Consider the following 57,671-nt stretch of genomic DNA (forward strand, 5'->3'; position numbering starts at 1 on the left):
TTGTTTGAGCACATGCTGCCGCGCTTGCTAGAGATCATTTATGAGATTAATGCGCGCTACTTGGATTTAGTGGCTCACGAATGGCCGGGGCAAGGCGACAAGTTGGCACAAATGTCGATTATTGAAGAGGGAGATGATCCCCATATTCGCATGGCTTATCTAGCCATTGTCGCCAGTTTCTCAGTCAATGGTGTGGCGGCTTTGCATACCCAGCTGTTGACCTCGGGCCTTTTTAAAGACTTCTATCGTCTTTGGCCAGAGAAATTTAACAATCGTACCAATGGCGTGACGCCACGCCGCTGGTTAGCCCATGCCAACCCAAGACTGAGCCAGTTACTTAGCAAGCGCTTGGGGGAGGCTTGGATCACTGACTTGACTCATTTAAGCAGTCTGAGCGCCTATACCGATGATGACAAACTGATTAGCGATTGGCAGCGGGTTAAATTACAAAACAAAACGGAATTGGCGTTGATGATTAAGCAGCAATGTCAGGTCGATTTTGATGCCAATATGCTGTTTGATGTGCAGGTCAAACGGATCCATGAATATAAGCGTCAGCTGCTGAATATTTTGCATGTGATCCACCTTTATCAGCAGATTTTAGCAGGCAACACTGAAGATTTAGTCCCGCGCTGTGTGTTGATAGGAGGTAAGGCTGCGCCTGGCTATGCCATGGCGAAAAAGCTGATTAAGCTGGCAAATAATGTTGCCCACATGGTCAACTCCGACCCGCAAGTACGCCCCTACTTACGCTTTGCCTTTTTACCCAATTATAACGTCAGCGCCATGGAAAAAATATGCAGTGCCACTGATGTGTCAGAGCAGATCTCAACAGCAGGAAAGGAGGCGTCTGGCACGGGCAACATGAAATTCATGATGAATGGCGCATTGACCATTGGCACCTTAGATGGCGCCAATGTCGAAATGCTCGAAGAAGTGGGTGCTGACAACTTCTTTCTATTTGGTTTAGATGCCCAGCAAGTTGAACAGCAAAAACGCGATTATTGTCCGCAAGCGTTTATTGACCAATCTCCGGCATTGGCTGCGGTGATCGAGTTGATCCGCAGTGGTCATTTTAATCTGTTAGAGCCTGGCGAGTTTGATGATGTGTTAGCTGGCATGTTATCGCCAACGGATCCTTGGATGACCGCAGCGGATTTTGAAGACTACCGCTTAACTCAAATTAAAGTCGCTAGCGCCTATCGCGATTCCCATAGCTGGACACAAATGAGCATTCGAAACACCGCAGCGAGTGGACGTTTCTCTAGTGATAACACCATTGCTGGCTACCGAGATGAGATTTGGGGGGTAACACCATGAAGCTGCTACACATTTTAGATATGAGTCGCTTATCAGATGGATTTAATGATTTTTTGACGCAAGGAGCGCGCCGTTATGCATAACCCAAGCCCACGTTATATCAGTAACTTAACCCGAGAAACCTACGCATTGATTTTGGCTGGTGGTCGTGGCTCTCGCCTGCATGAACTGACCGATTGGCGCGCTAAACCCTCGCTGTATTTCGGTGGTAAATTTCGCATTATTGATTTTCCGTTGTCCAACTGCGTTAACTCGGGGATCCGGCGTATTGGGGTCGTGACCCAGTATAAGTCGCACTCACTGATCCGCCATGTGATGCGCGGTTGGGGGCACTTTAAGAAGGAGTTAGGTGAGTCGGTTGAAATATTGCCTGCATCACAACGTTATTCCGACAACTGGTATCAAGGGACTGCCGATGCAGTGTTTCAAAATATCGATATTATCCGCAACGAGCTACCTAAGTATGTGATGATTTTATCTGGCGACCATGTTTATCGAATGGACTACGCAGGTTTACTGGCCGCTCATGCGGAATCGGGCGCCGATATGACCGTGTCATGCCAACAAGTACCAGTGGCTGAAGCAGCAGGGGCCTTTGGGGTAGTAGAAGTGGATGACAAAAATAAGATTCTTGGTTTTGAAGAGAAACCTGAGTTGCCTAAACACCTGCCCCATGATCCAGAGCGTTGTTTAGCGTCGATGGGCAATTATGTGTTTAACACCGATTTCTTGTTCGAGCAGCTTAAACGTGATGCGCAAAATGAAGGTTCAGATCGGGATTTTGGTAAAGATATCATTCCGTCGATTATTGAAGACCATCAAGTTTATGCTCATCCGTTTTGCAGTGGCTTTACAGACGATGAGTCCTATTGGCGCGATGTGGGCACCTTGGACTCATTTTGGCAGGCAAATATGGAGTTACTCAGTCCAACGCCGGCGCTGAATTTGTATGATGCCAAATGGCCGATTTGGACATTCCAAGAACAGCTTCCCCCTGCAAAATTTGTATTTGACGATGATGACCGCCGCGGCATGGCGCTTGACTCGATTGTCAGTGGTGGCTGCATTATATCTGGCGCGACGGTAAGGCGCTCGGTGCTGTTTAATGAAGTGCGGGTGTGCAGTTACTCCACTTTGGAAGATGCGGTGGTACTGCCTGATGTGGTGATCCAGCGTCATTGCAAGATCAAAAATGCCATTTTAGATCGTGGCTGCATTATTCCTGAGGGCACTGTGATTGGTTATGACCACCGTCATGATCGCGCCCGTGGCTTTAGGGTGTCTGAAAAAGGTATCACCTTAGTGACCCGTGACATGTTAGGGCTACCTGTGGGTTACGAATAAAGAAAGCTTGTTGTTAAACCAGAATAAATTGAATAGATAATGAAAAGAGTATTGATGTTGGCGGCGGAAAATGCCGCCTTAGCTGGGGCAAAAGTCGGTGGTATGGCAGATGTGATTGGCGATCTGCCAGCTGCGCTTTGCAATGAGCATGTGGTGGTTGATGTGATGATGCCAAGTTATGGTTTTTTAGTATCACAGCTAAATGCCCGCTTTATTGCTGATGTTTCAGTGCCGTTTCGTGGTCAAAACTGGTGGGTTAAACTTTATATTGCGCCTCACCCGCAAGTGACTGGTAGCGCGATCTATTTGCTAGACCACCCCAGCTTTGATGCACGAGGAGCAATCTATACTAGCAATAACGATGGTCGCCCCTTTGCCGATGATGCCGATAAGTTTGCCTTGATGGCAGCCGCTGCAGCGGAAATGATTTGCCAAGCTATGGTCGATAAACCGGAAGTGTTGCATCTGCATGACTGGCATTGTGGGGTGTTGGCCATACTGCGGGCCTATGATGCGCGATATCAGCAGCTGAAAGCTATCCATAGCGTTTACAGCGTGCATAATTTATCGATTCAAGGCCAGCGGCCTTTGTCCAATGAACACTCATCGTTACAGGCTTGGTTTCCGAAGCTATATCAACAGCTCACCGCTGAGCAGTTGGCTGTCATTAATGACCCGCATCATCCCCAATGTGTTAACCCTATGCGAGCAGCGATTAATCTAACCGATGCGATTCATTTTGTGTCTCCCAGTTATGCTGAGGAGGTACTGCGACCAAGCGATGCTGCCATTGGACAATTTGGCGGCGAGGGCTTAGAGCGAGATATTGCTCGCCGAGCCGAAGCTGGTCAGGTACACGGTATACTTAATGGCTGTTTTTATGACGACGCTAAAGTCGATAGTGCCAAGCTGACAGCAGCAACAAGCAGTGAGGCGTTGCTGCAGGTGTTAGATGCTACTGAGCTATGTGTGCTAACCAATATGGGTAAAAGCCAATGGGTTGCCAGCCAAGATCAAATTGCTTTGCAGCGAATAAACCATCTGCGCCGAATTGCGCAGCTGCATCAAGGTGATGAGTCTGTGCCAATTAGCATGCTGACTTCTGTTGGGCGGCTGACCAATCAAAAAGTCGCGCTGTTGCTCGCACTGATGCCAGATGGTCGCTATGCCATTGAACATCTGTTGCAAGCAGCTCAAGCGGCAGAGCCACAGCAACGTGAGGTGGTGCTTATTGTGCTTGGCAGTGGTGATGCTGATATTGAGCGGCAACTGCGACTGATAGCAGGCCGATGTCCGCAGTTATTGTTTATCAACGGCTTTGATTTACCTTTGTCTCAGCTGTTATATCAACATGGCGACCTGTTTGTGATGCCCAGTTCGTTCGAGCCCTGTGGTATCAGTCAAATGTTAGCGATGAAAGCGGGGCAGCCTTGCATTGTTCATGGCGTGGGCGGCTTAAAAGATACCGTCAGCCATCAACGAGATGGCTGGGTATTTAACGGTGAAACCATCGATGTGCAGATACAAGCCATGTTAGCCACAGTGTCAGAAGCCGTAGCGTTAACTTCGCAACCGCAATTTCAATCGATGCGTCAACATGCTGTGGCTAAGCGTTTTACTTGGCAAAAGGTGGCTAAAGCTTATTGTGAAAAGCTGTACGGGTTTTGATCGATTGATAGTGAACATACTTCAATACAATGATATGTGACTATTGTGTCGATTGCTTTGAAAGAGATATTTGATTGCGATGGTAAAATATCTCTTTCACAGGTGGTGTGTATTATGATGCTTTTAATGCAAGGTTAGCCATTTTAGTTAAAGTGCTCAGCATTAGGCTTAATGTATTGCGAACGAATCTGTAAGACAGCTCTATTGCCTTAAATGGCGCTCCGCAGAATGCCAAAATGTGTCCGAGAATCCCCTTAACGTCGGCGGCATGACTCGTCGATATATCAATGCTATCGGCGAGTACCCGCGCAATTTTATCGTACACAGTGAGGGTGTTAGATATATCAGCTTGAATAGCATGTAGCTTACCTGATTGGTGCAGGTGCGTGATGATGGCTTCACCGATAATTCGTGCCCATCGGGTCGTTGGCGTGGCTTGCAAACGTTTGTCGTAATCAAGTTTTACCTGTTTATTTAACCGACTCTCTTTACCTTTATTGATGGCTTTATAGTTGCTGAAACCTGATGCTGTATGCAAATAGCCAGGAGTAAATGCGGTCATGCTGTGGGCTTTGGCTGTAATACTAGGGGCTCCATGTAAAATATATTCATTCTCGGTATGAACAAATGGCCACACTGGCACCAGAGGTACCGGATCTCCTGCGTGAATACAGCGATAGATTTCATTGTTGGTTGATGTGACAGTTTTTAAGGCAAAGCTGGGGTAGCCAACACGTGGTGCGCCAAAGGTATAGAGTTTAACCTTAGCTTTAAAGCGGTTTTTGAGCCAGTTTGCAGCAAGATTCGCAAGCGCGCCGCCAAGACTGTGACCAACAATATGAACTTTTAGTCCGCTAGTAGTTTGTTTTGCATTTTGCAAAAAATAGTACTCAAGCTGCTGTTTTATGGAGTTAAAAGTATGGTTGAAGCCAGCGTGTACAGGTTGGCCATTGCTACAGGTGCTGACGCCACAATGCAAGTCAGTAACCACATCTCGTTTTCTATCGGTGCCCCGAAATGCAATGACAAAATCACCTTTAAATGGACCCGTTTTGCCTTTGGCGATACAACCGAATGTCGTTTTATGTTTAAAAAGCCGTTCTAAAATGCTACCGCTAACACCTGATATAGCATTGCTTTCGAAAGAAAAGCCAGATTTTAGCTCGGTGTAGTAATCAGTTAGCTGTAAGTTATTTATGTTATTTGCCTCGTAAGCTATTGACGCAAAATTTGCAGCAATTGCTGGTGTAAGTGTTCGCATTCCATTGCTCATATTAACTCCCTCTTATTCCTCTAAAGCACCTTTGGCCATTTTTGAAAACTCTGCCTCAGGGTCGATAATATAAAAGTCATCTTCCCAACGACAAATACTCAAAGATTTAAATGGGCTGGTGTGCTCTTTGTTATTAAACCCAAAGTAAACTTCATCGTCTTTAATATCTCCATGGAGAGATTGAAGCTTTATAGCAAACTCTTTTATGGGCTTTATTCCGCTATTTCGGCTAGCCCATAATAGATACTGGTTGTTGTTATGGTGCGCAAATATTCTTTGTGAGGTAAATTGCTCAGCGATTAATAAAGCAGGCTGGCTTGAACGTAGGCTCATTTCTGGCATAGTAAAATTGCCATCGCTATCGGTATAACACTCATCTTCGGTGTATTTACCATCCGAGTAATACAGACCCCTAGCGATCCTGATATTGGCTAAAGGTTGGCCATTATTAACTAATCGACCTTTGACCTGTGGACACAAGTGCACTTTGTGAGTGCCGATATGATTACTGAGTTTTCTAAATATGTCTTTTAAAGCCATAATCTAGCCTTCGAGATTTCGTTAGCAGGTTTTCTTTGGTGGGAAAATCCATCGTAATGCTAACATCCATGTTTAAGCTTATTCTAAACTTAAACTTCGTAAAATCAATAAATGATTAACATTTAAATTCAACCGCTTATCCATAAGTATGCTCTTGCGCTAAACCTATGCTAATTGGTTGCAGCTGATGATATAGGAGCTATATAGTCGGTGCTTTTTAGCTTAGATGAGCGTATTCGGCTATTAGTTTGGTTTTGCTTTTTTCGGGAGATACTCGCTTTAATCAAACAGGATATTATGGCGTGATAGCTAATTTTGAGTTTTGGTGCTAGCCACATTCCCTTACTGCAACAAACTTTGCTCTATTTCATGAAATTTTGTGGCGGCATCCATTAAGGCTTTAGCGGTGAGTTGTGGTACGCCGTACACTTGGGTTTCGATGCCATATTTGTGGGCGATATGGCCAAGCAATAGTGCAAAATCGCCGTCTCCAGACAGTAAAATGATGCTGTCTACTTGGTTGGCGTAAATGACAACCTCCTACTATGCTAGATTTGCGCATACAACAAAGCAAGGAGGTTGCATTAACTAAACGGCAATTAAACAGAACCTGTTACCCCACAATTACACTCCGCACTTCTGTTATTCTTTCTTGTATTTTTCAGTTAATTCTACTGCCAGTGAACGTTCTGTTCGTGTATAAAGTGTTTCTGATAGATAGCTTCCATCCTTCTGACTGAGTTCTGAGAGTTTAGCCGATATACTCTCTATTTCTGTTTGTACGTCACCAGTACTGGCCTCTAGTGTTGCTAGTGTTGCTAGTGTTGCTAGTGTTGTTGCTTCTAGTGCTTCTAGTGCTTCTAGTGCTTCTAGTTCTCCCGGTGCTTCTAGTGTTCCCGGTGCTTCTAGTGTTCCCGGTGTTTTTAGTCCTGGTTCTGGTTTATATTTTTGGAGTACTTGAGCATTTGGCTTATCTAGATTGGTATGTTCTAAGGCAAGTGTATACATTTCTTTATCTTTTAACATTATAAAGCCTTTGTGTACTTGACTATTTAGATTGGTATGTTTTAAGGCAAGTGTATACATTTCTTTATCTTTTAACATCATAAAGCCTTTGTGTACTTGATTATTTAGATTTTTAATATTTATAGGTATATCAGATGATCTCTTCACTTTTAATACAGAAGCTGAGAAGTCCTCTGTAACTGTTTTAGGAGTAGTTGTAGTAGTTGTAGTAGTTGTAGTAGTTGTAGTAGTTGTAGCTACATTATTAAGCATAAGTACTCTTCCTTAATCGTGTTTTGTGAAAAGTGAAAAGTGAAAAGTGAAAAATCAATGAAAATAACGAGTAAACGTAAATTGCTCGTTCTCTACCAAATAAATCAACTATTGCTCGTTCTCTACCAAATAAATCAACTGGTGTGATCAAGTTATAAACGGTTACCGATTTTCAGTATATGCTTTAGACTTCGTAGCCTCATTAGAATTTAATGGAAGTTTAATGGAAATTTAAATTCAACTTTTTTTCACCAGAATTCAATTGCCATCCATAGTTAATGGCATAAATATTAATCTCCTATTATGCTTGTTTTACGCATATAACAAGAGGTTGTATCTCTAGGCCAAGAAGAACTCTCATTAGTCTTGAAGACACCGCTTATTATCACTGTTTCAGTCTGGTAAGCCCCTAATTTATTATCCATACAAGAAGGTTAAGAGTGATTTACAACGCTTGCGCTCTCACTTCTAGCTAATTTAGTGTTTATGGCACAATGGTTTAGGCTAGATATTAGCGTTGTTCAAACCTTAATTTGGTGTTAGTTGCTTTATTAATATTGCATGTACATGTAGATTAATGAAGACTGCACTTGTTCCATAAACTGTACATATGGAGGTTCTTATGAGAATCGTATCTTTTACGGAAGCTAGAAATGGTCTAAAAGCTGTTTTGGATGGTGCAGTTAATGATGCTGATACAACAGTTATTACACGGCGAGATTCTGAAGATGCTGTGGTTATGTCTTTAGACTACTACAATAGCCTTATGGAAACAGTTAACTTACTGCGCTCTCCTCAAAACGCTGAACACCTAAACCGTTCGATAGCTCAGTATCGTGCAGGTAAGACAACAGCATGAGAGTTAATTGATGAGTAGTCGTCAACGTATACTGTCGTGGACTGATGACGCTTTGGATGATTACCTATATTGGCAAACTCAAGACAAGAAAACACTAAAGCGTATCAACAAACTTATCAACGATGTTAAGCGGTCTCCATTTGAGGGCGTCGGCAAACCAGAATCGTTAAAAGAGAACTTGTCTGGTTTTTGGTCTCGTCGTATTGATGATACTAACTGGCTTGTTTACGCCGTCGATGATCAAGCGATAACGATAATTTCGTGTCGTTATCATTACTAAATCAGGTTCAGTCATCTGGCGTCTAACAAACGACGATGGCTTCAATAGCTAATTTTGAGCTTTGGTGCTAGCCACATTCCCTTACTGCAACAAACTCTGCTCTATTTCATGAAATTTTGTGGCGGCATCCATTAAGGCTTTAGCGGTGAGTTGTGGTACGCCGTACACTTGGGTTTCGATGCCATATTTGTGGGCGATGTGGCCAAGCAACAGTGCAAAATCGCCGTCTCCAGACAGTAAAATGATGCTGTCTACTTGGTTGGCGGCTTCCATAATATCGATGGTGATGCCGACATCCCAGTCGCCTTTGGCGCTGCCGTCACTGCGCTGAATAAAAGGTTTGAGTTTGACATCAAAGCCGATGTGTTTAAGTGCATCTTGAAACTTGAGTTGGCCATCGTCACCACGATGGATGGCGTAGGCGTTGGCTATCTCTATGTCGCCTTCATAGCTTAAATGTTGCCACAGTTTGCGGTAGTTAAATTGCTGACCATAGGCTTCTTTGCAGGTGTAATAGATATTTTGCACATCAACAAATAACGCAAGCTTTTTCACTTCGAGCTCCAAGAGGGTAGGTGTGCTGCTCACCATACCGCAGCACTGGTCAACATTGAAGGTGTGCCTGCTAAATATCTGTGTTACTGGGCTGATAGCGCATGGCGGTGAGCTGAGGTTCACGTTGTTGGTAGCGCTGCAATAATTGGCCAATATCATTGTGTAGCTTGGTGGTTTGTTGAAACTGCTGTTGGCGATAGAAGTCGACTAAGCTCGGTAAACAAAATAGGTAAGTTGGCTTTGCTGCAAGTTGTGGCGTAATGGCCCTAAGTAGCTGTTTTCCATAGCCTTGATTTTGGTGTGTAGGGCTGACTAACATGCCGGTAAGTAACAGGTTCTCGCCTATTGGCCGTAGCCTTAACGCGGCAATAATATCGTTGACGTTAAGGAGATTTATTGGCGAGGCCTGCCCGTCAATCATTACTGCAATATGTTCCCGGGCATTAGGTTTGGCCGCGGGCATAAATTGGCGGTAGAACTGCTTAATTTGTTGGCGATCTTGTGGTGAGTCAATCCAGTGAATTTGCATCAAGGCAGCATGGCTGATGTGGTGGATTTTTGCAAGCTAAAGTGGTTGCTTAAATGTCTGGTTTTGGTGATCTTTGTTGCACGTTTGTGGTGAAGGTTTTTACGGCTTGTTATGTAAGATTTTTTGTTACAAGTTTTTGTTACTATTAGATAAGTTATTTGCCTAGCTTTACATTCATTTACTCTAATTCTTCGGCATTTTTCTTTAAAATAACTACCAATATCGGTCTTGTTTGTTGGCAGTAGTTATCATGAAAAAAAGCCTTGTTTTAATCCCTCTTATAGTGGCAGTGATTGCCGTGATTGGCTATAGCAATTTAAGTGAAGCCAATAAGGGCCAACCTAAAGGAAAATCGGTTCGTGTCGTTCCTGTAAAGACGGGGATAGTCGATGAGCACGAACTGTCACAGCAGATCACCTTGATTGGCAAGTTAGAGGCGAATCAATCAGTTTATATCGCCCCCGAAGTGCAGGGTAAGATTAAGGCCATTAACGTAAATGCCAATGAAACCATTAGTGTCGGACAAGTGCTCATTGAGCTTGAAGATGCGCGCGCCAAATCAAACCTTGCCGAAGCCAACGCCTACCTTTTAGATGAGAAACGTAAACTCGCCGAGTTCAACCGCCTAATCGATAGTAACGCCATTACCCAAACCGAAATAGATGGTCAACGTGCCAGCGTGGAAATGGCTGCGGCGCGTTTAAGCGCGGCGCAAGCTGAACTTGACTATCATTACATTCGTGCGCCGTTTTCCGGTACTGCAGGTTTGGTCGATTTTAGTTTAGGCAAAATGGTGTCGGTGGGTAGCGAGCTCCTTAGTCTGGATGACTTGTCTTCAATGCGCTTGGACATTCAAGTCCCTGAAACCTATTTATCGATGTTGAGTGTTGGCATGCAAGTCAGTGCCACTAACCGTGCTTGGCCTGCAGAACGCTTTACCGGGCATATTGTCGCCATTGATCCTCGCATCAACCAAGACACGCTTAATATGAAAGTGCGAGTTAACTTTGACAACCTGAACAACAAGCTCAAACCTGGGATGTTGATGTCGGCAAATTTAACTTTTCCTGCGGTGCTAGAACCGGTGATTCCGGTACAAGCGCTTGAATATTCGGGAACTAAACGTTTTGTGTATGTGGTGGACGAAAACCAGATGGCTAAACGTACCCAAGTGACACTTGGTGCGCGAATTCAAGATGAAGTACTGATCAGTGAAGGGGTTAATGTGGGTGACCGAATCGTGGTACAAGGCTTAGTGAATATGCGTGATGGTCTAAAAGTCGACGATTTGAGTCGCGCCGCAGATACCCAAATTGCCGATATTGACGAAGCGCAAGCTCAAGGGAGTCGTGGTTAATGTTACTTTCTGATGTGTCAGTAAAGCGGCCGGTCGTTGCGATAGTATTAAGTTTGCTGTTATGTGTATTTGGTATTGTCTCCTTTTCTAAACTGGCGGTTCGTGAAATGCCAGATGTGGAAAGCCCAGTCGTCACTGTGATGACCACCTATGAAGGTGCGTCGGCCACCATCATGGAGAGCCAGATCACTACAGCCATCGAAGATGAGTTAACTGGTATTAGCGGCGTTGATGAAATTACTTCAGTGACGCGCAACGGGATGTCTCGTATCACAATTGTGTTTGATCTCGACTGGGATTTAACCGAAGGGGTCAGTGATGTACGTGATGCGGTTGCCCGCGCGCAGCGTAGGTTACCTGATGAAGCTAACGATCCTATTGTGTCGAAAGATAATGGTTCCGGTCAGCCGTCGGTTTATATCAATCTAAGCTCATCGGTGATGGATCGTACTCAACTTACAGATTATGCCCAGCGAGTGTTAGAAGACAGGTTTAACCTGATCACCGGTGTTAGCTCTATCAATATCTCAGGTGGCTTGTACAAGGTGATGTATGTGCAGCTTAACCCAGAGTTAATGGCGGGTCGTAATGTCACTACCTCAGATATTATTGCCGCATTAAGAACTGAAAACGTTGAAACTCCCGGTGGTGAAGTACGTAACGACACCACAGTGATGACAGTTCGAACCGCACGCCTTTATCATCATCCAGAAGACTTTGATTACTTAGTCGTGCGCACTGCCGACGATGGCACGCCTATCTACCTGAAAGATGTGGCCTCGGTATTTATTGGTGCCGAAAATGAGAACTCAACCTTTAAAAGTGATGGTGTACCTAACCTAAGTCTGGGCATTATTGCGCAATCTGACGCTAACCCACTTGAGGTTGCTAAAGATGTGCGTAAAGAAGTGGAACGTATTCAAAAGTTCTTGCCACCAGGCACTCAGCTCACTATCGACTATGACTCAACGGTATTTATCGACCGCTCAATCAGTGAAGTCTATAACACCTTATTTATCACCGGCGGCTTAGTGGTGCTGGTGCTGTATATCTTTATTGGCCAAGCTCGGGCGACATTGATTCCAGCGGTGACTGTGCCTGTCTCGCTTATCTCAGCGTGTATTGCGGCTAATTTCTTTGGTTTTTCCATTAACCTACTAACTTTGATGGCACTGATTTTAGCCATTGGCTTAGTGGTCGATGACGCCATCGTGGTGGTTGAAAATATGTTCCACCATATTGAACGGGGTGAGCCACCTCTACTTGCCGCATATAAAGGTGCTCGTGAAGTCGGTTTTGCGGTAATGGCGACCACGGCGGTGTTGGTGATGGTGTTTTTACCTATCTCGTTTATGGATGGCATGGTGGGGCGTTTGTTTACCGAGTTTTCGGTGATGTTAGCCATGGCTGTAATTTTTTCATCGGTGGTGGCACTCACCTTAACCCCTGTGCTGGGTAGTAAGATTTTAAAATCTAACGTCAAACCAAACCGTTTTAACTTGTGGGTAGATAAGGTATTTGTGGCGCTGGAGCGCAACTACCGCCGCGCAGTGACCTGGGCCGTCAGTTGGCGTTTTGCTGCGCCAGTAGTGATTGTATTGTGTATTGCTGGTAGTGGCTGGTTGCTCAATCAAGTGCCTGCACAATTGGCACCGCAAGAAGACCGCGGAGTGATTTTTGCTTTTGTTAAAGGGGCTGAAGGCACCAGTTACAATCGTATGACCGCCAACATGGATATTGTTGAAGAGCGTTTAATGCCCTTGCTTGGTCAAGGGGTGATTAAATCCTTTAGTGTGCAAGCGCCTGCATTTGGTGGCCGTGCGGGTGATCAAACGGGCTTTGTGATCATGCAGCTTGAAGACTGGCAGGACCGCGACATCAATGCTCAGCAAGCTTTAGGGGTTGTGGCGCAAGCACTAAAAGGTATTCCCGATGTCATGGTGCGCCCTATGCTTCCGGGCTTTAGGGGTCAGTCCAGTGAGCCGGTGCAATTTGTACTTGGCGGCTCGGATTACAAAGAGCTATTTAAATGGGCACAAGAGCTACAGGAGGCCGCTTTTGCGTCTCCTATGCTGGAAGGGGCTGATTTAGATTATGCAGAAACCACACCAGAGCTGGTTGTTAGTGTCGATAGACAGCGGGCAGCCGAGCTTGGTATTAGTGTGGCGTCGGTTTCAGAAACTTTAGAGGTAATGTTAGGTGGCCGCACTGAAACCACCTTTATCGACCGTGGTGAAGAGTACGATGTCTATCTGCGCGGTGATGAAGATAGCTTTAATAACATGGCTGACTTAAGTCAAATCTATATGCGCAGTGCCTCAGGTGAGCTAATTACCCTTGATGCGATCACTAAGATAGAAGAGGTGGCATCGGCCCATAAACTGAGCCACACCAACAAGCAAAAATCGATCACCTTAAAAGCCAATTTGGGCGCGGGTTATACCTTAGGGGAAGCACTGGACTTTCTTGATGCTAAAGCCATTGAGATACTACCTAGTGATATTTCCGTTAGCTACACCGGCGAGTCAAAAGACTTTAAAGAGAACCAAAGCAGTGTCATGGTGGTATTTGCTTTAGCATTGTTAGTCGCCTATTTAGTCCTTGCGGCGCAATTTGAAAGCTTTATCAACCCGCTTGTGGTGATGTTTACGGTTCCCATGGGCGTGTTTGGTGGTTTTATGGGATTGTATCTTACCGGGCAAGGTCTCAACATTTATAGCCAAATTGGTATGATCATGCTCATTGGTATGGTGACTAAGAACGGTATTTTGATTGTGGAATTTGCTAACCAATTACGTGATAAGGGCGAAGCGATTGAGCAAGCGATTATCAATGCATCAGCCAGACGATTACGTCCGATTTTGATGACAGCCTTCACCACTTTGATTGGTGCAATACCGTTAATTATGTCAACGGGGGCAGGCTCTGAGAGTCGTATTGCCGTGGGTACCGTGGTGTTCTTTGGTATGGCGTTTGCCACCTTTGTCACCTTGTTAGTGATCCCTGCGATGTATCGCCTTATATCGGGCGCAACACATTCACCCGGATATGTTGAGGCGCAACTCAATGATGCCATTGCCGCACAAGAGGCCATCACGGTACAGCAAGGGATGCAGGCTAAAAGCAGCTAACAAGTGTGGTGTAATAAATAAGGCTACTTTAGGGTAGCCTTTTTTATTGGGTAATTGATTGTGCATGCAAGCGTATTGTTTTACGCTAAAGTGCTATTATTTGCACTAATTGTTTAGAATCATGAGTTGCAGCTAGGCTAAAGCTGACTGATTTTTAGTGCTAGTTTAGAGCTGGCGTGGGTATATTGGGCTTATAGACTAAATTTGAAAGTATTCTCAAGGAGAGAGTATGTGGCGGCGAATTCGTCTGCTAATTAATATTGTTGCTTTGTCATCGCTATTAAGCCATTTCAGTGTGATGGCTCAAGGATACCGCGAGCAGCTGCAAGTGATTGAAACTACAGCCAGTCAAAACTTACCTGATGCGGTAGCTAAGTTAGCTGAGCTGGGTGAGCAGCTCGATGCAATGGATGAGACCGAGTTAGGCATCTATTTTATGGTGGCCTCGGATTTGGCGGTTGTTCATCACGATGAAACCTTAGTGCTGGGTTTGCTTGCTGAAGCCGAAAAGGTATTACCAAACCCGTCAGCCGCTCGCCAATATTGGCTGCAACTATTAGAGTTTAAATATCGGCTGTTGATGGATAATGTTCGTGAACATATCAAGTCACTGCAATCTCTTGAAAGTGCAATAAAACAGCAAGATTCAACTTACCTTCAAGCCTACTATTATACCAGCTTGCAAGTGGGCTTATTTGAAAGCAATGTGCTTGATTTGGCGTTAGATGCTGCAATTAAAGCGCAGCATTTGTGGACTGAGCTGGGCAATGACTACCGTGCATTAACAGCGCAATATCAGGTTGCATCATTAAAGATGTATTTAGGCGATTTGACGTCGGCCTCGCAAGAGCTAGATCAAGCGTTAGCTAAGGCGCAGTTACTGCAAGCCAAATACAGTCAAATCGGCATTGAGCTCAAAATGGCTACCTTGCTGGATATGCAAGGAGAGCCTCAGTTGGCGCTAGCCAAACTGAGTGAAATTCGAGAGCAATACGATATTGCGATAGGCCATCCATATTATTGGGCGTTAATGTCGCAGAAGGTACAAATCAATGCTCGGCTTGGACGCAATGAGCAAGTATTGGCGACAACTGAGCTGATGCTGAGTCATGATGCACAGAGTTATTTTGCCGACCGAAATTTAATGCAGCTGCTTAGGGCTGCTGCCATGGTACGTTTGGGCCAAACAACTGATGTGGCGGCTAATCTCAATAGCATTTTAGCGGAGTATCAACGTGTTGGTGACAATTTAGGGCGTTTTGAGACTTTGCTGGTGCAAGCTGAACTTGATTATGCCAACCAAGATATTGTGAGCTTGTTTAACCGTTTACAAGCGCTGGTGACCTTAATTCGCAATTACAGTGATCAGCAAGGTGCGAAACGTACCGACAGAGTAGAGCAGGCCGTCGAGTCCGAGCAATATGCCCAGCAAGCCGCTGAGCTGTCAGAAACTAATGTTGAAAACCTCATCACCCTCAACAATCAGAAGCAATCAATTGATCATAAGAACAGCCAACTATTTTTACTCACTGTGTTGTTATGCGCACTTATCATAGTATTTATTTGGCTGGCCTATGCGTTACGGCGTATTCGGGTGTTAGCTAATACCGACAGTTTGACCGGAATAGCCAATCGGCGTAATGGCATAGAAACAGCGCAGCAGCTGTTAAAGCGGGCTCGAAAGCAGCAGCAAAGCATTGCTATTGCGATTATGGATTTGGATAAGTTTAAAACCATTAATGACACCTTTGGCCACGCCAGTGGCGATGAAGTGTTACGTCAATCAACCCAAACAACTTTACGAGTTTTAGCCGGTGATGGTCTGTTTTGCCGCATGGGCGGTGAGGAGTTTATGCTGGTATTGGTTAATCAGTCTGAGCAGGCAAGTTTGGCGGTGTTTGAACGGATACGCACACAGCTTAAAGATATTGATTTTTCCGCGTCTAATATGCAGCAATATCGCGTCAGTGCCAGTATTGGTGTCTGTTATAGCGTTAAGCACAATGATGCTGGTTGTGATAGCTGCGCCCGTGACCAAAGCGTTGACGATAACTATGAGCAACATGATGAAAAACACCAAGTTAGTTTAGATCAAATGATTGCTATAGCCGATCAGGCCTTGTACCGCGCCAAGGAAGCTGGACGCGATACGGTGTGTTTGTTGCCTGTGACTGAAACGGGTAGCTGAAACCCGCTAACTGCTAGTTAATTGCAAAAGTTTGATTTATAGGGGCAGCTTTTTACCGTTATAAGTGCCGCGCCACAATTGGTTGTCGATAAACAGTAGTTCACCTGACTTACCTTTTTTAATGCTGGAATCGATAGCAATCACTTTGTTGTCAAAACGACCTAACACTCGATCTTGAGAGGTGTGGCCAACGGCAATGCGCTTAACATCAAAATAAGCCAAAATAGTATCGAGCTCTGTTTGGGAATAGTTATCGTCAAAATAACCACGGAACCAAGTGGGGCCATTGCCAAAGAACAGATAGCTTAATAATGGGTCTTGTTTTAATTCTGCCTTGGTTTTATCAACATTAGTTCGATAAAGCTGGTTAACTTTATCGAGCGCCAGTTTTCTATTTACCCATTCGATATCTACCCCCCCATGCAGGAATAAGGTATCGTTGATCTTCACTAAAGTGTTTTTCGATCTTAACCATTGACCGATTTCACTGTCTTTGCCGTAAAGCTCATCATAGGGTCTATCGAGTAATTCGCTGCTGAGTTCATACCTTGGGTGGACGTAGCGTAAATCACCGCGAAATACCATCTGTTCGTGGTTGCCCATAAGTAGATGCAGCTTACCACCAGCTTGACTGGCTTGCGCATCTAACTTGTACATAAACCACAGTACTTCATTAATCTGGTGGCCGCGATCAAACATATCGCCAGTCATCACCATGTGACCATTACCAAACGCCCAATTGAGTTCACTGTCAATAATCTTATGGCGTTGTAATAATTGAATTAACACATCGTATTGGCCGTGTACATCACTTAGCGCTACGATGCGCTTTACCCCTTGATAGCTATCAGCTGATAGTTTGGTTGCATCAGGATTAAGTGTTGGTTGCGGTAATTGGCCGCAGTCACTTGGGCGAGACAGTTTCATCTCGGTGACATTGTGCTGTTTGAGTTTGCCTTGGCAAATCCAGTTCACTTGCTTGGACTGATCAGACTTTTGCTGGAACACGTACGGACCATCATAAAAATCATCTGCTGATGTTGGTGAGTTAGCCATTAAGCTATTGGGCAAAATCGCACAGCAAAGCAGTGCCAAGTTGCGGCATAGACGCGAGTAAATAAACATCAAAGAAACATCCTTTATTATTGTTGTCGGTTACCAGCCAATTAAATAGCGGCTGCGTTTATCGAGCAGGCGCTTGATGAGCACGGCAATAACATAAGAAACTGCAATCACCCCTAAGGTCACTAACAGGGTGGTGAAGATGTTGCCGTGATCTTGAAGATTAAACAGATCAGGGCTGTTATAAATCATCCACCAGGGCGTTGTGATCCATGGATGAATGAAATAGATGGCAAAGCTCACATCGGCAAGTTTTTGTAATGGCTTTATGCTGATATGTTCAAACTTATTTAATATGGCCAATATCACTAAAGTTAATAAGATTTTTTGCGGTAGCATTAGATCCGGCACGCTCATTTCAAAGGCCGGTTTATTCAACACTCCAGCGCCAAAGAAGTGGGCTTGTCCGACAGCTAAGGCAATGGCCGTTAGCAACATCAGCAGCCAGTAGTTATCAATGAACTTAAATAAGCTATCGCGGTGTTCTGAACTCCAAACGCCAAACAGGTACACGGGCAAGAAATAGAACAGCGATTGAATGGCATTTAAATTAGATTCTGGACGATGGATCATCATCGCAATGACAAACAAAGGCAGTGCAAAGTGCATTAATCGCTGTTTTTTAAGTAAATGCATCACCCAAGGTGATAGCGCAAATAACATCATCCCCATCGGGATATACCAATAAGCTGTTAATGTACGTCCAGTAATCACATACCAACTAGCGACTTCTGCAGGTCCAGTTAAGTTGGTGTAATTAAGGTGCATTAAGGGGTCCGTGCCTGCAGTGATATGCCAGACAATCCAAGGGAGGGACAATAGCAGGTAGGGCAAGAAAACAAATTTGGTTTTGTTTTTCATGTATTTTTTGTAATCCCAACGATGGGAGAACACATGGTGGAATAGAAACCCCGAAATAAACACAAAAAACACCGTGCCATTCATCATCAAATTGAACCAAGCTTTATCGGCTAAGGTTTCTACTTGCCAGCCAGCGGGTCGATAACAATGCGCCATAACGATAAAAATAATGGCGATGCCGCGAAAGTGATTAATGCTATTGAGAAAAGCTTTCTTTGCTTTGGGTTTGACGGTTTCAGCATCGGTGACGCTATCTTTGCTGTTATTGTTATTAGCAACGTCTTGATTCACTTTTTATTCCTTGTCGAATTTACCTTGCCGCAACATCTTATCACTAACTTTAACCGAGCAGCTATAAGGTGATGATCGACTGAGTTGAAATAGAGATAAAAACGATATGAATAGATTTTATAGTGTTATTTTAAGTTATTTATTTTATTAGTTTTTATTTCGGTGGGCTTGGTGGTGATAAAATGCTGAGGTAGGGGGTAAAGGTGGATTAGCTGCTTGGTTTTAGCTAGTCCACCTGATGTGTTATCGATTAAGTTGATGTTGATTAATCAGCCTAGTTACCCGCATTCATGGCATCAATCTTGTCGCCGATGGGGCCTGAGAAATTAAACCCATCATGTTTATCCCAGTTAATTGACCAAGTCATGACTCCTGCAAAGTCACTAAATTTTTGACTTGGTACCACTGATGAGCAGGCTACTCTTTTAGTAATGCAATCTAGAGCATCGATAATATTTTGTGTCGGCGCCTGACCTGAGTTGGCCGATGAAGGGCCGGACGGTAAACCAATGGCGACTTGATCAGCGCGCAATGGCAAGAATCGACTACCATCGGCGAGATCAAAGCCCTCGACCAACATTTTCACCGATGCCACCATCATATCCACGCTGCCTTCTGGCGCAGCCCCATTGGTGTAGGGGTTTGATAAGCCGCCATTGTTATATAGTTGGACGTGCAGTAAATCTAAGGTGTCGCGCAGTGAATCAATCAGCGGAATGTAAGCCCCCCAGATACCTGAATAAGCAATCATGCCTCCTTGTACATATGGGTGCTCAGGGGCCATGGTTAAGTACATGTCGCCGCCCATGTTTGCTTCGATTTGCTTTAAAGCAACGGGCAGACGCGCTTGTATTTGCGAGCCATGGAGAAGGTTGGAGCCACTTTCTAAATCAACGTCTAAACCATCAAAACCCCAATCATTGATGATTTGAGTCAAGCTGGCGACAAAGTTAGTTTGATCAGTATCGGTATTTAGCGTGATGGTGCCTTCAGCGCCACCTAAAGACAGTACGATGATTTTTCCTTGTGCCTGTAAGTTAGCGATATCTTGTTTAAACTGCGCAGCATCAAGTGCCGGGCAAGTAGAATGGATATCACCACTATAGAGGTTAAAATGAACGGTTCCATTTGAGTTGCGATCATTGTCCGCAAAGGCAATATCGATGACATCCCATTTCGATGATATCTCGCTCAGGGGCATAGGGCAGCCTGCGCCATTAACAAAGTTATGCCAGTAGCCAATCAACTTGTGAGTCTCTCCTGCAGGTGCATTGATCACATTAACCGGCTTGGCGGGGCTAGTGACTGTATTACCTAAACTGTCAGTTGCACTTGCGGTCACAGAATAATTACCAACAGAGCCAGCCGTCCAGGATGCTTGATAGGGGGCACTGGTGTCGGTGGCAACAACACTGCCGTTGACATTAAAATCGACATTAACAATCTCGCCATTAACCGATGCTGCGTTAGCACTTAAAGTGACTGTGCGGCCCAAGGTAATGGTATCACTGCTGGTGGTGACACTTGCGACAATGGGCTGGTCACTGATGCTGACTAAAACCGTGTCCTCACTTTGGTTACCCTCATCATCAGTCGCCACCACTTTTAACTGGGTGTCGCCTAAGCCAGTTGCTGACCAGTTGAGTTGATAAGGAGCACTGGCGTCACTACCTAGACTTTGACCATTAACGAAAAACTCAACTAGCGTAATACTGCCATCGCTGTCACTTGCGCTGGCTGCAAAGGTGATGTCGCTGCCAGCCAATATCACCGTGTTGTCTGTTGGCGATGTTATTGCCACATTAGGGACAATGGCACAGATACCTAAATCACTCCATGCATCTTGCCAGTGGGCGCCGACTCCAGGCTCATAGGCCCATGCCGCATTTGATGAACACCATCCGCCGATGTCGCAGCGATATCGATGGTTCACATTTTCGACGACATCGCCACTTTGGTAGCTACTGCCCGCAGTGTATGGTGGCACGCCACTACATCCACCACCAGTTTGCCCATCGCTAACATTAACTTGTACCACAGAACTAAAGGCGCTAGCGCCTTCATTATCGGTGGCTTTGGCCTTTAAGTTGTGTAGGCCTTGTATTGCAGTCCACGAATATTCATATGGAGGTGTTGTGATTGTTGCTAGCAACGCATCGTCAAGATAGAGCTCGACTTGTTCAACGACGCCGTCAGTATCATTGGCATCAACCGTGATAGTTACCGCATCCCCAGTAGTGATTTGAGCATCACTGCTTGGTTGTGTCAGCGCGACGGTAGGTGGCGTGTTGCCAGAGGCTTGGGTTACGGTAATGGTGACACTGGCACTGGAACTAGCACCCAAATCGTCGGTGGCTTGAGCACTAATTTGGTGGTTGCCGGGTAGTGCTTGCCAAGCTTGGCTATAGGGCGCCTGGGTACTGCTGCCGAGCAACTGACCATTGACAAAGTATTCAACTAAACTCACCACGCCATCACTATCGCTAGCATCTACCGATATGACAACGCTGTCATTTTCAGCGAAACTGCTGTTGTCTATCGGCGATGTTAATGACACCTGAGGCGCAAGGTTATCAGCCGTGCCATCGCAACTGCCGATGATGCTCCATTCTTGGTAGGGTGATGAGTGAGAAGCTGGATCATCGCCTCGGGTCCACCAATTAGCGCGATAGGCAACCGTTAAGTGTTGCACTTGTGCGCCGCCGTTATAGGTCGCGGTGCTGCTCCACGTGGCTAAGTTACTGCAATCTACTGCTTGGGCAATAGTGGGGATGAGCAAAGCTGAGCTAATTATGCTTGGGTAAAGCAAAGCTTTTAAGCGACTGTTTTTTAAATAACTGCTTTTAAAGCGACCATCTTTTAAGTGAGTATGTGGGGGAATTAATAGATTTTTCATTTTGCATTCCTGATGTCATTATTATTTTCATCACGAAATGTAGCCGAAGGCTAACTGCCAAGTCGTAAACGTTACTCTTGTGTGCAATCCATTGATTTGTTTTTGATAGCCAGAGGGTAAGCTGGCTTGGTTGATGAGTTTGTCCTTAACTCAGTAACCAAGTTAAGGTGTTTTACCCTAAAAAGTAAAGGTTTTACGGCTGACTAATATGCAATAGTTAGCATAATAAGTGAATAAGTTTGCAAAGGTAAGCTTGGCTTGATGGCCAGTTAGCATGACCTGTTCGCTATGACCTTTTGACTATGACCTTTTGAGTATGATCTTTTTAACTATGACTATTTAACTAGGACGGGCGAAAAAAAACGGAGGCGATAGCCTCCGTTTTTAAATTCGATGGTCGTTGTTAATCAACTGACCAGCCAAGAATTGACCGCTTATTTGGTCATTTTCTTGTACTTTAAGCGATGTGGTTCAATCACTTCAGTACCCAATGTTTCTTTTAGCCAGCTTGAGTATTCAGTGTAGTTACCTTCGTAGAAATTCACTTGACCTTCATCACGATAATCTAAGATGTGAGTCGCAATTCGATCTAAGAACCAACGGTCGTGCGAGATAACCATGGCGCAACCTGGGAATTCTAGCAGCGCTTCTTCAAGTGCACGTAAGGTTTCTACGTCAAGATCGTTGGTTGGTTCATCGAGAAGTAACACGTTACCGCCAGCTTGCAGCAGTTTGGCAAGGTGAACACGGTTGCGCTCACCACCAGAAAGTGTGCCGATGATTTTTTGCTGATCACCACCGCGGAAATTAAAGCGGCCAACGTATGCACGGCTTGGAATTTCTGTGCCATTGATACGCATGATATCCTGACCACCAGAAATCTCTTGCCAAACCGTATTCTTATCATCCATTGAATCGCGGAACTGCTCAACAGAAGCAATTTGTACAGATTCACCGACTTCAATTGAACCGCTGTCAGGCTGTTCAGCACCTGAAATCATTTTAAATAGGGTTGATTTACCCGCACCGTTAGCACCGATAATACCGACAATTGCGCCTTTAGGTACGCTAAAGCTCAAATCATCAATTAAGATACGGTCGCCATAAGACTTAGTCAGGTTGTTCACCTCAATAACTTTGTCCCCTAGGCGTGGTCCAGGTGGAATAAATAGCTCGTTGGTCTCGTTACGTTTTTGGTAATCGTTGGTATTAAGCTCTTCAAATCGAGCCATACGCGCCTTACCTTTAGATTGACGGCCTTTACTACCTTGGCGAACCCATTCAAGTTCTTTGGCAATCGTTTTTTGACGGGCACTTTCAGCAGCAGACTCTTGTTGCAGACGGGCATCTTTTTGCTCAAGCCAAGATGAGTAGTTACCTTCCCAAGGAATACCTTCACCACGGTCAAGCTCAAGAATCCAGCCTGCAGCATTATCCAAGAAGTATCTATCGTGGGTAATCGCCACAACAGTTCCAGTGTAATCTTGTAAGAAGCGCTCTAACCATGCCACAGATTCAGCATCCAAGTGGTTGGTTGGCTCATCAAGTAGCAACATATCTGGCTTTTCTAGTAGCAAGCGACAAATTGCTACACGGCGACGCTCACCACCCGATAATACTTCAATTTTTTCATCCCAGTCAGGTAGACGCAATGCATTGGCAGCACGCTCAAGGATGTTGTCTAGATTGTGGGCATCTTGCGCTTGAATGATAGCTTCAAGCTCACCTTGCTCTTTGGCTAGGGCATCGAAATCTGCATCGGGCTCAGCGTACAAGGCGTAAACTTCATCAAGGCGGGTGAGGGCGTTTTTAGCTTCAGCAACCGCTTCTTCAATGGCTTCGCGCACGGTTTGTTGCTCGTCCAGTTTCGGCTCTTGAGGTAAGTAACCGATTTTAAGATCTTGCATCGGACGTGCTTCACCTTCGATTTCAGTATCAAGGCCAGCCATAATGCGCAGTAGGGTTGATTTACCAGAGCCGTTTAGGCCTAAAACACCAATTTTGGCGCCAGGGAAGAAACTTAACGAAATGTCTTTAAGGATCTGCTTTTTCGGTGGAACAATCTTGCCCACTCTAAGCATGCTATATACAAACTGAGCCATGTTAGATTCGCTTATTTTACCAATAATGCTGGCAATTCTACTGTAATCATCGCCGAACTTAAATCTAACTTTGATGAATTTATACTAGAGTTTTAGTCTTTATTTACAATTGGGTGATGAAGCTTGTCAGTGGGAGAACTTACAACGCGTTGTCATGGCGACATGGCAAACAGTGTTTTCATAAAAATCAGTCTTAATTGGTTGGTGGCTAGGGTTTCAGTAACGGATTCATCTGCTTATCAATATTGCTCACTGGCTAAGATGAAATTTACATGGGGTTTAAATGCAAGTAATTTCATGTTGTAAGGTCTGGGATTGTGATCGATTGCACTGTAGAATACGCGCAACCCTACTTATAAGACTGTACAGCTGGAGTAACCAATGCTGAAAAAAGATATGAACATTGCGGACTATGATCCACAACTTTTTCAAGCGATTGAAGATGAAACTCGCCGTCAAGAAGAGCACATCGAACTTATCGCTTCAGAAAATTACACGAGTCCTCGTGTTCTAGAAGCCCAAGGTTCTCAGTTAACCAATAAATATGCGGAAGGTTATCCAGGTAAGCGTTATTACGGTGGTTGTGAGCATGTTGATATTGCCGAAGAGCTTGCAATTTCACGTGCTAAAGAGTTGTTTGGTGCCACGTATGCTAACGTGCAACCACACTCTGGTTCTCAAGCTAACTCAGCAGTATTTATGGCGCTACTACAAGGTGGCGATACTGTGCTAGGTATGAGCCTAGCTCACGGTGGTCACTTAACTCACGGCTCACACGTAAGCTTCTCTGGCAAGCTGTATAACGCCGTACAATATGGTATTGATGAAACTACCGGTAAGATTGATTACGCTGAAGTTGAGCGTTTAGCTGTAGAGCATAAGCCAAAAATGATCATCGCGGGTTTCAGTGCTTATTCTGGCATCATTGACTGGGGCAAGTTCCGTGAAATCGCCGATAAAGTCGGTGCATACTTATTTGTTGATATGGCACACGTTGCAGGTCTTGTTGCTGCGGGTATCTATCCAAACCCACTACCTCATGCGCATGTCGTGACGACTACAACCCACAAGACTTTAGCGGGTCCTCGTGGTGGTTTGATTCTATCTGCATCAAACGATGAAGATATCTACAAGAAGCTAAACTCTGCAGTATTCCCTGGCGGCCAAGGTGGTCCATTGATGCACGTTATCGCAGCTAAAGCGGTAGCCTTTAAAGAAGCTCTTGATCCAGAGTTCACAGCATACCAAGAGCAAGTGGTTGTCAATGCACAAGCAATGGCGAAAACCTTTATTGAACGTGGTTACGATGTCGTTTCTGGCGGTACCGACAACCACCTTTTCTTGCTAGATCTAATTAGCAAAGATATTACTGGTAAAGATGCAGATGCTGCGCTTGGTTTAGCGAATATCACAGTTAACAAGAACTCAGTACCTAATGACCCACGTTCTCCATTTGTGACGTCAGGTCTACGTATTGGTTCTCCTGCGATTACTCGTCGTGGCTTTAAAGAAGAGCAAGCGGTAGAGCTAACTCACTGGATGTGTGATGTGCTAGACGATATCAGCAACGAAGCCACTATCGAGCGCGTAAAGCAGCAGGTGCTTGAATTGTGTGCTAAGTTCCCTGTTTATGGTTAACCTTAAAGGTTAAATCAGGTAAACTCCGATGGCCGCTACTATAGCGGCCATTTTTGATCTTAATGATCTATCATTTAGCAGGAGGCGCTATGCATTGTCCATTTTGCAGTGCTACAGATACTAAAGTCATTGACTCTCGTTTAGTTGCTGACGGTCATCAAGTCCGTCGCCGTCGTGAATGTGCAGAATGTCATGAACGTTTTACCACTTTTGAAGGGGCTGAGCTGGTCATGCCTAGAGTGGTGAAACAAGATGGCAGTCGTCAGCCGTTTGATGAAGAAAAATTACGCGGTGGTATGTTGCGAGCTGTAGAGAAGCGCCCAGTATCGATGGATCAGATAGAACAAGCACTGACAAAAATTAAATCGACCTTGCGTGCCACCGGCGAGCGCGAAGTGCGCTCAGAAATGATCGGTAACTTAATGATGGACCAGTTGGTGAGTTTAGATAAAGTTGCTTATATCCGCTTTGCGTCGGTTTATCGTGCCTTTGAAGATGTTTCGGAGTTTGGCGAGGCGATTGCTAAGCTACAAAAATAGTGAAACATCACTATTAACCCAATAGTCATAAAGGTAAAGGTGTGAACGGTTCTACATTCGACAGTGAAATGATGGCGCGGGCTATCAAACTTGCCTATAAAGGGCGCTATACCACGGCGCCAAATCCAAGTGTTGGTTGCGTGATCACTCAAGGTGAAACTATCGTTGGTGAGGGTTACCATATACAAGCTGGTGGCCCCCATGCTGAAGTTCATGCGCTTCGTGCTGCACAAGGTCAAACTCAAGGTGCGACGGCATATGTTACGTTGGAGCCCTGCAGTCATTATGGTCGAACACCGCCCTGTGCGCAGGGATTGATTGATGCCCAAGTTGGCCGTGTTGTTGTTGCAGTAACCGATCCTAACCCGCAAGTGTGCGGCCGTGGCATTGCCATGTTAGAGCAAGCGGGTATCAAGGTGGAAGTCGGCTTAATGTCGCAAGCCGCTGCAGCAATCAATCCAGGGTTTATGCAGCGCATGGCAACTGGTTTGCCTAGAGTCACAGTAAAGTTAGCCGCTAGTTTAGATGGTAAAACTGCGCTAAAAAATGGTGAGTCAAAATGGATAACAGGTCCCCAAGCTCGCCAAGATGTACAGCGTTTGCGAGCCCGCCATAGCGCCTTGGTTACGGGGATCGACACTGTATTAATTGATAATCCATCACTCAACGTCCGCCCACAAGAACTGGGTTTTGTTACTCAGCAACTGGACGTATCGCTGATTTCTCAGCCCCTAAGGGTGGTGCTTGATAGTCGCGCTCGGGCGAGATTATCACTGAAGTTATTTACTATCGACAGCCCCATATTGCTGGTGTCTTGTTGTGATTACCCTCAGTCTGAGGTTGATAACTGGCCTGCTCATGTGAGTCATCTCAAATTAGATGCAATAGAGGGTAGAGTGCCGTTAGCATCATTGTTAGGCTACTTGGCTAAATCGCACAATGATGTATTAGTTGAGGCTGGGGCGACGCTGGCAGGCGCATTTGTCGAGCAAGAGTTAGTTGATGAGTTAGTGCTATATCAAGCTCCTAAAATTATTGGCGCAAGTGGTCGGGACATGCTTAACCTCAGCGTTTTTACCCAAATGTCGCAAATACCCAATATACAACTTATTGACCAAACTAAGGTCGGTAACGATACGCGTTTTACATTTCAATTTGCTAAGCAGCGTTAACAAGTAGGTCATATGTTTACTGGCATCATAGAATCCATTGGTACATTAAAGAAAATCGAGCGACGCGGTGAAGATATTCGCTTAACAGTGTCCAGTGGCAAATTAGATTTATCTGACGTCAAACTGGGCGACAGCATTGCGACAAATGGCGTTTGCTTAACAGTTGTTGAGTGCCTGTCTGATGGTTATGTGGCAGATATTTCAGCGGAAACGGTTAATTTAACCGGCTTTGGTCGTTATCAAGTTGGCCAAGCGGTTAACCTTGAAAAAGCGGTTACGCCGACCACACGTTTAGGTGGTCATATGGTCAGTGGCCATGTTGATGGTATTGCCAGTGTCGATGAACGGCTGCAGCGGGGCAAAGCTATCGAGTTTTGGTTGACGCCTCCTGCCGAGTTGGCGCGCTATATTGCCCATAAAGGCTCAATTACCATTGATGGGGTTAGCCTGACGGTCAATGAAGTTGACGGTATCCGTTTTCGCTTAACGATTGTGCCGCACACAGCCTCTGAAACCACCTTGCTGAATCTTAAGGCGGGTGACAGCGTCAACATTGAAGTTGATCTAATTGCCAGACACCTTGAGCGTTTAATGGGGCTTGGCGCACAGGAAAGTGACGATAACCATGGCAAAGTATCAAATGTAACGATGGATTTACTGGCGCGGTCAGGATTTATCAAATAATAAACAAGCGTAAAAACATCGCTAGAAAGTGGCGAAACTGCCATTTAGCGGATTTAATAGATTAATACAAAAAACGAAAGGTCTTACCATGGCGCTACACAGCATAGAAGAGATCATTGAAGATATCCGTTTAGGTAAAATGGTTATCTTGATGGACGACGAAGATAGAGAAAATGAAGGCGATCTAATCATGGCGGCGGACCTAGTGACGCCGGAAGCGATTAACTTCATGGCGACATTTGGCCGGGGGCTGATTTGCCAAACCATGACAAAAGCACGTTGCCAACAGCTTAACTTGCCTTTGATGGTTACCAATAATAACGCCCAGTTTTCGACTAACTTCACCGTATCAATCGAAGCTGCAGAAGGTGTAACCACAGGTATTTCTGCGCAAGACCGTGCTGTTACTGTGCAAGCGGCTGTAGCTAAAGACGCTAAGCCTGCTGATATCGTTCAACCGGGTCACATTTTCCCGCTAATGGCGCAAGAAGGCGGGGTATTAATCCGCGCCGGCCATACCGAAGCCGGTTGCGATCTTGCCCGTTTAGCTGGACGTGAACCTTCAGCGGTGATTGTCGAGATCCTCAATGAAGATGGCACAATGGCAAGACGCCCAGATTTAGAAGTGTTTGCTGAAAAGCACGGTTTAAAGATGGGCACCATTGCGGATCTGATTGAATATCGCAACACCAAAGAAACCACCGTTATATGCGAAGCTAAATGCAAGCTGCCTACTCGCTTCGGTCAGTTTGAAATGATGACTTATCGCGACACTATCGATAATCAACTGCATTATGTGTTGGTTAACGGTGAAGTGAAACCAGACGTACTGGTACGTGTACATCTGCAAAACACCTTTAATGATTTATTGCACTCCGAGCGCGATCAGCAGCGTAGCTGGCCGCTAGAAAAAGCTATGGAGCGTATTGGTCAAGAAGGTGGTGTATTGGTTTTACTGGGTCATCAAGAACATAGCAGTGACATTTTGGCGAAAGTAAAAGCCTTTGAGCAAGAGGATATGGGGCAAGCCCCAGTACCGGCACCTTGGAAAGGTACGTCTCGCCAAGTTGGTGTTGGCTCGCAAATCTTGGCAGATCTTGGTGTTAGCACGATGCGTTTGCTGAGTTCACCTAAGCGTTATCATTCGCTATCAGGCTTTGGTTTAGAAGTCACCGAGTATATTCCTGAGTAAACTTGGCCAAAGTAGAAAATTAAGAAATTCTTATAAATTGCATGGGGATCACAAGCAGGCGTTGTGTTATCATACCGCCTCTTTTTTGCCCGTGCTGGGTTTAACGCTAACCTTGGCAGTGGTTTAGTCACGCTAGCTCAAGTTAGCATCAGTAACAGTTAGGTAAGATAAATGAACGTAGTTCAAGGTAATATCGAATCGAAAGACGCCAAAATTGCTATCGTAGTATCACGCTTTAATAGCTTTGTGGTGGAAAGTTTACTTGAAGGCGCGATTGATACACTGAAGCGTTTTGGTCAAGTTGCAGACGAAAACATCACCGTTGTTCGCGTGCCTGGCGCGGTAGAACTACCATTAGCTGCACGTCGTGTTGCTGCTAGTGGTAAATTTGATGGCATTATTGCACTAGGTGCAGTGATCCGAGGTGGTACACCTCACTTTGATTTTGTTGCAGGCGAGTGTAATAAAGGGTTAGCGCAAATTGCGCTTGAGTATGATCTACCCGTTTCATTCGGTGTGTTAACTACAGATACCATTGAACAAGCTATTGAGCGTTCAGGTACTAAAGCAGGCAATAAGGGTGGCGAAGCCGCGCTTGGTCTGCTTGAAATGGTTAATGTTCTGCAAGAACTAGAACAGCAGTTGTAAGATTAGGATATATAATGAAGCCTTCTGAGCGCCGCAAGGCCCGTCGTTTAGCTGTACAAGCTATTTATTCATGGCAGTTAAGCGGCAACAATGTGGCCGATGTTGAGCACGAGTTTTTGACTGAACAGAAAACTGACGGTGTCGACATCGCGTATTTTCGTGAGTTGCTGTCTGGTACAGCGACAAAGCAATCGCAACTTGATGAGTTGATTATCCCGCATATTGAGCGCGCTTTTGATGAAGTTTCGCCCATTGAAAAGGCGGTACTGCGCATTGCAACTTATGAGCTGACATTCCGCAAGGATGTGCCTTATAAAGTAGCGATTAACGAAGCCATTGAGCTCGCCAAAGCGTTCGGCGCAGAAGATGGTCATAAGTTTGTGAACGGCATACTCGATAAGATAGTCGCTCGCAACTAATCAAAAAACGGTATCTTAGGATGCCGTTTTTTATGGGTTAAGATTAACTTTTATTTAGATTTCTTGTGCGCGCCAGCATAAGAGGTCGCAACACTGGTACCAAGAACTGTGAAAGAGTTTAAAGTCATAGAGCGATTTTTTACTGGGCGTGGCCAAAACCGCCGAGATGTTGTGGTCAATATTGGCGATGACTGTGCATTGGTGGCACCAGCAGAAAACAAATCTCTCGCCATTTCATGTGACACATTAGTTGAGAACACCCATTTTTACCCTGACATCCCGCCTAAAGCACTTGGCTACAAATGCCTCGCGGTTAACTTATCTGACTTAGCCTCAATGGGCGCAGAACCGGCTTGGATGACATTAGCGCTTACATTACCGGATGTTGATGAAGCTTGGTTGGCCGAGTTTAGTCAGGGACTGTCAGATATTGCTGAATATTATGGTGTCAGCCTGATTGGTGGCGACACCACCCGCGGCCCTCGCAGCATTACTATTACTGTTCATGGTCAAGTACCTGAGCAAAAAGCCATGACACGTGATGGCGCCCGCAATGGTGACTGGATTTATGTTACAGGGACGCTAGGTGACTCTGCGGTGGGCTTAAAGCTGATTGCAGGAGAGCTAGATTGTGATATCAGCGCTGAAGCGAAGCACTATTTAATCAATCGACACTACTATCCAAGCCCTAGAGTGTTAGCGGGTCAGTCGTTAAGAAACTTAGCTTCCAGTGCCATTGATATTTCTGACGGCATTTTAGGTGACATCAAGCATGTGTTGAAGCGCTCCGAGGTGGGGGCGGTGATCAATGTAGAACAGCTGCCACTGTCTGATGAGCTGGTCAATGCTGTGGGTCAAGAGCAAGCAATCAATTACGCCTTAAGTGGCGGTGAAGATTATGAGTTATTGTTTACCGTTCCAGAATCACAGCGCGGCGCCCTAGAAACGACATTAGCCCACGCGGGCGTTTCGTTTACTCAAATTGGCCAAATATGTACGGGTGATAAACTCAAGTTATTGCGTAACGGTGACAGCTTCGCCCCGACTAACTTAGCATTTGAGCATTTCTCTTAATGAATTTACTGACCAAAGACCCAAACGTAGATAAGTTATCGCTGAGTAATCCAGTGCACTTTTTAGCCCTAGGGTTTGGCTCAGGGTTGGCCGCTAAAGCACCAGGTACCTTTGGTACTTTGGCTGCTGTTCCTGTGTATTTGCTAATGATGTCTTTATCATTGCATTGGTATTTAGCAATCACGTTAGTTAGCGTCATTGCTGGCTTCTATATTTGTGATAGAGCATCTAAAGATATGGGAGTTCACGATCACGGTGCCATTGTCTGGGATGAAGTCGCCGGGTTTATGATCACTATGATTGCGGCACCTATTGGTGTTGTATGGCTGGTTATTGGTTTTGCGCTATTTCGTTTCTTCGATATTTTAAAGCCTTGGCCGATTAAGTGGTTAGATGCCAAAGTCCATGGTGGTTTTGGCATCATGATTGATGATGTGCTGGCCGGCGTTTTTGCATTTTTGTGTCTGCAAGGCATCGTTTACTTGGTGGGTTAATCGCTATCTTTTAAATAAAACGCCAGCTTAATGCTGGCGTTTTTTATGAGTGCGGTTTTATGTTGCCTTTGCCCTTACTCATCGGGCTCAGTCTGTACAAACAAGCCCTAGCTTTGTAATAACTCTTTGGCATTGGCTAAGGTATTGTCTGTGATGGTATCACCGCCGAGTAACCTTGCCAGCTCCTGTAACCGCTGATCTTTATCTAGCGGTGTCATTGAGGTTTCAGTTTGTCCCGCCTTACTTTGTTTATTCACAAACATATGTTGATGACCATTGCCGGCGACTTGCGGCAGGTGGGTAACACAGAAGACTTGGGTTGACTCACCTAAACTACGTAGCATTCGCCCGACGACCGCCGCTGTAGGGCCAGATATCCCCACATCAACCTCATCAAATATCAGTGTTGGCGTTGACACTTTTTTAGCTGTGATCACTTGAATACCCAGGCCTATACGAGATAACTCGCCGCCTGAGGCAACTTTGCCAATGGGCTGCAGAGGTTGGCCCGGGTTGGTGGTGACCAAAAATTCCACATGGTCGCATCCGGTGGGAGACAGTGCTTGTTCATTGAAGTTAATGGCAATGACAAACTTACCTTTGGGCATACTGAGTTCATGAATAGACTGAGTAACCTGCTTATCCAACTCTTTAGCATAACGAACCCGGCTTTTATGTAATTTTTGGGCTTGGGTTAAATAACTGGCTTTACAGCTGGCAAGCTGCTCAGTGATGTCATTGAGTTTTTCTTCATCTGAATCTAGCGACTGCAACTCTTCGCTGAGTTGTTGGTGGTGCTGATAAAGATCTTCTGGTTTGACATGATGCTTACGGGCTAGTTGCATGGTTTTAGATAACCGCTGCTCTAAAAATGCAAAGTGCTCGGGGTCAAGCTCTAAACTGTCTAAGTACCTTTGTATTTCGTTACTGCTTTCCTGTACTTGGATTAACGCTTCATTGAGCATATTACCAATACTCGACAGGCTGTCATCATACTCCGCTAATTCTTGAGCTTGGCCAATGGCACTATTAAGTTGTGACTCAACATCACCTTGCTCATTTTCTTGTAAAATGAATAAGGTATTTTGGCAGGTTTGAATTAATGCGGTTCCGTTGGCAAGTCTTTTGTGTTCGGCTTCAATTTCAGTAAACTCAGTTTCCCCTAAGGCGAATTCATCGAGCTCTTCAACTTGGTATTGCAACAGTTGTTTACGTGCGATGCGTTCATGTTGGGATTGCTCGAGTGCTTGAAGCTCTTTCTCAACGGTTTTACAGCGTTGGTAACTGGCTGCTACGCCATCGAGTAGCAGTTTGTGGTTAGCATAGCTATCAAGGAGGGTTAGCTGGTGCTCACTTTTTAGCATCGCATGGTGGGCGTGTTGGCCATGTATACCAACCAATAGTTGGCCGACGAGGCGCATTTGTGTCAGTGGTACTGGATTACCATTAATATAGGCACGTGAGCGACCGTCACTACTAATAGTCCGGCGTAAAATGCATTCATCATCTTGCTCAAGATCGTTGTCTTCTAACCAACGCTTTGCCAGTGGAATATCGTTAACTGAAAAACGTGCGCTGACCTCAGCTTTATTGGCGCGGGGTCGAACGCTGTTAGCGTCTGCTCGATTACCTAAACATAAACCGAGTGCATCGATTGCTATCGATTTACCTGCACCGGTTTCGCCTGTGATACTGGTCATGCCCGCTTTAAATTCAAGTTCAAGAAAACGGACAATCGCAAAATTATTGATGCTGAGCTGACAAAGCATAATGACATCCTTTCACATAGTACTGTATTAATGCACAGTATATACTGATTTTTTATACAGTAAATAGCTTGGTCAAAATTGTTTGATTTTTATTCGCCTATCCCATCAATAACAGATGGTTGATTATAGGTAGCGTGATAAAACTTAGTAGTACACCTAAGGTAATTGCAATAGCACTGATACCTGCTTGAACATCATAGCGTTGAGCCAGTAAATAAACGCTTGCTGCGGTCGGTAGTGCCGCTAATAACACGCCCATGACCAACATTTGCGGTTCAACACCTAAGTAAACAAAGAAAAGATAAACCAGTAGCGGTTGCATAATGAGCTTAGCAAAATTAATTAAGCTCAGCTCAATAGTGGCGGATTTGGTGCTGACAGGTTTTTCTTTGCTGCCACCGCGCATGGCACCACTGAGTACCATACCAATAGCAAATAGGGCGCAGGGACTCGACGTCATGCCTATTTGCGTCAGAATTTGGCTTATGGCAACTGGTAAGGTGATATTCAATGCTGAAATTGCAGCGCCAATTGCACTACCGATAATAATTGGATTTTTAAACAAAGCTTCTAGGGCTGTGATCGTTGGGCGCTGGGTTTGGCCTTGGTGCAATGCAATAGAAACCAACACGATGGCGAACATGATCACAGATAATAAGCTGGCAATGGCTGCAGCAGTAAGTGCATTTTGTTGATCTGGGTAAAGCATCATCATTAGCGGAATACCAATGAACGAGGTATTGCCGAAGGTAGTGTTGAGCCCGCGTATTGCCGCCATGTCACCGCGCTTTGGGTGGGTGCGATAGGAGATAAAAATACTTAGCAAGTAGACACAGCCCATAGCCGCACTATATCCGAGTATAAAGCGCCATTGCATAATGTCTTTAAACTCGGTTTCTGCGAGCACAATTAACATAATCGCAGGGAAAGCAATATAGTAAACGTACTGATTAAGCACATCGGCAGTTTGTGCCGGTAATACTTTGATTCGGTCAGTAATAAAGCCCCACAACATCATGCCAAAGACCACGAACAGCGGTGTGAAAATTGGACTCATTACAAATCACCTTATTTTTTATCGAACAACTTATGAAGATTATCAGCTTGTTTTATTCAAGCCCATTAGGCCTAAGTTTAACGACGTTGAGATGATATTTTCGTGCGCTGAGGCTGACTTTGGCCACTTGCATTGGTGGCAACTTTGTCGGTTAATAGGCTTGTGCGTAGCTCAGGTAAAACACCAAGTTGCTGATAAAACTCAATTTGCCTTCTAAGTTCAAACAAGGAGCCGATCCTTTGTTGCTCACCAATGGTGAGCTTCCAAGAATCGGTGTTACCTTGGCTGTTGGTCAGGATATACCCTTGGTAAATCAATTTTTTCATGGTGGGCTAAAATCGTGGACTAATGATCCAAGTTAATTGGCGCTGACTTCAATACCAATGTTAGAAACGCCCGCTTGAACAATCTCTTTACGCAGCGCTTTGATAAACTCAGGCGCCATTTTTGGGTTGTCTTCGACAATATCCAGTAATGATGATTGTAGGGTTTTCTCCTCTACCATCACCGGATGATTGAAAATCAAATCATCCAAAGCTGCTTCGTTCAACTCATCTTCCAAAGTTGCTTCGATATAGTTCGCGACGGTTGCTGATGACAACTTACTGATGTTGATAATGTCATCTTCGACCTTGCTTTGCAGGGCGCTGAGCAAAGAGGTCAGCGCGACGGCAGCATCCATTGCAGGGTAAACACCGTAGACATCAAAGTCGCTTGGCTCTGGAGTATTGAGATCAAGGCGTTCAAGGTATACATCAATATTGAGTTTTAGCTTGCGGTCATACATCGACTGCCATAATAAATTTAGCGTGGTATCCAGCACTTGTGGGTCACCAAACTCACACACTTCAGCAAAGAGTTGGTAGTTGGGGTACATGCGTTGACACAGGGCGATGGCAAACAGTTTTTTCTGTTCGGGAGATAATGCTTTTAATCTTTTGAAAAAACCGGGCTTATTACTCATTAAGGATACCTGTTGAGAACTGGGATATAACTTGATTAGCTGCAGATTCTACCTTAGAAAGCTCATCAAGTAACTCTAGTATTTCAGGTTCAATACTTTCTATTGCATCACCACGTTTTAATGCTGACTCTATTTCCTGACACAAGCGTTGTAGCGTTGGTACACCGCTGTAGCAACAGGCGCCATGAAGTTTATGCACATGGGTAACCATTTGCTGGCTATCTAACTCATCAAGGGCGTGCTGCAGCAGTTGAGTTGTTGCCGGTATGGAGTCAGCCAGCATTTGCAACATTTCTAAGGCGAGATCTGATTTACCGTTTGCTTGGGTCAAACACAGTTCCCAGTTTAAGGTATTTTGATCATAGTGAGTGAACGTCGGGCGACTCTTCCAGCGACTGATAACACTGCGCAGTGCTGCTTCATCGATGGGTTTGGGTAAATAGCCATCCATGCCACTTTGGGTAATGCGTTCACGTTCTTCAGCAATCGCATGGGCGGTCACGGCAATAATGGGGGTATTGCGGTTGCGCGATTGCTCTCTTATCTGTTTTGTGGCGCTAATACCATCTGTGCCGGGCATTTGAATATCCATGAAAATAAGGTCAAATACATGTTCACTGGCTAGATTGACCGCACCTTGGCCGCTATCGATAACGGTGACATGGGCAACAATCTCTTTTAACAAGGTATCGATTAGTTTCAAGTTAGCGGGATTATCGTCGACGGCCAATACACTTAGGGGTTCTCGACTTGTTGATTCGTTAACTGCTTCACTAAGCTGCGCTGGCGCCAGAGGTTCTTTATGGGGATTAACCAGCGCGCGGGCAAGGCTACGCTCAGTAACTGGCGCCTGAACGATGATATCAACATAGCGTTGAATTTGTCTGATTTGTTCATCAGCATTGAAGTTGCTGGACAGGTATATTAGGTTGTCTGTATGGGCGCGTATATTACGCAGTGGCACAGAAACATCTTTTATCTCGTTAAAACTATTGCAACCAACGATAGCGTAATCGAATGTTAAAGCTCGCTGAGTAAGGTAATTATCAAGCTGTTGTTGTGAAGTTACATTGGTTATCTGCATATCCCAGTAGGTCATTAACCCCGTCAGCATGGTATTGGTGAGAATTCTAGGCTCAAATAACAGTACCTGTTTGCCGGCGATAGCTTCAATATCAATCGGCTGACTTATTGGATATTGGCTTAACTCCAGAGGTAGCGTAAACCAGAATGTTGAACCGTGATTAATTTTTGAATTACAACCAATGTGACCGCCCATCCTATTAATTAGGCGTTTAGTGATTATCAGTCCCAGGCCTGTGCCGCCAAAACGGCGTGATATTGATGAATCCGCTTGGCCGAATGCTTGGAATAGTAGCTCTTGTTGCTGCTCTTCAATACCAATGCCAGTGTCGGTCACCTCACAGCGGATGTTGAGTTTTTCAGCGTCGAGATCCAGTAAGCGCATTTTTATTTGCACCGAGCCTTGGTCGGTAAACTTAATGGCGTTGCCAACAAGGTTAGTGAGCACCTGACTGACCCGTAGCGCATCGCCATTAAGGTTGTCGACAATCTCAGGGTCGATATCAATAACCAACTCCAGATCTTTTTCTCTGGCACTGTTAGTTAGCAGTGATAGGGTGTCATCGACCACTTCGCGAAGCGAGAATGGCATGTTTTCTAAAACCATCTTGCCAGCTTCTAATTTGGAGAAATCTAGAATGTCGTTAATGATACCCAGTAGGTTCGTCGCGCTTTTTTCGATGGTTTTAATGTAGTCTTGCTGACTGGCGTGTAATGGGGTTTTAAGTAACTGTTTCGCGAAACCAATCACACCGTTTAGCGGCGTTCGAAGCTCATGGGACATATTGGCTAAGAACTCTGATTTAATACGGCTCGCTTCCTGAGCACGTTTTTTAGCTAAATCTAACTCGACGTTCTGAATCTCAATTTGCTCAAGCGTTTCTCTTAAATCCGATGTGGCTTGGTCAATATTTTGCTGCATTTCATCGTGATATTCCGACAAGGAACCTGCCATGGCGTTAATACCACGTTTGAGCAAATCAAGCTCACCAATGAGGTTGCCATGTACTCGGGTGTCCAGCTTACCCTCGCGGATTTTCGCCACCACTCGCACCATTTCGGTAATTGGGTGGGTAACGTTTTTAACCAGCCTGAAGGTAAACAGTAGGTTTAATTGCACCCCAATTAACACAATAATAAAGGCGGCCACTGCGGCGCGATGTTGTTGCAGTAGTGCGTTTTCTTTATTGATTAATACCGCGATATAGCCAAGGCGTTGTTGGTTAAGATCTTGATTGTCAGGAGCGGCGATAAGTTGGCGTTGGCTTGAGAAAATCGGGCTGCGCATAATTAAACTGTCACCCACTTGCTCAAGCTCGGTACGTAATAGTGACTCCATTGGCTGGCTATAACGCATAAACTCATGGCTTTTATAATGATGTGACGTCACCATGACGCGATTATTGGTGTCAAAAATGGCAATAAATTGCACTAGATCCGATTTATTGAGTTGTGCTGAGGTGATTAATCGCTTTGTGGTTTCAAAGTCTTTACTCTCTAGGCCGATTTCAGCGGCAATCGCCAGCGGCTCGATGATATTGCCACCTTGTTCAATCAGTGTTTCTTCGAGCTCATAAAAGCGATTTATGGTAAAGTAGCTGCCGAGTAAAATGCCTACCAGAATGGTTGGGGCTAAAGCTAACACCAGTACCCAAGATCGCAGGCTATATTTGGTCATGTGTTCGGCATTATTCATTGCATTCGGTGGCTTAAATCGATAGATCACATTTAGGTTACATTAGAATGGCAGATATAGGGCTGTCTTGGCCAGTATTTTTATCGTTTTAGAGGCCACAATGGCACAATTTTTTAAAGCAAAACCAAATAGCTCCAAGCAGTTATCCACTAAGCTCACATTAGATGTCACCGATTTAGATCATTTAGGTCAAGGTATCGCACATCATCAAGGCAAGGTGGTTTTCATTGCCGGTGCTTTGCCAGGCGAGCAAGTATTAGTGCAGCTAGTTGAACAAAAAAAGCGTTATAGTCGCGGCAAATTATTAAGGGTACTAACGCCAGCTAAGCAGCGCATCAAGCCGGCTTGTCGTCATTATCAGCAATGTGGTGGCTGCGATCTGCAACACTTCGAATTGGATGGCCAGCGTCAATATAAAGCCAAAGCGCTCTCTGCGCTGATTGAGAAAATGGGACAAACCCAAGTTGCCAACCAAGCCGAGCCGCTAGTTGGTGAGGAGTTTGGCTATCGCCGCCGAGCTCGCTTAGCCAGTCATTATCAAAAAGACACAGGTAAGTTGACCTTAGGCTTCAGAGCTAAATCGAGTGATAAAGTGGTTAGTATTGAGCAGTGTCCTGTGCTTGATGAGCGTTTGTCGCAATTGATCACCCCTCTAAGCGAGCAACTTAATCGCCTTAATTTAAAGAAGCACCTAGGTCATGTTGAGCTTTTTGCGGTGGAAAGTGGTTTATATGTGGTGCTTCGCGTCACCAAAACGGTGAAGGATAAAGAACTTAGCTTGTTAACCGAATTTGCTCAACGCCATGATGTTAGCTTGATATTGTTGGGTGACACTGGAGTCGTTGCGCGTATTAATGATGATGGCAATGCGCCCCATTATCGATTGGGTGAGCTTAATCTGGCGTTTTCACCTGGCAACTTTATTCAGGTCAACCGCGAGGTAAACCAAGCGATGGTTGCTAAAGCCGTTGATTGGCTGGCACCTCAGCCTGGCGAGCGTATTTTAGATCTGTTTTGTGGCGTTGGAAACTTTAGCCTTCCCCTTGCGCAAACCGGTGCAGAGGTGATTGCGGTTGAAGGTGTGCCAGCAATGGTGGAACAAGGGCGTATCAATGCCCAGCGTAATGGCATCGATAATGTGACTTTTCATCATGCTGATTTAAGTGCCGACATTTCCCAAGAAACTTGGCTTGGTAAAGTAGATAAAATGCTGCTTGATCCAGCCAGAGCCGGCGCTTTTGAATCATTACAATGGCTTAAGAAAATGATGCCACAGCGGGTGGTTTATGTTTCTTGCAATCCAGCTAGCCTTGCGAGAGATAGTCAACCGTTAACGCAGCAGGGGTATAAACTTACTCAGTTAGCGTTAATCGATATGTTTCCGCAAACACACCATATTGAAGCGATTGCCATGTTCGAATTGAATTAATTTATCCAATTCTGCCTAAATGAACATTTTGTCAGCTTTTGTTAATTGACAATGGTCGGGGAATGCTGAATATAGAACATTCTCAATCGTGGCGTTGAGTTTTAGCGGTGGCGAGTAACGTCACCTTAGGTGCAAATTTGCAATTAAAAGGACATTGAATAGATGGTATCTGTTAGAGAAGCACATTTTAGTGATGCCGATTTTCAGTTAAGTGAATGGGTCGATCGTTACATCAACGATACGGACGATGCCAAGACCTTGCTGGAATTGATTAAACAGATCGAAGCTATTGCAACTAAAGCGGGTCAGTCGAGTCCGATCTTGAGTCAACGCGCTCGAGAAATGATTGAAATTTTGGCACCGCTGAATATGGATATCGAAACGCTGCAAGCTGCGGTGATCTTCGTGATTTTTGATGCAGAAATTATCGACGCAGAGCAGCTAGAAACCTTATTCGGAAAGAAACTGGCAACCTTAGTGAATAGTGTTGTCACCATGGATGCCATTGGGGCATTGAAGGTCAATCAAAACTCCCGTAGCGCTGAGCCACAAATTGATAATATCCGAAAGATGTTGTTGGCGATGGTTGAGGATGTCAGAGCGGTTGTGATTAAGCTTGCTGAGCGTATTTGCCTGCTGCGCGAAGTGAAAAATGCCGATGAAGAAACACGGGTATTATTGGCTCGTGAAATTGCAGAAATTTATGCACCTTTGGCTAACCGTCTCGGGATCGGTCAATTAAAGTGGGAACTGGAAGATATCTCGTTTCGTTACTTACACCCGCAAACCTATAAAGATATTGCCAAACAACTTGATGGTAAGCGTTTAGACCGCGAAACCTACATTGATGACTTCGTTAACCAGCTGCAAACACGATTAGACAACGATCATATTCGTGCCAAAGTCTATGGCCGCCCAAAGCACATATATAGCATTTGGAAAAAAATGCAGGGTAAACAGTTAAAGTTTGATGAACTGTTTGATGTTCGTGCGGTGCGGATTGTGACAGACCGTCTACAAGACTGTTATGGCGCGTTGGGGGTTGTCCATACCCTATGGCATCATATTCCCAAAGAGTTTGACGATTACGTTGCTAACCCTAAGCCCAATGGTTATCAGTCAATTCATACCATTGTTGTTGGCCCAGAAGGCAAGACGGTTGAGATTCAAATTCGTACCGAACAGATGCATGAAGATGCCGAGCTCGGCGTGGCTGCGCACTGGAAATACAAAGAAGGGAGCAGCGGCAAGCAGAGCGGCTACGAAGAGAAAATTAATTGGCTACGTAAGATTCTGCAATGGCAGGAAGATGTGGCCGAAAGTGGCAACCTAGTTGAAGAGGTTCGCAGTCAGGTATTTGAAGACCGAGTTTATGTATTTACCCCAAGCGGTGAGGTGATTGATTTACCGCTAGGTTCCACTGTGTTGGATTTTGCTTATTACATTCACTCTCATGTAGGGCATAAGTGTATTGGCGCCAAGGTAGATGGCCGCATCGTACCGTTTACTTATCAGGTGGAAACCGGAGAGCGGGTTGAAATTATTACCTCCAAACAGCCTAACCCGAAACGTGATTGGCTAAACCCTAACTTAGGCTACATTCGCTCATCACGGGCTCGTTCAAAGATTCAGCATTGGTTTAAACAGCAAGATAGAGACAAAAATATTGTTGCTGGCCGTGAAATGTTAGAGAACGAATTGGCTCGCGGCGGTTTTAAGCTTAAAGATGCACAATCGGCTGTTGAACGATTCAATATGGTCACAATGGATGACCTATTGGCTGGCATTGGTGGTGGTGATGTTCGCCTCAATCAAGTGGTTAACCATGTGCAGTCGCGGATGCGTGCAAACGAAATTAGCGACGAAGATGTGGTTGAGGATCTTGTTAAGAAAAGCACCTCGAAACCGGTTAAGAAAGGTAAAGGCCAGGTAGAAGTGAACGGTGTGGGTAATTTAATGAGCCACATTGCTAAATGTTGCCAGCCTGTGCCGGGGGATGAAATTTTTGGCTTTATTACTAAGGGAAGGGGGATCTCGGTTCATCGAGCCGATTGTGAGCAAGTCAAAGAGCTGATGCGTGTCCACCCTGAGCGTGCTGTTGACGTGGTTTGGGGCGAGAATTATTCCGGTGGTTATAAGATTAAAATCCGTATTCTTGCCAATGACCGTAGCGGTTTATTAAGGGACTTAACCTCAGTATTAGCGGCCGAGAAGTCCAACGTGTTGGCGATGAGTTCATCTTCCGATGTGAAAACACAAACGGCGATTATTGAGATTGAGCTGGAGTTATATAACTTAGATGGCTTATCCCGTGTTATCACTAAATTGGCGCAAGTCGAAGGTGTCAGTGAAGCGCGTCGATTGTAATAAACCTGCTTGAATTAAGGGAAGCCACTATGGCACATAACGTTGAACAGTTATTGTCTATCATGGAAAAGCTGCGAGATCCTGATACGGGTTGTCCTTGGGATAAAGCGCAATCATTTTCCAGCATTGTGCCATTTACTATCGAAGAAGCTTATGAAGTGGCCGATGCGATAGAGCGCATGGATATGGCTGAGTTACCCAGTGAGTTGGGTGACTTGTTATTTCAGGTAGTGTTCTACTGTCAGCTTGGTAAAGAAGCGGGGCTATTTGATTTTAGTGATGTAGTGGCGCAAATAAGCGATAAGTTAATCCGCCGTCATCCCCATGTATTTGCCGGTATTGCTGCAGCTGACAGTGACCAAGTTAAAGCAAGCTGGGAAACGATAAAGTCTGGGGAGCGCAGGCAGCGTCAGTTGCATTCAGTATTAGATGATGTGCCAAATGCATTACCCGCGTTAAAACGAGCCGCAAAAATTCAAAAACGTGTTGCGCGAGTCGGCTTTGACTGGGATGAACTCGACCCAGTGGTTGCGAAAATTCATGAAGAAGTGGATGAAGTGCTTGTTGAAGTTAATGCAACACATCGTGACCAAGATAAAGTGGTAGATGAAATGGGCGATCTGCTGTTTGCTGTGGTCAATCTTGCCCGTCACTTGAAGGTTGATCCAGAGCAGGCGCTGCGCTTAGCCAATAGTAAGTTCGAACGTCGCTTTCGGGGCGTTGAGCAGTTGGCTTCACAAAGTAATAAGCCTATGGAGCAGCATAGTCTTGAAGAGCTAGATCGATACTGGCAACAAGTCAAGCAACAAGAAGCAGTAAAAAGCTAAAAATTATCGCTTAACCTATTTGTCGAAGTGAACTGGCTTTGTTATAATATTGCCCCGTCCTAGTGCTTTCATACAAGCACATATTTCAACTCATTTTCTCAGGTTCAGCATGACTACAAGGTATATCTTCGTTACTGGTGGCGTGGTTTCATCACTAGGTAAAGGCATTGCAGCAGCATCATTAGCGGCAATTTTAGAGGCTAGAGGCCTTAACGTAACCATTATGAAGCTGGATCCGTATATTAACTTGGATCCAGGTACCATGAGCCCAACTCAGCACGGTGAAGTATTCGTGACTGAAGATGGCGCTGAAACTGATTTAGACTTAGGTCACTACGAGCGTTTCATCCGTACTAAAATGAATCGTCGTAATAACTTCACCACTGGTCGTATTTACGAAGAAGTGCTTCGTAAAGAGCGTCGTGGTGATTACCTAGGTGCAACGATTCAGGTTATTCCTCACATCACCAATGCAATCAAAGAAAAAGTGATTGAAGGTGGTGAAGGCCATGATGTCGCTATCGTTGAGATTGGTGGCACCGTAGGTGATATTGAATCATTGCCATTCCTAGAGTCAATTCGTCAATTAGGTGTTGAACTGGGACGTGACCGCACCTTATTTATGCATTTGACCTTAGTGCCATTCTTGGGCGCTGCAGGTGAAGTGAAAACCAAACCTACTCAACACTCAGTTAAAGAACTGCGTTCAATTGGTATTGCGCCAGATGTACTGGTTTGTCGTGGTGACCGTGCTATTCCTGCGAATGAAAAGGCGAAAATCTCGCTATTTTGTAACGTAGAAGAACGTGCCGTTATTTCACTAAAAGATGTTGATAGTATTTATAAGATTCCTGCTCTGCTTAAAGCACAAGGTCTAGATGAACTAGTAACTCAGCGTTTCGGCCTAACTTGTAAAGATGCTGATCTGCACGAGTGGGAGCAAGTTATTTACCAAGAAGCCAATCCAACAGGTGAAATTACCATTGGTATGGTAGGTAAGTACATTGAACTACCTGATGCTTATAAGTCAGTAAACGAAGCGTTAAAGCACGCAGGCCTATTTAACCGCGTATCAGTCAATATTAAATATATTGATTCTCAAACCGTGGAAGCCAAAGGCGATGAAGTGCTTGAAGGACTTGACGGTATATTAGTTCCTGGTGGCTTTGGTGAGCGTGGTGTTGAGGGTAAGATTTATGCGGCTAAGTATGCTCGTGAGAACAACTTACCTTACTTCGGTATCTGCTTAGGTATGCAAGTTGCCTTGATTGAGTTTGCTCGTCATGTGGCAGGCCTTGAAGGCGCGCATTCAACAGAATTTAATAAAGAAACGCCACACCCAGTTGTTGGTTTGATCACTGAGTGGATTGATGGCGAAGGCAATGTAGAGCAGCGCCATGAAGCGTCTGACTTAGGTGGAACAATGCGTCTAGGTGCGCAGTTATGTCACCTAAAAGAAGGCACTAAAGCTGCTGAAGCTTATAAGGGTGCAACCTGTGTTGAGCGTCACCGTCACCGTTATGAAGTGAACAATGGCTATAGAGAAAGATTAGAAAAAGCTGGCTTAGTATTTAGTGGTCTATCATCAGATCGCCAGCTAGTTGAAATGATCGAGCTGCCAAATCACCCATGGTTTGTTGCTGGTCAATTCCACCCTGAATTTACATCGACCCCACGTGATGGTCAGCCGCTATTTGAAGGCTTTGTTGCCGCGGCTGTAGCCTATCAAAAACGTGACCTAGGGTAACGATACTGACCAAACCGCTTCCGTGATACGGAGGCGGTTTTTTTGTTCTTGTCAGGTAAATTCAGCTGCACCTATTTTAGTTTTATTTTATTTTTCAATTTATTTTTTAAACTTAAAGTCGAGGAAATTATGGCTAAAATTATTAACGTTATCGGTCGCGAAATCATGGATTCTCGTGGTAATCCAACCGTTGAAGCTGAAGTTCACTTAGAAGGTGGTCTTATCGGTATGGCGGCTGCGCCATCGGGAGCATCTACTGGTTCGCGCGAAGCGTTAGAGTTACGCGATGGTGATAAAGCGCGTTACTTAGGTAAAGGTGTATTAAAAGCGGTAGAAGCGGTTAATGGCCCTATTGCTGAAGCGCTAAAAGGTAAAGACGCTACTGCTCAAGCTGAACTTGATCAAATCATGATTGATTTAGACGGTACAGAGAATAAAGCAAAGTTCGGTGCTAACGCGATTCTAGCGGTATCACTAGCAGCAGCTAAAGCGGCAGCAGCTTATAAGCAAGTACCACTTTATGCACATATTGCTGACCTAAACGGCACGCCAGGTGTTTACTCTATGCCACTACCAATGATGAACATCATCAATGGCGGTGAGCATGCTGATAACTCTGTCGACATTCAAGAGTTCATGATCCAGCCTGTTGGCGCGGCTAATTTCCGTGAAGGTCTACGCATGGGCGCTGAAGTATTCCACAGCCTAGCAAAAGTACTTAAAGCGGGTGGTCATTCAACTGCAGTGGGTGATGAGGGTGGTTTCGCGCCTAACCTTGAATCAAATGAAGCTGCGCTTGTTGCGATCAAAGAAGCTGTTGCCAATGCAGGTTATGAGCTAGGTAAAGATATTACTTTAGCGATGGACTGTGCAGCATCTGAGTTCTACGACAAAGAAGCCAATATTTACGACTTGAAAGGTGAAGGTAAGAAGTTTACCTCTGAAGAGTTTAACTTCTTCTTAAAAGATCTGACTGAGCAATATCCTATTGTTTCAATCGAAGATGGTCTTGATGAGTCTGATTGGGACGGTTTTGCTCACCAAACTAAACTGCTAGGTGACAAGATTCAATTAGTCGGTGACGATCTGTTTGTCACTAACACTAAGATTTTAAAGCGCGGCATCGACAACGGTATTGCTAACTCTATCTTGATTAAGTTCAACCAGATCGGTTCGCTTACTGAAACTTTAGCTGCAATTAAGATGGCTAAAGATGCTGGCTTTACAGCGGTTATCTCTCATCGTAGCGGCGAAACCGAAGATGCAACCATTGCTGATTTAGCAGTAGGTACTGCAGCGGGTCAAATCAAAACGGGTTCATTGAGCCGTAGTGACCGTGTTGCTAAGTACAACCAGCTTCTTCGTATTGAAGAGCAGTTAGGTGAAAAAGCACCTTACCGCGGCCTTAAAGAAGTGAAAGGTCAAGCTTAAAAAATTGCAGTTTTGCAGATAAAATTAAAAAGGCCGCCACTTGGTGGCCTTTTTTGTTGTAATATCAGAGCAATGAACTTTTCACCTTCGGAATCGTCTATCTATCCATGAAACGCGTGCTAGTGTTACTGCTGTTGTTACTTAGTCTATTACAATATCGGCTATGGTTCGGTAGCAATAGCTTGCCAGAAACTTTTCATCTGCAAGAGCAGATAACCTTGCAACAACAAAGCAATGCCAAGTTAGTTGAGCGCAATCAGATTTTGAAAGAAGAGATTAATGATCTGCGTAGCGGCACTGAGGCTTTGGAAGAGCGAGCTCGCAACGAGCTTGGGATGGTCAAACAAGGCGAGACATTTTTCAGGGTCGTGGGTGGCCAGCAGCGTAATTTATCTGATGCCAAATAACCTAGGGCATCTCGTTAACTAAGAGCACAATAGATGAAGTTAATTGACACCAACGTGGTGGCGATTGTCCCTGCCGCAGGTATTGGCAGCCGAATGGGGGCGGAAATTCCCAAGCAATATTTGCAATTAAACGGCCAAAGTATTTTGGCACATACGTTAGATTGCCTGCTGTCACATCCCAAAGTTACTCAGGTGATTGTCGCGCTGCACCCTGATGATAAATTTTTCCCACAATTAAGCCAAGCAAGCCACCCTAAGTTACAGATCACCCAAGGCGGTAAAGAGCGCGCAGACTCTGTGCTTGCTGCATTGTCGCTTTGTCAAAGCGATGTGTGGGCATTAGTCCATGACGCCGCAAGGCCCTGTTTAACTCATGGCGATATTGATAAGCTTATTGACGCTAGGCAAGAATTTCCCCAGGGCGCGATATTAGGCGCGCCAGTGCGAGACACCATGAAACGGACAACCGATGATGGCACTATTTGCCAGACGGTTGATCGACAATTGTTATGGCATGCTTTGACACCGCAGTTATTTCCGGCCGGCCAGCTTGCGCAAAATCTACGCAGCGGCTTAGCAAGTGGCGCGTTGATAACCGATGAAGCATCAGCGATGGAGCTTGCCGGAGTGAGTCCCGGTATTGTGACCGGACGAACTGATAATATTAAGGTGACGCATCCTGATGATCTCGGCTTAGCTGGCTTGTTTCTTAACGCCATTGAACAGCAATCCTCATAATAGAGAATAGATAAAGATGAATATTAGAATCGGCCATGGTTTTGATGTACATAAGTTTGGTGGCGAGTTGCCACTAATACTGGGTGGCGTTGAAGTGCCCTATGATACTGGCTTAGTCGCCCACTCCGATGGTGACGTTGTATTACACGCTATTAGTGATGCTGTCCTTGGGGCAATGGCATTGGGTGATATTGGCAAGCATTTTCCTGATACGGATCCAGATTTTAAAGGGGCTGACAGTCGTGTTTTATTACGTCACTGTTATCAGCTCGCTCAGCAGCAAGGATTTGTGATTGGAAACCTTGATGTCACTATCATCGCCCAAGCGCCAAAAATGCTACCTCATATTGAGGCAATCCGCACGGTACTTGCGCAAGACCTACAAGCGGATGTCGGCCAAATCAATGTTAAAGCCACCACGACAGAAAAGTTAGGTTTTACTGGACGAAAAGAGGGCATTGCAGTCGAAGCCGTGGTGCTGATGGTTGCAAAAGGATAGTTTGATGTCTGATCTCGCTTATTTACACGGCCAGCCCACGGCTACCGCTGACATTCGTACCTGTAACGCTGATTTTATCGTGCAGGAAATTTTACCATTTTTGCCTTGTGGAGAAGGTGAGCACCATCTGCTTCATATTCGCAAAGATGGATTAAATAGTGCTGATGTCGCCAAAAAAATCTCAAGCTTTGCCGGTGTTCATCCTAAAGAGGTGACCCTTGCAGGTCAAAAGGATAAACACGCAATTACTGAGCAATGGTTTGGGGTAAGAATTCCAGGTAAGGAAACGCCGGATTGGCAAGGGCTTAACAGTGACCAAATTACCGTATTGGAAAGCGGTCGCCATTTGAAAAAGCTCCGTACCGGTGCGCTTTCGGGAAACCGCTTTAGCATCACTTTACGTCAGGTCAGTGATATTGATGCGGTTATCAAACGCTTTGAGCTGGTTAAGCAACAAGGGGTGCCTAACTACTTTGGTGAGCAGCGTTTTGGCAATAACGGTAAAAACCTGGTGATGGGCCGTCAAATGTTGGCGGGCAAAAAAGTAAAGGATAGGAATAAACGTAGTTTCTATTTGTCCGCGGTTCGTTCCAATTTGTTTAATCAGCATGTTTCCCAGCGGATAGGTCGCCATGGGTTGACGAGATTGGCGGGAGACTGCGTAATGCTGGCGGGCAGTCGCAGTTATTTTGTCGCACAGCAATGGGACCAAGAGCTTACTAACCGTTTGGAAACCGAAGATATTTTATTATCTTGTCCGTTATGGGGGCGTGGCAGTGCTTTAGCGCAAGATCAAGCAGCTGAATTTGAACTAAATGTTGCACAGCAGTATGAGGAAGATTGTCTTGGGCTTGAGAAAGCGGGTTTAAATCAAGAGCGCCGAATGATGATCTTAAAACCCGAGCAACTCGCCTATCAAGTGACTGACGATACTGTGGTATTAAAGTTTGCCTTACCTGCTGGTTGTTTTGCCACATCAGTATTACGCGAGCTTGTTGATTATCAAGATGTGACTAGTCGCGAACGTCAACAGAAGCTGCAAGATGGTACAGCATCATGATTAAGATATTAGTAAGCAATGATGATGGTGTTACGGCCCCAGGTATTATCGCGCTCACTGAATCTTTGTCGGCCGATTTTGAGGTAATGACCGTTGGGCCTGATCGCAATTGCTCTGGCGCGAGTAATTCGTTAACCTTGACCAACCCTTTAAGAATTAATAGGTTAGAAAGTGGGTCCATTGCTGTAAATGGCACTCCCACAGATTGTGTTCATTTAGCTATTCGCGAACTTTATGATACTGAACCCAACATGGTAGTTTCAGGGATTAATGCGGGAGCGAATATGGGCGATGATACCTTGTATTCAGGTACAGTTGCGGCCGCAATGGAAGGGCGTTTTCTAGGTTTACCCGCAATGGCAATCTCACTGGTGGGTAAAAATTTGCAGCATTATGCGACTGCGGCATATTACGCCAATAAACTCGTCAAGCGGCTGATAACGCATCCGATTGCCCAGGACCAAATTCTGAATGTTAATGTGCCTGATTTGCCTTTGAGTGAAATCAAAGGTGTGCAGGTGACAAGGCTTGGCGCCAGACATAGAGCTGAAGGGATGGTGCGTACTACAGATCCGGCTGGTAAAGAGATTTTTTGGCTTGGGCCACCTGGAGAAGAGCAGGACGCTAGCGAAGGAACCGACTTTTACGCGGTGGCTAATGGTTATGTATCGATTACACCATTAACTGTCGATTTAACCGCGTTTGAACAGATCAAAAAAATGCAGCAATGGATAGATAAACTATGAATGGGGTAGCAACAGCATCGGCACTTAATTTGGCCAAACGACTTGCTGAGGCCGGTATTGTGAACCAATCGGTATTGACCGCTGTGTCTCGTACGCCCAGAGAACTATTTTTAGATCCGGCATTGGGGCATAAGGCCTATGAAAATACCGCATTGCCCATTGGCCAAGGGCAAACGATATCGCAGCCCTATATTGTGGCGAGAATGACGGAGCTGTTGTTAGAGAAGCAACCCAGCAAGGTGCTTGAGATTGGTACAGGGTCTGGTTACCAAGCCGCCATTTTGGCCCAGCTGGTTGACCAGCTTTGCACGGTTGAGCGAATTAAGGCGTTACAGATCCAAGCGCGCCAACGCTTAAAGCGTCTGGACTTGCATAATGTGTCGTTTAAGTATGGTGATGGTTGGAAAGGTTGGGCTAATAAAGGTCCTTTTGATGCGATTATGGTGACGGCTGCTGCTAGTCAGATACCGCAAGCGTTATTAGCGCAACTGGCTGAAGGCGGGGTATTGATTATCCCAGTAGGTGAACAAACACAACAATTATTAAAAGTAACGCGACAGCAAGGGCAGTTTTTATCTGAGATCATTGAAATGGTAAATTTTGTCCCCTTAGTTAATGGCGAATTAGCTTAAGTTTGATAGTGATTTAATTATTGGATTGGTACGGGAGTAAACGTGTTGCGCTTTAGCCTGTTGCATTACAGCATCATGTTGACAATTTTTGTTGTGGCTTTCCTATCGGGTTGTAGCTTTCAATCAGATCGGCCAGCACCTGTAGAATCTGTGACAACACCAGTTAAAAAGTCCTACGCTCGAGGTGGTTTAACCTCTAGCCAATATAAAGTGCGCCGCGGTGATACTCTGTATTCGATTGCTTGGGCGGCTAATAAAGACTTTATCGATATCGCTCGCAAAAATAATCTCAAAAAGCCTTATACCATCTATCCTGGACAGGTATTGAGCCTGCATACGACATCTTCAGTTACAAATACACCAAAGACTAAAACGGCGAGTAAAAGTCATACTAAAGTTGCAAGCAAGCCAAGTAATAGTAATCAAAAACAACAAGTTGCATCAAATTCGCCATCACAAACCACTGCAGCAGAAAAAACTAAAAAATCGCTTGATTCAAACAAAAACTCTGCGTACTCTGTAACAACTGGTCAACAAAATATTAACCAGGTTGTCCACAAGCCAAAGTCGACATTACCCAACAAGGTGTATAAATGGCATTGGCCTGTAAATGGCAAGTTGATCGGGCGTTTCTCTGCGACAGAGCAAGGCAATAAAGGAATTAAAATCGCTGGCTCTCGCGGTGATGTAATTAAAGCAGCAGCAGACGGTAGAGTGGTATATGCCGGTAATGCATTAAGAGGTTATGGTAACTTAGTTATTATCAAGCACAGTGATGACTACTTAAGTGCCTACGCCCATGCTGATCAGATTTTAGTTAAAGAGAAGCAAAACGTTACGGTGGGACAAACCGTGGCTAAAATGGGGCAAACAGGGGCTAATCGAGTCATGTTACATTTCGAGATTCGATATCATGGCAAATCTGTCGACCCACTTAAATATTTACCTAAACGCTAATTAGTTTAGGTGCCAAGTTGGCAATTGGAGGATAAGAAAGTGCAGTAATTTAGCGTGTTAAAAATTTGGGAGATCATATTATGGGTCGTAAAACTTCAGCCGCAATAGCGGAGCCCTTAGTCGACTTGTCGAAGAACGAGTCGGAAATTGAATCTAAAACCAAGGAGGCAGCACAAGAAACAGAGTTAGACGCACAAGTACAAGATGATATGCAAAAAAACTTAGATGCCACCCAGCTGTATCTAAGTGAAATCGGTTTTTCCCCTCTTCTTAGCGCAGAAGAAGAAGTTTATTTTTCGCGTAAGTCCCTAAAAGGCTGTGAAAAATCTCGCAATCGTATGATTGAAAGTAACCTCAGACTCGTTGTCAAAATAGCCCGTCGCTACAATAATCGTGGTTTAGCTTTATTGGATTTGATTGAAGAAGGTAACCTTGGATTAATTCGAGCGGTAGAAAAGTTTGATCCCGAACGAGGCTTCCGTTTTTCAACCTACGCAACCTGGTGGATTCGCCAAACGATTGAGCGGGCGATCATGAACCAAACGCGCACTATTCGTTTACCTATTCACGTGGTTAAAGAGCTAAATGTGTACTTGCGAACAGCAAGGGAGCTTGCACATAAACTTGATCATGAGCCAACGGCAGAAGAGATCGCAGAGAAACTCGACTTACCTAGTGGTGATGTCAGTCGCATGTTAAAGCTTAATGAGCGAATCACGTCGGTGGATACACCACTTGGTGGTGATAGTGATAAAGCGCTGCTTGATGTACTTGCCGATGACGATAGTGTTGGACCAGACTATAAAGTGCAAGACGATGATATGTCTAAATCTGTGGTTCGTTGGTTAGATGAACTTAATAGTAAACAAAGAGAAGTGCTAGCGCGCCGATTTGGTTTACTAGGCTATGAGCCTTCAACATTAGAAAATGTGGGTAAAGAGATAGGGTTAACACGTGAGCGTGTAAGACAGATTCAAGTTGAAGCATTGAAACGTTTGAAAGATCTGTTAGGAGCTCAAGGTCTTTCTGTTGAAGCGATATTTAAAATGTAGCCGTAATAATTTGATCTAAAATGATGTCTATTAGTGAAGGTTTGTAGCCCGTATTCGAGTATTTGGCAGTGAATTAATAGACAACACCAATAAGCGCACCAGAGGGTGCGCTTTTTTATTGATTATCTTAACTTTTTGAGTTGATAAACTAGATCAAGCGCATCGCGGGGTGACAAGTCGTCAGGGTTAATGCTGTCGAGTTTATCCAGTGCCGCCGAGGTTTCTGGAGCTTGAAAGTCAAGCACTGGTTGAATATGTGCATCGAGTGCTTGGTGGTCACGGCTTTCTAGATGAGCCAATTTTTGCTTAGCGGCCTTGACGACTTTACTCGGTACACCTGCTAATGCAGCGACTTGCAGACCATAGCTTTTACTGGCTGCGCCTGATTGAACCGCATGCATGAACACAATGGAGTCACCATGCTCCATTGCATCTAAATGGACATTTGCAATGCTATTTATCTGCTCTGGTAGTTGCGTTAACTCGAAATAGTGGGTGGCAAACAAGGTTAGCGATTTTAATTTAGTCGCTAGATGCTCTGCTGCTGACCAAGCCAATGATAAGCCATCATAAGTTGACGTGCCGCGACCAATTTCATCCATCAATACCAGGCTTTCAGGTGTGGCATTGTGGAGAATGTTTGCCGTTTCTGTCATCTCAACCATAAAGGTGGAGCGCCCTGAAGCAAGATCGTCCGCCGCACCAATACGGGTGAAGATACGATCAACAGGGCCGATAACGGCTTTTTGTGCTGGAACAAAGCAGCCTATATGGGTCATTAAAGTAATCAATGCCACTTGACGCATGTATGTCGACTTACCGCCCATATTCGGGCCAGTTACCACCAACATGCTCTTGGCGGGAGACAATGAGACTGGGTTGGCAATAAAAGGCGTTTGGCTGACGTGTTCAACCACTGGGTGTCGACCCGCTTCAATCTCTATACCGACATTAGCAACAAGCTCTGGGCGATGATAATCCAAAGTTTCAGCACGTTCTGCAAAGTTAGCAATCACATCTAATTCAGCGGCAGCTCGGGCGAACTGTTGCAACTCAGCAAGTCTTGGCAGAATTTGATCGAACAAGGCTTCCCAAAGTTGCTTTTCTAATGCCAGCGCTTTGCCTTGGCTAGATAAGACTTTTTCTTCATGCTCTTTTAATTCGGCAACGATATAGCGCTCAGTATTTTTGAGTGTTTGCCTGCGTTGATAGCTAAGTGGCACCAGATCTGATTCACGACGGCTCACTTCAATGTAGTAGCCGTGCACTCGGTTGTAGCCCACTTTCAGGGTGGTCGCACCGGTAGCGGCTTTTTCTCTGGCTTCTAACTCCTCTAAATAATCGGTCGCACCTTGGCTTAAGTCACGCCATTGGTCTAGCTGTGCGTTATAACCCGGTTTTAATACGCCACCGTCACGGATAAGCATAGGAGGATTATCCACTATGGCGCGACACAGCAGTTCATGTTCTTGCGGGAACTCGCCCATTAATTGCGATAGTGCTTGTAGATGAGGACTTTTGCATTGGCCCAGAGTCGCTTGCAGTTCGGGTAAGGCGCCTAAGGCTTGGCGTAGGCGGGCGAAATCTCGCGGCCGGGCACTTCGTAGCGCAAGTCGCGCGGTAATACGCTCAACGTCGCCAAGCGACTTTAATTGCTCAGCCAAATCGTGAAACAGTGCGGTTGACAATAATTCATCGACAGCATCGTGGCGTGCTCGCAATACATTATGATCTCGCAGCGGTTCATGGATCCAGCGCTGCAACATACGGCTACCCATTGGGGTCGTTGTATTGTCTATCACGGCTGATAAGGTATTGGTGGTGCCACCTTGTAAGTTAGTGGTGAGCTCCAAGTTCTTGCGAGTTGCGGCATCAAGAATAATACTGTCGCACTGATTAAAGCGGCTAATCGCATTAATATGGGGGAGTGCGGTGCGTTGGGTATCTTTGACATATTGCACTAAGCAACCGGCAGCTTGAATTGATAACCTAACTTCACCTAGGCCATAGCCATAGAGATCTTTTGTGCCAAATTGGTCTAACAGCAGTTGCTGGCAAGTATCGAAATCAAACTCCCATTCAGGTCGACGACGTTTACCCGTAAAGCGGTTAATTAACTGCATATGGCTAAAGTCTTCACTGTATAGCAGTTCTGCGGGATTGGTTCTTTGTAGCTCGGCTTCCAAGGCTTCACTATCTGCTAACTCAGTGACAATAAACCGTCCCGATGAAATATCTAGTGTGGCATAGCCAAAGCCTACTTTGCCGTGATAAACCGCTGCAAGTAGATTATCTTGGCGTTCTTGTAGTAGGGCTTCATCGGTAAGCGTTCCCGGTGTCACTATACGAACGACTTTACGTTCGACTGGGCCTTTTGAGGTGGCCGGATCGCCAATTTGTTCACAAATGGCCACAGAGACACGTAGTTGTACCAATTTTGCTAAGTAGCCCTCTACCGCATGATAAGGTATACCCGCCATCGGTATAGGGTCGCCACCGCTTTTTCCTCTAGCGGTCAAGGAGATACCTAAAAGCTCAGACGCAAGTTTCGCATCATCATAAAACAGTTCATAAAAGTCGCCCATACGGTAAAACAGCAACATATCGGGTGTTTCTGCTTTCAACGTCAGGTATTGACGCATCATTGGGGTATGTTTTTCTAAATTCTGAGTTGCTGCGGTATTCACTCTTAAGCATTCCTACTGGGTATTGCACATTGCCACATTACGACAAGAAGATGCCGCAATATTAACAAAGTATTTTGCGATGATGGTGGCTAATTCGAAAAAATTGCGCCAAGGGGAAGTAATAAACTAACCCTTGGGTGTGTTCGGCCAAGATTTAATCGGCCATTGATAAGCTGCCAACGCGTTTTTGACGCGATAAATATACGGCACAGTAAAAAATATCATCAACAGTACTTGATACTGTATGATTGTACAGTATACTAGTTTGCATATTGAGGCTGCTCGCGACAAAGGCGTCTGGTCAGCACCACACAGTTTGCACAGCAAGGGCTGTGATTAAGAGGAAAACCTATGAGTATTGATGCGAATAAAGAGAAAGCACTGACAGCGGTACTAGGCCAGATTGAGAAGCAGTTCGGTAAAGGCTCTATCATGAAGCTAGGCGAAAACCGCTCGATGGATGTTGAAACCATTTCTACTGGGTCACTTTCTCTTGACGTTGCTTTGGGCGCTGGCGGTTTACCAATGGGACGTATTGTTGAAATTTACGGTCCAGAGTCATCGGGTAAAACGACACTAACATTAGAAGTTATTGCGGCAGCTCAGCGTGAAGGTAAGGTGTGTGCATTTATCGATGCTGAACATGCGCTAGACCCTATTTATGCACAGAAACTAGGTGTTGATATTGATAATCTGCTTTGCTCTCAACCAGATACTGGTGAGCAGGCACTGGAAATTTGTGATGCACTAACTCGTTCTGGCGCCGTCGATGTCATCATTGTTGACTCAGTAGCCGCGCTAACACCAAAAGCTGAAATTGAAGGCGAGATTGGTGATTCTCACATGGGTCTTGCTGCACGTATGATGAGCCAAGCAATGCGTAAGCTTGCAGGTAATCTTAAGCAGTCAAATACGCTACTTATTTTCATTAACCAAATTCGTATGAAAATTGGTGTCATGTTTGGTAACCCAGAAACCACCACGGGCGGTAATGCATTAAAATTCTACGCGTCAGTTCGTTTAGATATTCGTCGTACAGGTGCTATTAAAGATCGTGATGAAGTTATTGGTAACGAAACTCGAGTTAAAGTCGTTAAGAATAAAATTGCTGCACCATTCAAACAAGCTGAATTCCAGATCCTTTACGGAGAAGGGATTAACCGCACAGGTGAGCTTGTTGACTTAGGTGTTGCCCATAAACTGGTTGAGAAAGCCGGTGCTTGGTATAGCTATAAAGGCAATAAGATTGGTCAGGGCCGTGCTAATGCTGGTAAATACCTGATTGAAAACCCAGAAGTTTCAGCAGAAATCGAAGCGGCTTTACGCGCGATGTTGCTTAATAGTGGTGAAGTAATTGCAGACTCTGCATCGGGTGATGAAAACATTGATATGGAAACTGGCGAGGTTTTTTAATCTAGCCTGTGTTGATTAATGTTATGCATGGTGTTGGATGTTAGCTGACAATGGAAGATAAAAAGCCACAAAAGCCCAAACATTCAGCCATGCACGTTGCGGTGGGCCTACTTGCCCGCCGTGATTATTCCCGTCATCAAATCCAACTCAAATTACAGCAAAAACAATACAGCGAACAAGAAGTGGATGCCACATTAGCGCAATGTGAACAAAGTGGTTATCTTGATGACGCTAGATTTGCTGCATTGTTGCTTAAATCCCATATCGCCAAAGGCCATGGCACGAATAAAATTCGTCAGTCTATGCAGCAAAAGGGGCTTAGCAGATCACTCATCGAACAAGTTCTGTTAGATTCCGAATGCGACTGGTTTGAAGTTGCCAAGCTAAAAGCGCAAAAGAAATATGGTGAGGCTGTGCCGCTAGACCACCCAACTCGCGCAAAACGCATACGTTATCTTCTGGGCCAGGGCTTCGATTACGAGCAAGCCAATTATGCTTTAGCCGTTGAGGCTGATTAGCCTAAAACTCCCTTTCTATCGTTTATTTTTCTCACCGACATCCTGCGTTGTTGTCCATGTGTTGTTTTATCTGTATCGGCTGAATCAGTAGACCTAAAACGGTTTGGTTTTATTTTGGTATAACAACACTAAAACTCTGGTCGTTCATCAAGACTGTGCTTATAATGCTCGGTTAAAATAGTGCAGGCTAAAAGTCTAAAAATGGGACTTTTATAAAAAGAGTAGCGTCCGGCCACATCAAGTGTTCAAGTTGGCACCTTTAATAGGGTCATTACTCATTAAGCCTATCGAATCTAAAGTGCTTGGCTAAGGCTCGGCATTTGTAAGCAGTTTATTGTGAGCATAATCTAAATCAGGGTGATTTCATGTATCAAACCACCGCAGCGCTAAGAAGTGCGTTCTTGGAGTTTTTCCGTAATAACGGTCATCAGGTCGTCGACAGCAGTTCATTGGTACCTGGAAACGATCCAACGTTGCTATTTACTAATGCTGGTATGAACCAGTTTAAAGAACTTTTTCTTGGTGAAGATAAGCGCGACTACAGTCGCGCGACAACTTCACAGCGTTGTGTGCGTGCCGGCGGTAAACACAATGACTTAGACAATGTGGGTTACACGGCTAGACATCACACCTTCTTTGAAATGTTGGGTAACTTCAGTTTTGGCGATTACTTCAAGCAAGATGCCATTCAGTTTGCATGGCGTTTTCTAACTGAAGAGTTGAAACTGCCTAAAGAACGTTTATGTGTGACTATCTATGAAACTGATGACGAAGCTTACGATATTTGGACCAAAGAAATTGGTGTTCCAGCAGAAAATTTAATCCGCATTGGCGACAATAAAGGCGCGCCTTATGCGTCAGATAACTTCTGGCAAATGGGTGACACTGGCCCTTGTGGACCATGTACAGAAATCTTCTATGACCATGGCGATCATATCTGGGGTGGTCGCCCTGGCACGCCAGAAGAAGACGGTGACCGATTTATTGAAATTTGGAACATCGTTTTCATGCAGTATAACCGTCATGCTGATGGCACCATGGAGCCACTTCCAAAACCCTCTGTCGATACCGGAATGGGTATTGAGCGTATTGCGGCAATCATGCAAGGCGTGCATTCAAACTACGAGATTGATATTTT

48 protein-coding genes and 1 pseudogene (2 of these 49 cut by a window edge) are annotated in these 57,671 nt (G+C 45.0%); 33 read left to right on the forward strand and 16 right to left on the reverse strand.

The window, feature by feature from the left end:
• The 3 genes from ACHUFW_RS01635 to ACHUFW_RS01645 all read left to right on the forward strand — a co-directional run.
• Positions 1 to 1,320 carry the 3' portion of a glycogen/starch/alpha-glucan phosphorylase gene (locus ACHUFW_RS01635; protein ID WP_394200244.1) on the forward strand. The gene continues 1,218 nt to the left of window position 1, outside the view, so 1,320 of the gene's 2,538 nt are visible here — the last part of the coding sequence; the start codon falls outside the window, past its left edge; the stop codon is at positions 1,318 to 1,320.
• Between the two features lie 75 nt (positions 1,321 to 1,395).
• Positions 1,396 to 2,664 carry a glucose-1-phosphate adenylyltransferase gene (glgC, locus tag ACHUFW_RS01640; protein WP_394200245.1) on the forward strand — a complete coding sequence of 423 codons (1,269 nt, stop codon included), beginning with the start codon at positions 1,396 to 1,398 and terminating at the stop codon, positions 2,662 to 2,664.
• A 39-nt stretch (positions 2,665 to 2,703) separates the two neighbouring features.
• Positions 2,704 to 4,332: a glycogen synthase gene (locus tag ACHUFW_RS01645; protein WP_394200246.1), complete on the forward strand. Its 1,629-nt coding sequence runs from the start codon at positions 2,704 to 2,706 to the stop codon at positions 4,330 to 4,332.
• Between the two features lie 112 nt (positions 4,333 to 4,444).
• Here ACHUFW_RS01645 and ACHUFW_RS01650 read toward each other — a convergent pair whose 3' ends face one another.
• The 4 genes and pseudogenes from ACHUFW_RS01650 to ACHUFW_RS01665 form a co-directional block, all read right to left on the reverse strand.
• Complete coding sequence (locus ACHUFW_RS01650) at positions 4,445 to 5,605, reverse strand: lipase family protein (RefSeq protein WP_394200247.1); 1,161 nt, start codon at positions 5,603 to 5,605, stop codon at positions 4,445 to 4,447.
• 12 nt (positions 5,606 to 5,617) lie between these two features.
• Entirely contained in the window at positions 5,618 to 6,145 is a 528-nt protein-coding gene (locus ACHUFW_RS01655) for a DUF6795 domain-containing protein (protein WP_394200248.1), read from the reverse strand.
• 342 nt (positions 6,146 to 6,487) lie between these two features.
• Positions 6,488 to 6,670: pseudogene (locus ACHUFW_RS01660) on the reverse strand (NYN domain-containing protein); the annotation flags it as partial.
• Between the two features lie 117 nt (positions 6,671 to 6,787).
• A complete protein-coding gene (locus ACHUFW_RS01665) occupies positions 6,788 to 7,423 on the reverse strand; it encodes a hypothetical protein (RefSeq protein ID WP_394200249.1) in 636 nt (211 codons plus the stop codon).
• Positions 7,424 to 8,045: 622 nt separating this feature from the next.
• On the opposite strand from ACHUFW_RS01665, the gene ACHUFW_RS01670 reads away from it, so the two are divergent.
• Both ACHUFW_RS01670 and ACHUFW_RS01675 read left to right on the forward strand, forming a co-directional pair.
• On the forward strand, positions 8,046 to 8,282 hold the full coding sequence (locus ACHUFW_RS01670) for a type II toxin-antitoxin system Phd/YefM family antitoxin (protein WP_394200250.1): 237 nt from the start codon (positions 8,046 to 8,048) through the stop codon (positions 8,280 to 8,282).
• A gap of 10 nt (positions 8,283 to 8,292) precedes the next feature.
• Positions 8,293 to 8,562 carry a Txe/YoeB family addiction module toxin gene (locus ACHUFW_RS01675; protein WP_394200251.1) on the forward strand — a complete coding sequence of 90 codons (270 nt, stop codon included), beginning with the start codon at positions 8,293 to 8,295 and terminating at the stop codon, positions 8,560 to 8,562.
• A gap of 81 nt (positions 8,563 to 8,643) precedes the next feature.
• Here the strand turns inward: ACHUFW_RS01675 and ACHUFW_RS01680 are convergent, their stop codons facing one another.
• Positions 8,644 to 9,117, reverse strand: coding sequence for a LabA-like NYN domain-containing protein (locus tag ACHUFW_RS01680; RefSeq protein ID WP_394200252.1), 474 nt, complete (start codon positions 9,115 to 9,117; stop codon positions 8,644 to 8,646).
• A 70-nt stretch (positions 9,118 to 9,187) separates the two neighbouring features.
• Positions 9,188 to 9,646 (reverse strand): GNAT family N-acetyltransferase, encoded by a 459-nt coding sequence (locus ACHUFW_RS01685; protein WP_394200253.1) that lies wholly within the window; start codon positions 9,644 to 9,646, stop codon positions 9,188 to 9,190.
• 250 nt (positions 9,647 to 9,896) lie between these two features.
• Here ACHUFW_RS01685 and ACHUFW_RS01690 point away from each other — a divergent pair, with 250 nt between their 5' ends.
• The 3 genes from ACHUFW_RS01690 (at position 9,897) to ACHUFW_RS01700 (ending at position 16,322) form a co-directional block, all read left to right on the forward strand.
• The gene (locus ACHUFW_RS01690) at positions 9,897 to 11,003 is read left to right on the forward strand and encodes an efflux RND transporter periplasmic adaptor subunit (protein WP_394200254.1); all 1,107 of its coding nucleotides are present in this window, start codon (positions 9,897 to 9,899) and stop codon (positions 11,001 to 11,003) included.
• A complete protein-coding gene (locus ACHUFW_RS01695; RefSeq protein ID WP_394200255.1) occupies positions 11,003 to 14,134 on the forward strand; it encodes a multidrug efflux RND transporter permease subunit in 3,132 nt (1,043 codons plus the stop codon). Before ACHUFW_RS01690 ends, ACHUFW_RS01695 begins: the two co-directional genes overlap by 1 nt.
• Positions 14,135 to 14,363: 229 nt before the next feature.
• Positions 14,364 to 16,322 (forward strand): GGDEF domain-containing protein, encoded by a 1,959-nt coding sequence (locus tag ACHUFW_RS01700; protein ID WP_394200256.1) that lies wholly within the window; start codon positions 14,364 to 14,366, stop codon positions 16,320 to 16,322.
• Positions 16,323 to 16,358: 36 nt separating this feature from the next.
• On the opposite strand, the gene ACHUFW_RS01705 is transcribed toward ACHUFW_RS01700, so the two are convergent.
• The 4 genes from ACHUFW_RS01705 to ettA all read right to left on the reverse strand — a co-directional run bounded on the left by ACHUFW_RS01705 (position 16,359) and on the right by ettA (position 23,594).
• A complete protein-coding gene (locus ACHUFW_RS01705) occupies positions 16,359 to 17,447 on the reverse strand; it encodes a metallophosphoesterase (RefSeq protein ID WP_394200257.1) in 1,089 nt (362 codons plus the stop codon).
• A 30-nt stretch (positions 17,448 to 17,477) separates the two neighbouring features.
• Positions 17,478 to 18,596 (reverse strand): acyltransferase family protein, encoded by a 1,119-nt coding sequence (locus ACHUFW_RS01710; protein WP_394200258.1) that lies wholly within the window; start codon positions 18,594 to 18,596, stop codon positions 17,478 to 17,480.
• Positions 18,597 to 18,870: 274 nt separating this feature from the next.
• Positions 18,871 to 21,492, reverse strand: coding sequence for an Ig-like domain-containing protein (locus tag ACHUFW_RS01715; protein WP_394200259.1), 2,622 nt, complete (start codon positions 21,490 to 21,492; stop codon positions 18,871 to 18,873).
• Between the two features lie 434 nt (positions 21,493 to 21,926).
• A complete protein-coding gene (gene ettA, locus ACHUFW_RS01720; protein WP_394200260.1) occupies positions 21,927 to 23,594 on the reverse strand; it encodes an energy-dependent translational throttle protein EttA in 1,668 nt (555 codons plus the stop codon).
• Between the two features lie 381 nt (positions 23,595 to 23,975).
• Between ettA and glyA the strand changes: the two genes are divergently transcribed.
• The 9 genes from glyA to ACHUFW_RS01765 all read left to right on the forward strand — a co-directional run bounded on the left by glyA (position 23,976) and on the right by ACHUFW_RS01765 (position 31,454).
• On the forward strand, positions 23,976 to 25,232 hold the full coding sequence (gene glyA / locus ACHUFW_RS01725; RefSeq protein ID WP_394200261.1) for a serine hydroxymethyltransferase: 1,257 nt from the start codon (positions 23,976 to 23,978) through the stop codon (positions 25,230 to 25,232).
• An 89-nt stretch (positions 25,233 to 25,321) separates the two neighbouring features.
• The gene (nrdR, locus tag ACHUFW_RS01730) at positions 25,322 to 25,771 is read left to right on the forward strand and encodes a transcriptional regulator NrdR (protein WP_394200262.1); all 450 of its coding nucleotides are present in this window, start codon (positions 25,322 to 25,324) and stop codon (positions 25,769 to 25,771) included.
• Positions 25,772 to 25,839: 68 nt separating this feature from the next.
• The gene (ribD, locus tag ACHUFW_RS01735) at positions 25,840 to 26,943 is read left to right on the forward strand and encodes a bifunctional diaminohydroxyphosphoribosylaminopyrimidine deaminase/5-amino-6-(5-phosphoribosylamino)uracil reductase RibD (protein WP_394200484.1); all 1,104 of its coding nucleotides are present in this window, start codon (positions 25,840 to 25,842) and stop codon (positions 26,941 to 26,943) included.
• A 12-nt stretch (positions 26,944 to 26,955) separates the two neighbouring features.
• Positions 26,956 to 27,627: a riboflavin synthase gene (locus ACHUFW_RS01740; RefSeq protein ID WP_394200263.1), complete on the forward strand. Its 672-nt coding sequence runs from the start codon at positions 26,956 to 26,958 to the stop codon at positions 27,625 to 27,627.
• A gap of 88 nt (positions 27,628 to 27,715) precedes the next feature.
• Positions 27,716 to 28,819, forward strand: coding sequence for a bifunctional 3,4-dihydroxy-2-butanone-4-phosphate synthase/GTP cyclohydrolase II (gene ribBA / locus ACHUFW_RS01745; protein ID WP_394200264.1), 1,104 nt, complete (start codon positions 27,716 to 27,718; stop codon positions 28,817 to 28,819).
• Between the two features lie 171 nt (positions 28,820 to 28,990).
• On the forward strand, positions 28,991 to 29,467 hold the full coding sequence (ribH, locus tag ACHUFW_RS01750; RefSeq protein ID WP_394200265.1) for a 6,7-dimethyl-8-ribityllumazine synthase: 477 nt from the start codon (positions 28,991 to 28,993) through the stop codon (positions 29,465 to 29,467).
• 14 nt (positions 29,468 to 29,481) lie between these two features.
• Positions 29,482 to 29,886, forward strand: a complete 405-nt coding sequence (gene nusB / locus ACHUFW_RS01755) for a transcription antitermination factor NusB (protein ID WP_394200266.1) — start codon at positions 29,482 to 29,484, stop codon at positions 29,884 to 29,886.
• Positions 29,887 to 29,994: 108 nt separating this feature from the next.
• Complete coding sequence (gene thiL, locus ACHUFW_RS01760; RefSeq protein ID WP_394200267.1) at positions 29,995 to 30,960, forward strand: thiamine-phosphate kinase; 966 nt, start codon at positions 29,995 to 29,997, stop codon at positions 30,958 to 30,960.
• On the forward strand, positions 30,960 to 31,454 hold the full coding sequence (locus ACHUFW_RS01765; protein WP_394200268.1) for a phosphatidylglycerophosphatase A family protein: 495 nt from the start codon (positions 30,960 to 30,962) through the stop codon (positions 31,452 to 31,454). The genes thiL and ACHUFW_RS01765 overlap by 1 nt, the downstream gene beginning before the upstream one ends.
• Before the next feature lie 107 nt (positions 31,455 to 31,561).
• On the opposite strand, the gene recN is transcribed toward ACHUFW_RS01765, so the two are convergent.
• From recN to barA, 5 genes are all read right to left on the reverse strand, one after another.
• Positions 31,562 to 33,223, reverse strand: a complete 1,662-nt coding sequence (recN, locus tag ACHUFW_RS01770; RefSeq protein WP_394200269.1) for a DNA repair protein RecN — start codon at positions 33,221 to 33,223, stop codon at positions 31,562 to 31,564.
• A 97-nt stretch (positions 33,224 to 33,320) separates the two neighbouring features.
• Positions 33,321 to 34,280, reverse strand: a complete 960-nt coding sequence (locus tag ACHUFW_RS01775) for an AEC family transporter (protein WP_394200270.1) — start codon at positions 34,278 to 34,280, stop codon at positions 33,321 to 33,323.
• A gap of 77 nt (positions 34,281 to 34,357) precedes the next feature.
• A complete protein-coding gene (locus ACHUFW_RS01780) occupies positions 34,358 to 34,606 on the reverse strand; it encodes a DUF3319 domain-containing protein (RefSeq protein WP_394200271.1) in 249 nt (82 codons plus the stop codon).
• Positions 34,607 to 34,638: 32 nt separating this feature from the next.
• The gene (locus ACHUFW_RS01785; RefSeq protein ID WP_394200272.1) at positions 34,639 to 35,244 is read right to left on the reverse strand and encodes a YjaG family protein; all 606 of its coding nucleotides are present in this window, start codon (positions 35,242 to 35,244) and stop codon (positions 34,639 to 34,641) included.
• Positions 35,237 to 38,005, reverse strand: coding sequence for a two-component sensor histidine kinase BarA (gene barA / locus ACHUFW_RS01790; protein ID WP_463602302.1), 2,769 nt, complete (start codon positions 38,003 to 38,005; stop codon positions 35,237 to 35,239). Before barA ends, ACHUFW_RS01785 begins: the two co-directional genes overlap by 8 nt.
• 118 nt (positions 38,006 to 38,123) lie before the next feature.
• Between barA and rlmD the strand changes: the two genes are divergently transcribed.
• From rlmD to rpoS, 13 genes are all read left to right on the forward strand, one after another.
• Positions 38,124 to 39,452 carry a 23S rRNA (uracil(1939)-C(5))-methyltransferase RlmD gene (gene rlmD / locus ACHUFW_RS01795; protein WP_394200274.1) on the forward strand — a complete coding sequence of 443 codons (1,329 nt, stop codon included), beginning with the start codon at positions 38,124 to 38,126 and terminating at the stop codon, positions 39,450 to 39,452.
• 162 nt (positions 39,453 to 39,614) lie between these two features.
• Positions 39,615 to 41,819, forward strand: coding sequence for a GTP diphosphokinase (gene relA / locus ACHUFW_RS01800; protein ID WP_394200275.1), 2,205 nt, complete (start codon positions 39,615 to 39,617; stop codon positions 41,817 to 41,819).
• Positions 41,820 to 41,848: 29 nt separating this feature from the next.
• The gene (gene mazG, locus ACHUFW_RS01805; protein ID WP_394200276.1) at positions 41,849 to 42,646 is read left to right on the forward strand and encodes a nucleoside triphosphate pyrophosphohydrolase; all 798 of its coding nucleotides are present in this window, start codon (positions 41,849 to 41,851) and stop codon (positions 42,644 to 42,646) included.
• Between the two features lie 109 nt (positions 42,647 to 42,755).
• On the forward strand, positions 42,756 to 44,393 hold the full coding sequence (locus tag ACHUFW_RS01810) for a CTP synthase (protein WP_394200277.1): 1,638 nt from the start codon (positions 42,756 to 42,758) through the stop codon (positions 44,391 to 44,393).
• A gap of 129 nt (positions 44,394 to 44,522) precedes the next feature.
• Positions 44,523 to 45,824 carry a phosphopyruvate hydratase gene (gene eno, locus ACHUFW_RS01815; protein ID WP_394200278.1) on the forward strand — a complete coding sequence of 434 codons (1,302 nt, stop codon included), beginning with the start codon at positions 44,523 to 44,525 and terminating at the stop codon, positions 45,822 to 45,824.
• 107 nt (positions 45,825 to 45,931) lie between these two features.
• Positions 45,932 to 46,231 carry a cell division protein FtsB gene (ftsB, locus tag ACHUFW_RS01820; protein WP_394200279.1) on the forward strand — a complete coding sequence of 100 codons (300 nt, stop codon included), beginning with the start codon at positions 45,932 to 45,934 and terminating at the stop codon, positions 46,229 to 46,231.
• Between the two features lie 33 nt (positions 46,232 to 46,264).
• Positions 46,265 to 46,969: a 2-C-methyl-D-erythritol 4-phosphate cytidylyltransferase gene (ispD, locus tag ACHUFW_RS01825; RefSeq protein ID WP_394200280.1), complete on the forward strand. Its 705-nt coding sequence runs from the start codon at positions 46,265 to 46,267 to the stop codon at positions 46,967 to 46,969.
• Positions 46,970 to 46,985: 16 nt separating this feature from the next.
• Positions 46,986 to 47,468 carry a 2-C-methyl-D-erythritol 2,4-cyclodiphosphate synthase gene (gene ispF, locus ACHUFW_RS01830; RefSeq protein WP_394200281.1) on the forward strand — a complete coding sequence of 161 codons (483 nt, stop codon included), beginning with the start codon at positions 46,986 to 46,988 and terminating at the stop codon, positions 47,466 to 47,468.
• 4 nt (positions 47,469 to 47,472) lie between these two features.
• Positions 47,473 to 48,528, forward strand: a complete 1,056-nt coding sequence (gene truD / locus ACHUFW_RS01835) for a tRNA pseudouridine(13) synthase TruD (protein WP_394200282.1) — start codon at positions 47,473 to 47,475, stop codon at positions 48,526 to 48,528.
• A complete protein-coding gene (gene surE / locus ACHUFW_RS01840) occupies positions 48,525 to 49,274 on the forward strand; it encodes a 5'/3'-nucleotidase SurE (RefSeq protein ID WP_394200283.1) in 750 nt (249 codons plus the stop codon). The genes truD and surE overlap by 4 nt, the downstream gene beginning before the upstream one ends.
• Positions 49,271 to 49,906 (forward strand): protein-L-isoaspartate(D-aspartate) O-methyltransferase, encoded by a 636-nt coding sequence (locus tag ACHUFW_RS01845; protein WP_394200284.1) that lies wholly within the window; start codon positions 49,271 to 49,273, stop codon positions 49,904 to 49,906. The genes surE and ACHUFW_RS01845 overlap by 4 nt, the downstream gene beginning before the upstream one ends.
• A gap of 57 nt (positions 49,907 to 49,963) precedes the next feature.
• Positions 49,964 to 50,863, forward strand: a complete 900-nt coding sequence (locus ACHUFW_RS01850) for a peptidoglycan DD-metalloendopeptidase family protein (RefSeq protein ID WP_394200485.1) — start codon at positions 49,964 to 49,966, stop codon at positions 50,861 to 50,863.
• Between the two features lie 80 nt (positions 50,864 to 50,943).
• Positions 50,944 to 51,915, forward strand: a complete 972-nt coding sequence (gene rpoS / locus ACHUFW_RS01855) for an RNA polymerase sigma factor RpoS (RefSeq protein ID WP_394200285.1) — start codon at positions 50,944 to 50,946, stop codon at positions 51,913 to 51,915.
• A 122-nt stretch (positions 51,916 to 52,037) separates the two neighbouring features.
• Here the strand turns inward: rpoS and mutS are convergent, their stop codons facing one another.
• A complete protein-coding gene (gene mutS, locus ACHUFW_RS01860; RefSeq protein WP_394200486.1) occupies positions 52,038 to 54,560 on the reverse strand; it encodes a DNA mismatch repair protein MutS in 2,523 nt (840 codons plus the stop codon).
• 393 nt (positions 54,561 to 54,953) lie between these two features.
• On the opposite strand from mutS, the gene recA reads away from it, so the two are divergent.
• The 3 genes from recA to alaS form a co-directional block, all read left to right on the forward strand.
• A complete protein-coding gene (gene recA / locus ACHUFW_RS01865) occupies positions 54,954 to 56,015 on the forward strand; it encodes a recombinase RecA (protein WP_394200286.1) in 1,062 nt (353 codons plus the stop codon).
• 50 nt (positions 56,016 to 56,065) lie between these two features.
• Entirely contained in the window at positions 56,066 to 56,533 is a 468-nt protein-coding gene (locus ACHUFW_RS01870; RefSeq protein WP_394200287.1) for a regulatory protein RecX, read from the forward strand.
• A 365-nt stretch (positions 56,534 to 56,898) separates the two neighbouring features.
• Positions 56,899 to 57,671, forward strand: the 5' end (the start) of a protein-coding gene (gene alaS, locus ACHUFW_RS01875; protein ID WP_394200288.1) for an alanine--tRNA ligase. Its footprint extends 1,852 nt past the window's final position; only the first 773 of its 2,625 coding nucleotides appear in the window; the start codon lies at positions 56,899 to 56,901; its stop codon lies beyond the right edge, outside the window.

It is taken from the genome of Shewanella waksmanii (assembly GCF_043643685.1).
GTDB lineage: Bacteria > Pseudomonadota > Gammaproteobacteria > Enterobacterales > Shewanellaceae > Shewanella > Shewanella waksmanii_A.

Bases quoted from the DNA above. Each gene is read 5' to 3' on its own strand.
- glgC (WP_394200245.1), top strand. From the start codon at position 1,396: ATGCATAACCCAAGCCCACGTTATATCAGTAACTTAACCCGAGAAACC.
- ACHUFW_RS01645 (WP_394200246.1), top strand. From the start codon at position 2,704: ATGAAAAGAGTATTGATGTTGGCGGCGGAAAATGCCGCCTTAGCTGGG.
- ACHUFW_RS01650 (WP_394200247.1), bottom strand. From the start codon at position 5,605: ATGAGCAATGGAATGCGAACACTTACACCAGCAATTGCTGCAAATTTT.
- ACHUFW_RS01655 (WP_394200248.1), bottom strand. From the start codon at position 6,145: ATGGCTTTAAAAGACATATTTAGAAAACTCAGTAATCATATCGGCACT.
- ACHUFW_RS01665 (WP_394200249.1), bottom strand. From the start codon at position 7,423: ATGCTTAATAATGTAGCTACAACTACTACAACTACTACAACTACTACA.
- ACHUFW_RS01670 (WP_394200250.1), top strand. From the start codon at position 8,046: ATGAGAATCGTATCTTTTACGGAAGCTAGAAATGGTCTAAAAGCTGTT.
- ACHUFW_RS01675 (WP_394200251.1), top strand. From the start codon at position 8,293: ATGAGTAGTCGTCAACGTATACTGTCGTGGACTGATGACGCTTTGGAT.
- ACHUFW_RS01685 (WP_394200253.1), bottom strand. From the start codon at position 9,646: ATGCAAATTCACTGGATTGACTCACCACAAGATCGCCAACAAATTAAG.
- ACHUFW_RS01690 (WP_394200254.1), top strand. From the start codon at position 9,897: ATGAAAAAAAGCCTTGTTTTAATCCCTCTTATAGTGGCAGTGATTGCC.
- ACHUFW_RS01695 (WP_394200255.1), top strand. From the start codon at position 11,003: ATGTTACTTTCTGATGTGTCAGTAAAGCGGCCGGTCGTTGCGATAGTA.
- ACHUFW_RS01700 (WP_394200256.1), top strand. From the start codon at position 14,364: ATGTGGCGGCGAATTCGTCTGCTAATTAATATTGTTGCTTTGTCATCG.
- ACHUFW_RS01705 (WP_394200257.1), bottom strand. From the start codon at position 17,447: ATGTTTATTTACTCGCGTCTATGCCGCAACTTGGCACTGCTTTGCTGT.
- ACHUFW_RS01715 (WP_394200259.1), bottom strand. From the start codon at position 21,492: ATGAAAAATCTATTAATTCCCCCACATACTCACTTAAAAGATGGTCGC.
- ettA (WP_394200260.1), bottom strand. From the start codon at position 23,594: ATGGCTCAGTTTGTATATAGCATGCTTAGAGTGGGCAAGATTGTTCCA.
- glyA (WP_394200261.1), top strand. From the start codon at position 23,976: ATGCTGAAAAAAGATATGAACATTGCGGACTATGATCCACAACTTTTT.
- nrdR (WP_394200262.1), top strand. From the start codon at position 25,322: ATGCATTGTCCATTTTGCAGTGCTACAGATACTAAAGTCATTGACTCT.
- ribD (WP_394200484.1), top strand. From the start codon at position 25,840: ATGATGGCGCGGGCTATCAAACTTGCCTATAAAGGGCGCTATACCACG.
- ACHUFW_RS01740 (WP_394200263.1), top strand. From the start codon at position 26,956: ATGTTTACTGGCATCATAGAATCCATTGGTACATTAAAGAAAATCGAG.
- ribBA (WP_394200264.1), top strand. From the start codon at position 27,716: ATGGCGCTACACAGCATAGAAGAGATCATTGAAGATATCCGTTTAGGT.
- ribH (WP_394200265.1), top strand. From the start codon at position 28,991: ATGAACGTAGTTCAAGGTAATATCGAATCGAAAGACGCCAAAATTGCT.
- nusB (WP_394200266.1), top strand. From the start codon at position 29,482: ATGAAGCCTTCTGAGCGCCGCAAGGCCCGTCGTTTAGCTGTACAAGCT.
- ACHUFW_RS01765 (WP_394200268.1), top strand. From the start codon at position 30,960: ATGAATTTACTGACCAAAGACCCAAACGTAGATAAGTTATCGCTGAGT.
- recN (WP_394200269.1), bottom strand. From the start codon at position 33,223: ATGCTTTGTCAGCTCAGCATCAATAATTTTGCGATTGTCCGTTTTCTT.
- ACHUFW_RS01775 (WP_394200270.1), bottom strand. From the start codon at position 34,280: ATGAGTCCAATTTTCACACCGCTGTTCGTGGTCTTTGGCATGATGTTG.
- ACHUFW_RS01780 (WP_394200271.1), bottom strand. From the start codon at position 34,606: ATGAAAAAATTGATTTACCAAGGGTATATCCTGACCAACAGCCAAGGT.
- ACHUFW_RS01785 (WP_394200272.1), bottom strand. From the start codon at position 35,244: ATGAGTAATAAGCCCGGTTTTTTCAAAAGATTAAAAGCATTATCTCCC.
- barA (WP_463602302.1), bottom strand. From the start codon at position 38,005: ATGACCAAATATAGCCTGCGATCTTGGGTACTGGTGTTAGCTTTAGCC.
- rlmD (WP_394200274.1), top strand. From the start codon at position 38,124: ATGGCACAATTTTTTAAAGCAAAACCAAATAGCTCCAAGCAGTTATCC.
- relA (WP_394200275.1), top strand. From the start codon at position 39,615: ATGGTATCTGTTAGAGAAGCACATTTTAGTGATGCCGATTTTCAGTTA.
- mazG (WP_394200276.1), top strand. From the start codon at position 41,849: ATGGCACATAACGTTGAACAGTTATTGTCTATCATGGAAAAGCTGCGA.
- ACHUFW_RS01810 (WP_394200277.1), top strand. From the start codon at position 42,756: ATGACTACAAGGTATATCTTCGTTACTGGTGGCGTGGTTTCATCACTA.
- eno (WP_394200278.1), top strand. From the start codon at position 44,523: ATGGCTAAAATTATTAACGTTATCGGTCGCGAAATCATGGATTCTCGT.
- ftsB (WP_394200279.1), top strand. From the start codon at position 45,932: ATGAAACGCGTGCTAGTGTTACTGCTGTTGTTACTTAGTCTATTACAA.
- ispD (WP_394200280.1), top strand. From the start codon at position 46,265: ATGAAGTTAATTGACACCAACGTGGTGGCGATTGTCCCTGCCGCAGGT.
- ispF (WP_394200281.1), top strand. From the start codon at position 46,986: ATGAATATTAGAATCGGCCATGGTTTTGATGTACATAAGTTTGGTGGC.
- truD (WP_394200282.1), top strand. From the start codon at position 47,473: ATGTCTGATCTCGCTTATTTACACGGCCAGCCCACGGCTACCGCTGAC.
- surE (WP_394200283.1), top strand. From the start codon at position 48,525: ATGATTAAGATATTAGTAAGCAATGATGATGGTGTTACGGCCCCAGGT.
- ACHUFW_RS01845 (WP_394200284.1), top strand. From the start codon at position 49,271: ATGAATGGGGTAGCAACAGCATCGGCACTTAATTTGGCCAAACGACTT.
- rpoS (WP_394200285.1), top strand. From the start codon at position 50,944: ATGGGTCGTAAAACTTCAGCCGCAATAGCGGAGCCCTTAGTCGACTTG.
- mutS (WP_394200486.1), bottom strand. From the start codon at position 54,560: ATGATGCGTCAATACCTGACGTTGAAAGCAGAAACACCCGATATGTTG.
- recA (WP_394200286.1), top strand. From the start codon at position 54,954: ATGAGTATTGATGCGAATAAAGAGAAAGCACTGACAGCGGTACTAGGC.
- ACHUFW_RS01870 (WP_394200287.1), top strand. From the start codon at position 56,066: ATGGAAGATAAAAAGCCACAAAAGCCCAAACATTCAGCCATGCACGTT.